General features: G+C 64.2%; 57 protein-coding genes (2 of these 57 running past the window's edge). 27 read left to right on the top strand and 30 right to left on the bottom strand.

Features of this window, described 5'->3' with window-relative positions; all coding sequences use genetic code 11:
• Both WS45_RS21625 and WS45_RS21620 read right to left on the bottom strand, forming a co-directional pair.
• Positions 1-31: the 5' portion of a hypothetical protein gene (locus WS45_RS21625; protein ID WP_059529463.1), read on the bottom strand. It extends 446 nt beyond the left edge of the window; only the first 31 of its 477 coding nucleotides appear in the window; its start codon is at positions 29-31; its stop codon lies beyond the left edge, outside the window.
• A gap of 344 nt (positions 32-375) precedes the next feature.
• Positions 376-999, bottom strand: coding sequence for a LysE family translocator (locus WS45_RS21620; protein WP_059529460.1), 624 nt, complete (start codon positions 997-999; stop codon positions 376-378).
• 58 nt (positions 1,000-1,057) lie between these two features.
• Between WS45_RS21620 and WS45_RS21615 the strand changes: the two genes are divergently transcribed.
• The 7 genes from WS45_RS21615 (at position 1,058) to WS45_RS21590 (ending at position 7,077) form a co-directional block, all read left to right on the top strand.
• Positions 1,058-1,909 carry an AraC family transcriptional regulator gene (locus WS45_RS21615; RefSeq protein ID WP_059529965.1) on the top strand — a complete coding sequence of 284 codons (852 nt, stop codon included), beginning with the start codon at positions 1,058-1,060 and terminating at the stop codon, positions 1,907-1,909.
• A 54-nt stretch (positions 1,910-1,963) separates the two neighbouring features.
• Positions 1,964-2,536 (top strand): GNAT family N-acetyltransferase, encoded by a 573-nt coding sequence (locus WS45_RS21610; protein WP_059529457.1) that lies wholly within the window; start codon positions 1,964-1,966, stop codon positions 2,534-2,536.
• Positions 2,533-2,703, top strand: coding sequence for a hypothetical protein (locus WS45_RS35170; RefSeq protein WP_155771103.1), 171 nt, complete (start codon positions 2,533-2,535; stop codon positions 2,701-2,703). Before WS45_RS21610 ends, WS45_RS35170 begins: the two co-directional genes overlap by 4 nt.
• 270 nt (positions 2,704-2,973) lie before the next feature.
• Positions 2,974-3,363, top strand: coding sequence for a BlaI/MecI/CopY family transcriptional regulator (locus tag WS45_RS21605; protein ID WP_059529454.1), 390 nt, complete (start codon positions 2,974-2,976; stop codon positions 3,361-3,363).
• Positions 3,360-5,069 (top strand): M56 family metallopeptidase, encoded by a 1,710-nt coding sequence (locus tag WS45_RS21600; RefSeq protein ID WP_059529451.1) that lies wholly within the window; start codon positions 3,360-3,362, stop codon positions 5,067-5,069. Before WS45_RS21605 ends, WS45_RS21600 begins: the two co-directional genes overlap by 4 nt.
• A 40-nt stretch (positions 5,070-5,109) precedes the next feature.
• Positions 5,110-5,937 (top strand): class D beta-lactamase, encoded by an 828-nt coding sequence (gene blaOXA / locus WS45_RS21595; RefSeq protein WP_059529448.1) that lies wholly within the window; start codon positions 5,110-5,112, stop codon positions 5,935-5,937.
• An 18-nt stretch (positions 5,938-5,955) separates the two neighbouring features.
• Entirely contained in the window at positions 5,956-7,077 is a 1,122-nt protein-coding gene (locus WS45_RS21590; RefSeq protein WP_059529445.1) for an acyltransferase family protein, read from the top strand.
• Between the two features lie 168 nt (positions 7,078-7,245).
• Here WS45_RS21590 and WS45_RS21585 read toward each other — a convergent pair whose 3' ends face one another.
• The 10 genes from WS45_RS21585 to WS45_RS21545 form a co-directional block, all read right to left on the bottom strand.
• The gene (locus WS45_RS21585) at positions 7,246-9,204 is read right to left on the bottom strand and encodes a relaxase/mobilization nuclease and DUF3363 domain-containing protein (RefSeq protein WP_059701603.1); all 1,959 of its coding nucleotides are present in this window, start codon (positions 9,202-9,204) and stop codon (positions 7,246-7,248) included.
• On the bottom strand, positions 9,201-9,644 hold the full coding sequence (locus WS45_RS33845; RefSeq protein ID WP_081332276.1) for a hypothetical protein: 444 nt from the start codon (positions 9,642-9,644) through the stop codon (positions 9,201-9,203). Before WS45_RS33845 ends, WS45_RS21585 begins: the two co-directional genes overlap by 4 nt.
• Positions 9,641-10,228: a S26 family signal peptidase gene (locus tag WS45_RS21580; RefSeq protein ID WP_059529439.1), complete on the bottom strand. Its 588-nt coding sequence runs from the start codon at positions 10,226-10,228 to the stop codon at positions 9,641-9,643. Before WS45_RS21580 ends, WS45_RS33845 begins: the two co-directional genes overlap by 4 nt.
• Positions 10,225-10,758 (bottom strand): DUF2840 domain-containing protein, encoded by a 534-nt coding sequence (locus tag WS45_RS21575; protein WP_059701601.1) that lies wholly within the window; start codon positions 10,756-10,758, stop codon positions 10,225-10,227. The genes WS45_RS21580 and WS45_RS21575 overlap by 4 nt, the downstream gene beginning before the upstream one ends.
• Positions 10,755-11,006: a hypothetical protein gene (locus WS45_RS21570; RefSeq protein WP_059529962.1), complete on the bottom strand. Its 252-nt coding sequence runs from the start codon at positions 11,004-11,006 to the stop codon at positions 10,755-10,757. Before WS45_RS21570 ends, WS45_RS21575 begins: the two co-directional genes overlap by 4 nt.
• Positions 11,003-11,641 (bottom strand): ParA family partition ATPase, encoded by a 639-nt coding sequence (gene parA, locus WS45_RS21565; protein ID WP_059701599.1) that lies wholly within the window; start codon positions 11,639-11,641, stop codon positions 11,003-11,005. The genes WS45_RS21570 and parA overlap by 4 nt, the downstream gene beginning before the upstream one ends.
• A 241-nt stretch (positions 11,642-11,882) precedes the next feature.
• Complete coding sequence (locus WS45_RS21560) at positions 11,883-12,716, bottom strand: replication initiator protein A (RefSeq protein WP_179949253.1); 834 nt, start codon at positions 12,714-12,716, stop codon at positions 11,883-11,885.
• A gap of 26 nt (positions 12,717-12,742) precedes the next feature.
• Positions 12,743-13,024: a helix-turn-helix transcriptional regulator gene (locus tag WS45_RS21555; RefSeq protein ID WP_059529959.1), complete on the bottom strand. Its 282-nt coding sequence runs from the start codon at positions 13,022-13,024 to the stop codon at positions 12,743-12,745.
• A gap of 125 nt (positions 13,025-13,149) precedes the next feature.
• Positions 13,150-13,905, bottom strand: a complete 756-nt coding sequence (locus tag WS45_RS21550; RefSeq protein WP_059529427.1) for a DUF2285 domain-containing protein — start codon at positions 13,903-13,905, stop codon at positions 13,150-13,152.
• Positions 13,906-14,221: 316 nt separating this feature from the next.
• Positions 14,222-14,572 carry a DUF2958 domain-containing protein gene (locus tag WS45_RS21545; protein WP_059529424.1) on the bottom strand — a complete coding sequence of 117 codons (351 nt, stop codon included), beginning with the start codon at positions 14,570-14,572 and terminating at the stop codon, positions 14,222-14,224.
• Between the two features lie 318 nt (positions 14,573-14,890).
• Between WS45_RS21545 and WS45_RS21540 the strand changes: the two genes are divergently transcribed.
• Complete coding sequence (locus tag WS45_RS21540) at positions 14,891-15,190, top strand: helix-turn-helix domain-containing protein (RefSeq protein ID WP_059529421.1); 300 nt, start codon at positions 14,891-14,893, stop codon at positions 15,188-15,190.
• A 30-nt stretch (positions 15,191-15,220) separates the two neighbouring features.
• A complete protein-coding gene (locus WS45_RS21535; protein WP_156437248.1) occupies positions 15,221-15,913 on the top strand; it encodes a hypothetical protein in 693 nt (230 codons plus the stop codon).
• Positions 15,914-15,952: 39 nt separating this feature from the next.
• On the opposite strand, the gene WS45_RS21530 is transcribed toward WS45_RS21535, so the two are convergent.
• The 3 genes from WS45_RS21530 to WS45_RS21520 all read right to left on the bottom strand — a co-directional run bounded on the left by WS45_RS21530 (position 15,953) and on the right by WS45_RS21520 (position 19,983).
• Positions 15,953-16,270: a DUF736 domain-containing protein gene (locus tag WS45_RS21530; RefSeq protein WP_059701597.1), complete on the bottom strand. Its 318-nt coding sequence runs from the start codon at positions 16,268-16,270 to the stop codon at positions 15,953-15,955.
• Between the two features lie 765 nt (positions 16,271-17,035).
• On the bottom strand, positions 17,036-19,081 hold the full coding sequence (locus WS45_RS21525; RefSeq protein WP_059529412.1) for a ParB/RepB/Spo0J family partition protein: 2,046 nt from the start codon (positions 19,079-19,081) through the stop codon (positions 17,036-17,038).
• A 77-nt stretch (positions 19,082-19,158) separates the two neighbouring features.
• Positions 19,159-19,983 carry a DUF932 domain-containing protein gene (locus WS45_RS21520; protein ID WP_059701595.1) on the bottom strand — a complete coding sequence of 275 codons (825 nt, stop codon included), beginning with the start codon at positions 19,981-19,983 and terminating at the stop codon, positions 19,159-19,161.
• A 535-nt stretch (positions 19,984-20,518) separates the two neighbouring features.
• Here WS45_RS21520 and WS45_RS35165 point away from each other — a divergent pair.
• Positions 20,519-21,187 (top strand): hypothetical protein, encoded by a 669-nt coding sequence (locus WS45_RS35165; RefSeq protein WP_156437247.1) that lies wholly within the window; start codon positions 20,519-20,521, stop codon positions 21,185-21,187.
• Positions 21,188-21,300: 113 nt separating this feature from the next.
• Here WS45_RS35165 and WS45_RS21515 read toward each other — a convergent pair whose 3' ends face one another.
• A complete protein-coding gene (locus tag WS45_RS21515; protein ID WP_059701593.1) occupies positions 21,301-21,648 on the bottom strand; it encodes a DUF2958 domain-containing protein in 348 nt (115 codons plus the stop codon).
• Positions 21,649-22,077: 429 nt separating this feature from the next.
• On the opposite strand from WS45_RS21515, the gene WS45_RS21510 reads away from it, so the two are divergent.
• The 11 genes from WS45_RS21510 to WS45_RS21460 all read left to right on the top strand — a co-directional run bounded on the left by WS45_RS21510 (position 22,078) and on the right by WS45_RS21460 (position 36,041).
• The gene (locus tag WS45_RS21510; protein WP_059701592.1) at positions 22,078-23,175 is read left to right on the top strand and encodes a hypothetical protein; all 1,098 of its coding nucleotides are present in this window, start codon (positions 22,078-22,080) and stop codon (positions 23,173-23,175) included.
• Positions 23,175-24,086, top strand: coding sequence for a hypothetical protein (locus WS45_RS21505; RefSeq protein WP_059701590.1), 912 nt, complete (start codon positions 23,175-23,177; stop codon positions 24,084-24,086). Before WS45_RS21510 ends, WS45_RS21505 begins: the two co-directional genes overlap by 1 nt.
• Positions 24,083-25,000 carry a restriction endonuclease gene (locus tag WS45_RS21500; RefSeq protein ID WP_059701588.1) on the top strand — a complete coding sequence of 306 codons (918 nt, stop codon included), beginning with the start codon at positions 24,083-24,085 and terminating at the stop codon, positions 24,998-25,000. Before WS45_RS21505 ends, WS45_RS21500 begins: the two co-directional genes overlap by 4 nt.
• Positions 25,001-25,037: 37 nt before the next feature.
• On the top strand, positions 25,038-26,336 hold the full coding sequence (locus tag WS45_RS21495; RefSeq protein WP_059701586.1) for a hypothetical protein: 1,299 nt from the start codon (positions 25,038-25,040) through the stop codon (positions 26,334-26,336).
• Positions 26,323-27,498 (top strand): hypothetical protein, encoded by a 1,176-nt coding sequence (locus WS45_RS21490; protein ID WP_156437246.1) that lies wholly within the window; start codon positions 26,323-26,325, stop codon positions 27,496-27,498. Before WS45_RS21495 ends, WS45_RS21490 begins: the two co-directional genes overlap by 14 nt.
• A 65-nt stretch (positions 27,499-27,563) precedes the next feature.
• The gene (locus WS45_RS21485; RefSeq protein WP_059701583.1) at positions 27,564-30,584 is read left to right on the top strand and encodes a DEAD/DEAH box helicase; all 3,021 of its coding nucleotides are present in this window, start codon (positions 27,564-27,566) and stop codon (positions 30,582-30,584) included.
• A gap of 15 nt (positions 30,585-30,599) precedes the next feature.
• Positions 30,600-32,534 carry a Qat anti-phage system ATPase QatA gene (gene qatA / locus WS45_RS21480; RefSeq protein ID WP_059529396.1) on the top strand — a complete coding sequence of 645 codons (1,935 nt, stop codon included), beginning with the start codon at positions 30,600-30,602 and terminating at the stop codon, positions 32,532-32,534.
• Positions 32,534-33,418, top strand: a complete 885-nt coding sequence (gene qatB / locus WS45_RS21475) for a Qat anti-phage system associated protein QatB (protein ID WP_059701581.1) — start codon at positions 32,534-32,536, stop codon at positions 33,416-33,418. Before qatA ends, qatB begins: the two co-directional genes overlap by 1 nt.
• Positions 33,415-34,782 (top strand): Qat anti-phage system QueC-like protein QatC, encoded by a 1,368-nt coding sequence (gene qatC, locus WS45_RS21470; protein WP_059701580.1) that lies wholly within the window; start codon positions 33,415-33,417, stop codon positions 34,780-34,782. Before qatB ends, qatC begins: the two co-directional genes overlap by 4 nt.
• Before the next feature lie 10 nt (positions 34,783-34,792).
• Positions 34,793-35,542: a Qat anti-phage system TatD family nuclease QatD gene (qatD, locus tag WS45_RS21465; protein ID WP_059529390.1), complete on the top strand. Its 750-nt coding sequence runs from the start codon at positions 34,793-34,795 to the stop codon at positions 35,540-35,542.
• A gap of 115 nt (positions 35,543-35,657) precedes the next feature.
• Positions 35,658-36,041: a helix-turn-helix transcriptional regulator gene (locus WS45_RS21460; protein WP_059529386.1), complete on the top strand. Its 384-nt coding sequence runs from the start codon at positions 35,658-35,660 to the stop codon at positions 36,039-36,041.
• A gap of 118 nt (positions 36,042-36,159) precedes the next feature.
• On the opposite strand, the gene WS45_RS21455 is transcribed toward WS45_RS21460, so the two are convergent.
• Entirely contained in the window at positions 36,160-37,416 is a 1,257-nt protein-coding gene (locus WS45_RS21455; RefSeq protein ID WP_059701577.1) for a tyrosine-type recombinase/integrase, read from the bottom strand.
• 57 nt (positions 37,417-37,473) lie between these two features.
• Here WS45_RS21455 and WS45_RS35725 point away from each other — a divergent pair, with 57 nt between their 5' ends.
• Positions 37,474-37,635 carry a hypothetical protein gene (locus WS45_RS35725; RefSeq protein ID WP_179950389.1) on the top strand — a complete coding sequence of 54 codons (162 nt, stop codon included), beginning with the start codon at positions 37,474-37,476 and terminating at the stop codon, positions 37,633-37,635.
• 81 nt (positions 37,636-37,716) lie between these two features.
• Here the strand turns inward: WS45_RS35725 and guaA are convergent, their stop codons facing one another.
• The 5 genes from guaA to WS45_RS21430 all read right to left on the bottom strand — a co-directional run bounded on the left by guaA (position 37,717) and on the right by WS45_RS21430 (position 43,398).
• Positions 37,717-39,336, bottom strand: a complete 1,620-nt coding sequence (guaA, locus tag WS45_RS21450; protein WP_059529378.1) for a glutamine-hydrolyzing GMP synthase — start codon at positions 39,334-39,336, stop codon at positions 37,717-37,719.
• Between the two features lie 107 nt (positions 39,337-39,443).
• Positions 39,444-40,031 carry a hypothetical protein gene (locus WS45_RS21445; protein WP_059701575.1) on the bottom strand — a complete coding sequence of 196 codons (588 nt, stop codon included), beginning with the start codon at positions 40,029-40,031 and terminating at the stop codon, positions 39,444-39,446.
• Positions 40,032-40,037: 6 nt separating this feature from the next.
• Complete coding sequence (gene guaB, locus WS45_RS21440; RefSeq protein WP_059464274.1) at positions 40,038-41,498, bottom strand: IMP dehydrogenase; 1,461 nt, start codon at positions 41,496-41,498, stop codon at positions 40,038-40,040.
• 277 nt (positions 41,499-41,775) lie between these two features.
• Positions 41,776-42,603 (bottom strand): DUF2182 domain-containing protein, encoded by an 828-nt coding sequence (locus tag WS45_RS21435; RefSeq protein WP_059701573.1) that lies wholly within the window; start codon positions 42,601-42,603, stop codon positions 41,776-41,778.
• A gap of 30 nt (positions 42,604-42,633) precedes the next feature.
• Positions 42,634-43,398, bottom strand: coding sequence for a DUF899 domain-containing protein (locus WS45_RS21430; RefSeq protein ID WP_059701571.1), 765 nt, complete (start codon positions 43,396-43,398; stop codon positions 42,634-42,636).
• Positions 43,399-43,511: 113 nt separating this feature from the next.
• Here WS45_RS21430 and WS45_RS21425 point away from each other — a divergent pair, with 113 nt between their 5' ends.
• From WS45_RS21425 to WS45_RS21415, 3 genes are all read left to right on the top strand, one after another.
• Positions 43,512-44,732, top strand: coding sequence for a hypothetical protein (locus WS45_RS21425; RefSeq protein ID WP_059701569.1), 1,221 nt, complete (start codon positions 43,512-43,514; stop codon positions 44,730-44,732).
• Positions 44,733-44,762: 30 nt separating this feature from the next.
• Positions 44,763-45,446, top strand: a complete 684-nt coding sequence (locus tag WS45_RS21420) for a Vgb family protein (RefSeq protein WP_059529361.1) — start codon at positions 44,763-44,765, stop codon at positions 45,444-45,446.
• A 181-nt stretch (positions 45,447-45,627) separates the two neighbouring features.
• Complete coding sequence (locus WS45_RS21415) at positions 45,628-46,611, top strand: DMT family transporter (RefSeq protein ID WP_059529358.1); 984 nt, start codon at positions 45,628-45,630, stop codon at positions 46,609-46,611.
• 64 nt (positions 46,612-46,675) lie between these two features.
• On the opposite strand, the gene WS45_RS21410 is transcribed toward WS45_RS21415, so the two are convergent.
• Positions 46,676-46,999, bottom strand: coding sequence for an RnfH family protein (locus WS45_RS21410; RefSeq protein WP_059450006.1), 324 nt, complete (start codon positions 46,997-46,999; stop codon positions 46,676-46,678).
• A gap of 4 nt (positions 47,000-47,003) precedes the next feature.
• The gene (locus tag WS45_RS21405; protein WP_059529356.1) at positions 47,004-47,441 is read right to left on the bottom strand and encodes a type II toxin-antitoxin system RatA family toxin; all 438 of its coding nucleotides are present in this window, start codon (positions 47,439-47,441) and stop codon (positions 47,004-47,006) included.
• Positions 47,442-47,539: 98 nt separating this feature from the next.
• Here WS45_RS21405 and smpB point away from each other — a divergent pair, with 98 nt between their 5' ends.
• Positions 47,540-47,986: an SsrA-binding protein SmpB gene (gene smpB / locus WS45_RS21400; protein WP_050012888.1), complete on the top strand. Its 447-nt coding sequence runs from the start codon at positions 47,540-47,542 to the stop codon at positions 47,984-47,986.
• A gap of 225 nt (positions 47,987-48,211) precedes the next feature.
• Here the strand turns inward: smpB and WS45_RS21395 are convergent, their stop codons facing one another.
• The 3 genes from WS45_RS21395 to ppsA form a co-directional block, all read right to left on the bottom strand.
• Positions 48,212-49,147, bottom strand: coding sequence for an SPFH domain-containing protein (locus WS45_RS21395; protein WP_059529353.1), 936 nt, complete (start codon positions 49,145-49,147; stop codon positions 48,212-48,214).
• 33 nt (positions 49,148-49,180) lie between these two features.
• Entirely contained in the window at positions 49,181-49,615 is a 435-nt protein-coding gene (locus WS45_RS21390) for an NfeD family protein (protein WP_059691994.1), read from the bottom strand.
• A gap of 218 nt (positions 49,616-49,833) precedes the next feature.
• The gene (gene ppsA, locus WS45_RS21385; RefSeq protein WP_059701567.1) at positions 49,834-52,233 is read right to left on the bottom strand and encodes a phosphoenolpyruvate synthase; all 2,400 of its coding nucleotides are present in this window, start codon (positions 52,231-52,233) and stop codon (positions 49,834-49,836) included.
• A gap of 375 nt (positions 52,234-52,608) precedes the next feature.
• On the opposite strand from ppsA, the gene ppsR reads away from it, so the two are divergent.
• A complete protein-coding gene (ppsR, locus tag WS45_RS21380) occupies positions 52,609-53,424 on the top strand; it encodes a posphoenolpyruvate synthetase regulatory kinase/phosphorylase PpsR (RefSeq protein ID WP_059450011.1) in 816 nt (271 codons plus the stop codon).
• Between the two features lie 121 nt (positions 53,425-53,545).
• Here ppsR and WS45_RS21375 read toward each other — a convergent pair whose 3' ends face one another.
• The 3 genes in view from WS45_RS21375 to lpxB are tightly spaced (each overlapping or abutting the next) and all read right to left on the bottom strand, a layout consistent with a single transcriptional unit that may run on beyond the window.
• Positions 53,546-54,328, bottom strand: coding sequence for a TrmH family RNA methyltransferase (locus tag WS45_RS21375; protein ID WP_059529345.1), 783 nt, complete (start codon positions 54,326-54,328; stop codon positions 53,546-53,548).
• On the bottom strand, positions 54,325-54,969 hold the full coding sequence (gene rnhB, locus WS45_RS21370; RefSeq protein WP_059691995.1) for a ribonuclease HII: 645 nt from the start codon (positions 54,967-54,969) through the stop codon (positions 54,325-54,327). Before rnhB ends, WS45_RS21375 begins: the two co-directional genes overlap by 4 nt.
• On the bottom strand, positions 54,966-55,265 hold the end of the coding sequence (lpxB, locus tag WS45_RS21365) for a lipid-A-disaccharide synthase (protein ID WP_059701565.1). Its footprint extends 870 nt past the window's final position; only the last 300 of its 1,170 coding nucleotides appear in the window; its start codon lies off the right edge, out of view; its stop codon occupies positions 54,966-54,968. The genes rnhB and lpxB overlap by 4 nt, the downstream gene beginning before the upstream one ends.

Genomic DNA, 55,265 nt, shown 5'->3' with positions numbered 1-55,265 from the left:
TATCGATAAAGACATCGAGTGCATATTGCATGTCTGGCGCTCCGACATCGGCTCCTAGTGATTAGAATCTGATTCTTAGTTTAGTACCCACGATGCCCTCTGATCCGTTGCCGACTTTGGGCAGCGGCGTCCAACCGTTGCAGAACCTTTCTTATATATATCCGGCACAGGTTGTGGCATCCGAATGCAAAACCATACGGTTTCAGTCTCGACGTATCGAATACCGCATCGTGATCTTGCCGCCCACTGGCTCAGGCGCGCCGCTTGCACGGGTGATGCCGGGCGATTATCAAGAAAGATGGGATCATCGAAGATATGGCAACGGCATCTTCCCCGCAATGATCATCGATTTAACGTATTACATTACTTGTTCCATTACTTGATCAGTTCAAAGACGGTCATCCCCACTAGGAGGAGGGCCATGAACACGTTCACGACACGTGAGGTCAAAGGATGGCGTAATAGCCTCGACAGCATCGTTCCCGCCAGCAACCATCCAAAATGAATCACAACGATCATGAGACTCAAGATCAATGTCTTCATCCAAGCATCAATGGCGCTCTCGGTGTAAATCGTAGCTCCCGCAAATACAGCGGCAATTGCGAGATAGGCCTTGGGATTGGCAACCGCAAGGACAAAACCCGCCACGAACGGAGGGGCGGCGGCTTGGTCCGGAAGGCTCGACAAAGGTGGAGAGGTCGCGATCTGGTAAGCGAGATAGCAGATATAGATTGCCGCAACGATGCTCAGAGCACGCGCCCCGAACGGAAACGACGTCACGAAAGCCATAACGCCGAACGCAACCAACACTAGCGCAGCTATCGTTCCTGCAATCAAACCCCATGTATAGCGGAGCGAGCGACCAACGCCATAAGAAGCCGCGACGGCTGTTACACTGACGGTTGAGGGCCCAGGGCTACCCATAATAAGCAATGATTGGAGTACGAAGAGCAGAATCGGCTGCCAATTGCCCGGCATCCACGCCACTGAATCATGCATGTAAGCTCCGTCAAAATGATCACGATCTTGACGTTAGATGAGCGATGGAGAGACTGTCTTGAATGATTGTGCGGAGCTGCCCTGCAGCGGTAGCCATGGACTGATATTTGGACCCGATGCCAAGGGTCTGCAGCTTGCGCAAGCAAGCTTCTCCAGGGAAGCCTTTTCCGCTCATCGTCACGATACCTATGCCATTGGCATTACTGTGAGCGGGGTTCAGGCATTTCGTTATCGCCGCGAGCAACACCACTGCCTACCGGGGCAATGCCACATCCTGCATCCCGATGAACTCCATGATGGCAAGGCTGCGACGGAAGCAGGATTTGCCTATCGCATCGCCTATATCGATCCCGCTCTCGTTCAAGCCGCCTTGCGCGGCCGCACGCTACCCTTTGTTGGCTCGCCGGTAACAGACATATCTCGTTTGCCAGACGACATCACTGGAAGGCTGATGCGTTTCGATGAGCCGTTCGACGATCTGTCGCGAACCGAATTCATCGTCTCTATCGCTGATTTTCTCGAAGAAGCGGCTGGAAATCGTGGCATCCGCAAAACAGAACCTCTGGCACTTCCGCAACTTTCCCGAGTGCGAGACATGATTACAGCGGAACCGATCAGGCAGTTCAAGATGACTGAACTGGAACAAATTGCCGGAATGGATCGATGGACCATCGCCCGGCAATTCCGCCTGTTGTTCGGCACCAGCCCCCGCCGGTTCCGCACTTTGCGCCAACTCGATATCACGCGGAATCTGCTCGAGAAGGGAGCATCGCTTTCGGTGGCCGCCGCCGAAGCCGGCTTCGCTGACCAAAGCCATATGACGCGACACTTCAAAGGGGCCTTCGGTTTCACACCCCGGAGGTGGATTGAAACAACGCGCAGTGTCTCAAACGCACACGAGTCACGATAGTGCGCACCTCCCGGTGCCCTGCGCGCGTCTGGATTCCGCCACGAAGGAACCCGCATGACCACTTTTCCCATTTCCACCGAACGCCTCGTCCTGCGCCCGTTCAAACGCGGCGATCTTGCCGCGTTCACCGCATACAGGAACCATCCTGACGTCGCGCGCTATCAGAGTTGGTCGTCGTACGCGGATGCCGACGCGGCGGCGTTCTTCGCCGAGCAGCAGACGCTTGAGTTCGACACCGACGGCACGTGGTTCCAGATCGCGGCCGAGCACCAGGCCGACGGCGCGCTGATCGGCGACGTCGCGGTGCATTTCTTCGACGAAGGGCGGCAGGCCGAGCTGGGCGCAACGTTCGACGTCGCCGCGCAGCAGCATGGCTTTGCGCTCGAAGCGGTGTCGCGGGTGATCGAACTGCTGTTCGCAGATTTTGGCAAGCACCGCATCGTCGCGACGGTGGACGCGCACAACGTACGCGCGCAGCGTCTGTTTGAGCGACAGGGCTTTCGCCGCGAAGGGCATTATCGCGAGAACATCTTCTTCAAAGGTGCGTGGTCCGACGAGTACGGCTATGCGTTGCTGAGCCGCGAATGGCGGGCTCTACGGCAAGCGGCGACGGGAGGCGCGCAATGACGGCGTTCGGGAATTTCGTCGAGCTGTGCACGCACCGCACCGCCGCGAATGGTGACGCGCTCGCCTACCGTTATCTGAGCCGTCACGGCGAGGACTGCACGCTCAGCTTCGGTACGCTCGATTTCGCGACGCGTCGCTACACGGCGTTCCTGCCGACCGAAAACTGACCACCTGCTGGTTATCAATTTTCAACCTGCGGCAGGCAGCCCATACCTCACACGTCAATGCTAGCGCTGCAGGCCGCAATAGGAAGGTGCCGTTCTCGAAGCGGCGCTGCGCGGCTCCCGACATCGATGTTGCCTCCTCTGTCGCGGGGTCTAGAAGTTCACTCAAGTTTGCGAACTTCCGAGGGCGTCGGAGGTGCCGTCATTGTCGTAGACAAACTGTTCTAGACAATTTATTCTAGACGCACATTTTGCCTTGTACCGTCCTTTTTCATGGCTAACAGGAACCAGCCCAGCGCCAAGCCGACCGCCGCCGAACTCGACGTGCTGCAGACGTTGTGGGAAACCGGCCCCGCCACCGTCAAGCAAGTCCACGCCGCCATGGCCGCCCGGCGCGACGGCATCACCTACGCAAACGTGCTGCGACTGATGCAGATCATGCATGGCAAGGGCGTGTTGACACGCGATGAAAGCCAACGCTCCCATGTCTATGCCGCTGCGCAAAGCCAGAGGGCGACGCAGGGCCGCCTGATCAAGGATCTGATTGGCAAGGCTTTCGCCGGCTCGGGCAAGGCACTGGTTCTGGCCGCCCTGCGCGGAGGTTACGTCAGCAAGAAAGACCGCGCGGAAATAGAAGCCCTCCTGCGCGACGACAAACTGTGAGCGACCTTCTGCTTGCCACCGCCTGGGCCATTGGCGGTGGCCTGCCGGCGCTGGCTTGGAAAATCCTGTGCCTCCACGCCGCCACGCTAGCGCTACTGTCACTTACGCGGCCAGACGACGCGAAACTGCGTTATGTGTTGCTCGGAACAGCGCTTTTCTCCAGCGTCGGTGTTGGCGTGGCCGAGGTGGCGTTGGCGTGGCGCGGCCTGCCGCCCACCTCGCCCGACGCCCCGGCTGTAGCCGACAGCGCAACGTTGGCCTGGCCGTTGTGGCTAGCGTTGGCCTGGCTAGTCGGCAGTGCAGTCGCGGCGCTGCGAGTGTGTCTCGGACTGACATGGCTGCGTGGCATTGTGCGTGCCAGCGCCCCGTGGATCGATCCCGCCTGGCAGGCGCGTGTGGCCGACATGGCGCGCCGCCTGCGGCTCTCGCGCACGGTTGGGTTGCGGGTAGTGCGAAACCTGTCCACGCCCGTCACGGCCGGATGGTTTAAGCCGGTGATCCTGGTACCGGCTTCGCTCGTCACCGGAATGCCAGCGGACCTGTTGGCGGCGCTGCTGGCGCATGAGTTGGCGCACGTACGACGCCATGACTATCTGATCAACCTGTTGCAACATGCGGCGGAGGTTCTACTGTTCTTCCACCCGTCCATCTGGTCACTGTCCCGCGCTATTCGTATCGAACGCGAGCGCATCGCCGACCAGATTGCGGCAGCGTTGATCGGCAGTCCCATGCCGCTGGCGCGCGCCCTGCACGCCCTGGACAACTCCGAGATCGGCACGCCGGTGCCGGTGGCTCCCGGCGCGCGCGACGGTGAATTGCTTGACCGCATCCGCCGTCTGGTGCGGCCCGAGAGTCTTTCCGCTCGGCGCGCGGTGGCCCTACCTGTCACGACCCTATCAATTGCGCTGGCAGGCTTTGGCGCCTGGTCAGCGCTGACCTCCGGACGAACGCATCCCTTGTCGGCGCAGGAAGAGCAACGCCTCATGGCACAGCTACCGGGGATACAGGCATTGGTCGAGGCGAGCGGCGCGTCCCACGTGCTGGTGCTGGATGCCCGCTCCGGCGCCACGCTGCTCGGCCGCGCCGAGAACGAGGCCGTGCCGATCGCGTCGCTGACTAAACTGATGACGGCCATGGTGGTTCTGGATACGGTGCCGGACTTGTCGCGTCGCATTCTCATCGACGAACGCGATGCGAGCGCCACGGCCTCGGGCGCGGCCTCGCCGCTGCCAGTGGGCGCCAGCGTGACGCTGGAGACCCTGCTCAAGCTGGCGCTGATGGCGTCGGACAACCGCGCGGCCCACGCCTTAGCCCGCACCTACCCGGGCGGTGAGCCAGCCTTCGCGCAAGCATTGCGGCGCAAGACCGCGGCGCTACACCTCGAACACACTACGCTCGAAGAAGCTACCGGCTTGTCGACCGCCAATCGCGCGAGTGCCGCAGACATCGGCAAGATTGTTGGTGCGGCCGCTGCCTACCCGCAAATCGCGCGCGACACCACTGCGCTCGCCGAGACCGTCGAGGCGGCTGGCAATCGGCTGCATTACCACAACACCAACCCACTGGTCGGCGCGCAGGGCTGGAATATCCGCCTGTCCAAGACCGGCACTTCCGCCGAAGCTGGGCGCTGCCTGGCCATGCGCATTCATATCGAGGACCGCGACCTGACGCTGGTCCTGCTCAACGGCCGTTCTGACAACGCGTGAGCCCTTCCTCCCGCTTTCCCCCGACGCCATTTCATCGATCATGACCATTCGACTCTCTTCGTTCGCTGTCGGCACAGCCCTTTCCCTGTTCGCGCTGGCCGCCGCCCCGGCCCGTGCGACCGTCCTATGCACCGTCGTCGCCGACGCCGCCGACGGCCGAATCGTCTTCCAGCAAGGCACGCAGCAGGCTTGCGCGGAACGCTACACGCCCGCCTCGACCTTCAAACTGCCCATCGCCCTGATGGGCGCGGATGCCGGCATCCTGCAAAGCCCGCACGAACCGGTCTGGAACTATCGGCCAGGCTACCCCGACTGGGGCGGTGACGCCTGGCGCCAGCCCACGGATCCAGCGCGCTGGATCAAATACTCGGTGGTCTGGTATTCGCAGTTGGCCGCCAAGGCATTGGGACAAGAGCGCTTCCAGCGCTATACCTCGGCGTTCCACTACGGCAACGAGGATGTCTCGGGCGAGCCAGGCAAGCACAACGGCACGGACGGCGCGTGGATCATCTCGTCGCTACGCATTTCGCCGTTGGAGCAGCTGGCCTTCCTGCGCAAAGTCGTCAACCGGCAATTGCCGGTCAAGGCTGCGGCCTACGAGTTGGCGGAAAGCCTATTCGACGTTGGCGAGGCCGGCGGCTGGCGCCTGTACGGCAAGACCGGCACCGGCTCACCCGGCAGTAACGGCGTCTACAACGCTGCCAACGCCTACGGCTGGTTCGTTGGCTGGGCCCGCAAGGACGGCCGCCAGTTGGTGTTCGCCCGCCTGGTGCAGGACGAGCGCGCAACCAAGCCCAACGCCGGCTTGCGCGCCCGCGACGACTTGATGCACGACTGGCCCGCCATGGTCGGCACGCCCCGCAAGTAAGCCTGGCAACGCCCGATCATGAACGCCTCTGATACACGCGACGACGCCATCGACCTCCTGCGCGGCCTGTCGATCCTGCTGGTACTGCTGCATCATTTCAATATCGCCTATTCCCTTGGCGATACCACGCTTGCCGGCCTGCTTGGCTGGCCGCTGTTGCGCGCCATCGCGCGTAACGGCAACTACGGCGTAACGATTTTCTTTGCGATATCGGGCTTTCTGATCACCCGCAACTCGCTGGAGCGCTGGGGCCGACTCGACGCCATTCGGACGGTGTCGTTCTGGCGACTGCGCTTCGCGCGAATCCTTCCCATGCTGGTCCTGACGCTCGCGGCGGTCGACGCGCTCGCGCTGGCCGGCCTGCCGCTGTTCGGCAACCGGGCGGCGAGCACGGTGCCGCTGTGGACGACCAACGCCGCCGCGCTAGGCGCCTGGATGAATGTACTGGTCATCCGCGAGGGATGGATCAACTATCCGCTGGGCGTGATGTGGTCGCTGTCGGTCGAGATGGCCTTCTACCTCCTGTTTCCATTGGCTTGTGTGTTGTTGCGGCGTAGCACGCGACTGGCGTTGCTGGCCGCCGTCCTAGTTGTTGCCGGCCCGCTCTACCGCCTCGCCAACCAGGGAAACGGTGAGGCCTATCTGTATGGCTATCTCGCCTGCTTCGACGCCATCGCCATCGGTTGCTGCGCTGGTGTCCTTGCGCGGCGGCGGACATGGCCGGCGTTGCAGCGGCCATACGTCCGTCCATTGATCGGCATCACCATGACACTGCTCTACCTGATGTGGCCGATCAGCCAGAGCAACATTCTCGGCGTCAGTGCCATGGCACTAGGAACCGCCTTGCTTCTGCTCGGCCGCCCCGCGGCGAGACATAGTTCGCCCGGCCTGTCGCGGCGCATCCTGACACGTTGCGGCAGCGACTGCTACGAGATCTACCTGCTGCACCTGCTGGTGCTGGGCCTGCTGCGCACCTGGCTGCCACCGGCGCAGCTCCTAAGCGACGCCAGGCTTGGGTTGCTGCTGGCCTATTTCGCCGGATCATGCCTGCTGGGCGCGCTGGTGTCCCGCGGCTACTCCACGCCCCTGAATCGCTGGCTACGGCAACGTTCTGGCGTTGTATTCCGGGCTACGCGCTAACGCTGGGTCGCGGTTCGAAGCGGCAGCGCGCCGGAGTAACGCGGCAAGCCCACAAAATTCCCAGTTAAGTGACGCTTTCTTGGATGCGGCGCTGGCCGGCCAGGCATTGCTCTGGTATCCGACTGGCTAATGGCCGAACCTTTGAGAAGCGCCGTGGAAGATGCGCGCCTAAATTTCCAGGCCACGTTGTCGCCCAACCTCCCACGACACTCCGCCGGCTCGCACCGTAGCGGTGAGCTGCTGCCCCAACCGCTGTTCGATCACCGGCTTCCACGGCACGAGCGAGAACCCCATACCATCATCGAGCATCGCGTAGCGCCCGCTGGCGAGCATGACGGAGCGCCGGTAGATGCCGGCCACGCGCTGCCCCTCGGCGACGGGGCGATGTTCCAGACCGGTTGTGGCGGTAATGTCCTTGGCAGCCTGCGCCAATTCGCGCCGGCGCAGCGTTGCCAACAGGTTGCGCGCGAGAACGACACGCTGCCCGCGACGCTCGGCCAGTCCCTGTTCGGCCAGGAACTCGGCTCGCTGGCGCAGCGCGTCCTTGACCTCGGCCCCAAAGCCAAGGTCGCCCAGGCCTTTGCCGCCGCCAATCAACTGCTGGTCGAGCCACGTGGCTCCGATCACGCGGGTCTGTCGCTCGATGGGTAGGTGCGATTTCAACTCCACCATCACGCCGCCACCAAGGCGTTGCGCGTCGTACTGGCGACCTTGCTCGGCCAGGTCGTCGGGCAGGCGCCAGACGCCTTCGGCCTCGCGCTCCACGATGCCGACGCGGCGCAAAGCTTCGAGCCGGCGCACATGGGCGGCCACCACTTCGCGCGGATCGCGCTCGGGCGTCGCCTGACCTTGGGCGACGGCCAGGTGATGATCGGTGCGATACACGCCATCAACAGCCAGCGCGGCGATGTTGCGGTCAGCCGCGCGCACGTCGGCCGCCCCTTTCACTTCCACCACGGCCCCGGTCGGATACTTCTCCAGTTCGGCGCGCGGTGGCAGCGCGATATAGTGCGCCTTGCCGTCCGTGCCATCCACGATCAGATAGCCCTTGTCGTACAGTTCGTCGGCCAGCCCCTTGCCGACGACACGGCCAACGACGGCGCGGCCACCCTCGCCAGACTGGAATACAGTTAATTCACGCTGCTTGCCGCTCATGGCCCGCTGCATCGTTCGGATGATGTCGCCACGTTCGCCCATCGCCCGCAGGGTCAGTTCGGCGTCGGCATGGACGGCCCACGTGCCGGGCCGAGGCTCGGACGCCAGGCCCATTCGCTGCAGATGTTGCAGGCGGCCGATCAGCACTTGCCGCTGGCCTTGCAACCTAGGTTCGGCGAAGCGTTCGACGCGCACCAGGCCATCGTCACCGGTCTCGCGCTGCAAGGTGCGATCCAGGCCCGTCCACCGCTCTTGATCGACTTCGCGCTGCATGGCGCGCTGCAGCTCCAGTTCGGTGCGTGGCCCCAGCCATTCAGTCGCCAATTCCGACGCCCGCCGGCGCATCCCCTCGGCGATGTAGTCGCGGGAAACGATGAGGTCTTTGCTGGTGTCGTCCTTGCCGCGCAGGACGACGTGCGTGTGCGGGTTGTCGGTATTCCAGTGATCGACGGCCACCCATTCCAGCCGCGTCCCCAGGTCGGCCTCCATGCGCGCCATCAGGTGCCGGGTGTAGGTACGCAAATCGTCGATCTGTTCGGCATCCTCCGGCGAGACGATGAACCGGAACTGGTGCCGATCCTCGCGCCCGCGTTCCTCGAACGCCTTGGTGTCCGCCTCGTCGGTCGTCGGCCCGTAGGCGTGGCCCGGCCCGCCCTGGCGATCGACGCCTTCCCGCTCGATGTAGCGCAGGTGCGCGGCGGTCGAGCGCGGCCCGGCCTGCGCCAGATTGACCAGCCGCGCCTTGATCGTCACGCGCCGGGCGTTGGCCCCAAGTCCCCGGCCTGCGAAGCGCGCCGTAACGTGGCCGCGGCCCAGCCGGGAACCGGGTCGCTGGCTGACCTTGCCTGCCGCCTTGCCAAGCTTCGCGCCGGCCTTGTTGGCTTGCCGCAGAACCTTGTTGACGTAGGCATCGCCTCGCTGCTTCGGAGTGCCAGGCCGGACGCGAAATCGGTCGTCGTCGCGCTGGCTCATGGTATGGCCCCATCCAACGCCGGCGCAGTCCAGCGGACAAAGCACGCGACTTCGCCAATACCGATGCGGCATTGCGCACCTTCGCGGCACGCTGCCGCCCCGTGGCGCGTGCCGCGCCCCCCCCATGTGCAGACAAGGTTTTCAAGCGGCCATGTGCCGCGACCTTTTATCTTGCCTTCCGCCTTTGCCCTGCGCTGTCGCTCAGGGCGTGGACGGCCCGGCGGCGCGGCGCTGCTTGCAGCCAGCGCGCCGGCGAACGCGGCCACGGCCACCGGCCGGGCGCGTTCGAGGCAAGACGCCTGCACGTGGGAAAGCGGCGCCGGATGTTGCGCGACGTGCGACGCGGATGCGCTCGCACGACACGCGCGGCGACACGGCGACGGCCAGCAGGACGACACGCCGGATGGCACGATGAAGCGCAGCGAATCGGCGGCCATCATCGGCGTGTCTCCAGCCAGACCGGATGCGCGATGCCGAGCACGGTGGATGCACCGACCGGGCCGAAATACCGGCTGTCGAACGATGCTGGGTTGGTCGTGCTCAACAGGAACAGCTCGCCGGGTTCAAGGCGACGGCATTGCGTCCACGACGGCAGCGGCCGGCCCAGCCGGTCGGCGGGAAGCGCGGTGGCGGCTGGCACACCGTCGATGCGCACGCTACGACCGACGATGCACACCTCCTGCGGCGCGACCGCACCCACGCGCTTGAGCAACGGCACGTGCGTCGGCAGGTAGCCGCGCCGTGCAGCCAGCGCGGCGGCTTCGGCCGGCAGCGGGACGAGCACGATGCTGTCTACGGCCAACGGAGGGGCCCGGTGATAGAGTGGCTCGACGCGATACCAGCCGACCGCCACGCTGTCGGACGGGTTGTAGGTCAGGCGCGGCAGCGGCCGCATATCGTCAGGCAGGAAGGACACCCAGGCCAGCGCAGCGAGGCCGCAGGCGGATACGCCGCCAAGCACGAGGCAAGCGCGCAGGCGCGAGCGAGGACGTGGCACAGTACCGGACGTGGAAAGCGTGGTCATGGCAGCATCCTCCCGGCCCGCCAAGCGGCGTGCCGCTCGGCGGTGTATGCCGGCAGCGGCAGGCGCGCGGCGAGACGGTTGCCGAGCGTTCGCCAGTACGCGGGCGACACGTCGGCAGGCGCGATGCCTTGCGCCTCAATGGCGTCGAGCTGCGCCAGCACGGCGCGCACGGGGGGTTCGCCTTCGGCGTGTAGCAGCAGGCACGCGCCGGGCAGCACGCCGGGGATGCGCTGAGCCGCGTCCAGCGGCGTGCACGCCTGCATCACCATGAGCTGCCAGCGGATGGTGCCGTAGTCGTTGGCCTGCCAGCGGATGCGACAGAACACGGCACCGGGCAGGAACACCGCGACGCGCCGCCAGCGATCGAGGCGGACGGTGCGCGCCGGTTCGCCAAAGCGCAGGTAGAGGTCGATGCGCTGCTCGACGTAGGCGAGCGATACGCGGGTCAGCGGCGCGGCGCCGGCCTGGCCGGCGAGCACCGCGAGCGATGGCGGCGGCGCAGCCGTGACCGTCGAGAATTGCGCGTTCATGGGGTCGTCTCCGGAAACTCGCGTTCCAGCAAAGCGCGCAGCAGTTCGGCGACGGTCACACCCTGGGTGAACGCCGACACCTTGATGCGGGCGCGCATCGCAGGCGTGATGTCGAGGGTCAGGCGCGCGGTGTAGAGATCGCCTTTCTGGAGGCCGTCGGCGTCGCCCTGGCGAATCCACGCCTCGGCGTGCGGGTTCGCGGGCGGACGTGCGCCGATGCCGACGCGTTTGCCGTTGCGCTGGCTCATGTCGGCCACCGCAGCAGCTCGTCAGTCAGCGCGGCAATCTCGCGTGCGGCGGCGCTGTCCGGTGCCGTCTCGCGTGCAAGCCGGCCAGCGGCCACGCTGTCGGCGAACACGATGCGCTGGTGCACCTCGGCGTGCAGCGCCGGCAGCGGCTGTTCGGCGAGCGACTGCCGTGCTTCGCGGCCGATGATGGTGGTGCTGATGCGTCGGTTGATGACGAAGGCCGCTGCTAGCTGCGGCCGGAACACCTGCGCCTCGCGGATGAGCATCACCATCTCGGCGCTGGCCCACACGTCATAGGGACTCGGCTGCACCGGGATCAGTACGCGCTCGGCCGCCAGCAGCGCGGAACGCGCCAAGGCGGCGATGCGCGGCGGGCCGTCGATGATGACGTGATCGGCACGGCGGGCCAGCTCCGGCGCTTCCTGGTGCAGCGTTTCGCGGGCGAGGCCCACGGCGCTGAACAAGCGCGGCAAGCCCTGCTGGGCACGCCGTTGCGTCCAGTCCAGCGAAGAACCCTGCGGGTCGGCGTCCAGCAGGACGACGTGCTGACCGCGCAGCGCGAGTTCACCCGCGATGTGGGTGGCGAGCGTGGTCTTGCCGACGCCGCCTTTCTGGTTGAGCAGCGCGACGATCATGACGCGGCCCTCCGTGTTGGAAAGCCGGCTCGGCCGTGCCGTTTCGTGGTTGTCCACCGAAACGGCGCGCTCTTTTCAAAAGTTAGAGATTTAGAGTTAGGGAAGTTAGAGAGCGCCGAAACCCTCGCCGTTATTGGCTTTGCGGCGATTTCGCACGCCTGATGGCACGATAGGGACACGCCCGATAGCACGATACCCGGCACGCCTGATAGCACGAGGCCGTCCACACGTTTTCCCGCAGTTATCCCCGTGCCGTCTGCGGCACGGGCCGGAAGGTCAGCAACTCGGCCCCGTCCTCGGGCATGCGCACGATGCCCAGGACGTAGCCCGGCATGGACTGCCGCGCCACCAGAGCGCGCAGGTCGCAGGCGAAGTCGTAGGGCTTGGCCGTGCTGCCCGACTTGCGGTGCAGGTGCCGAAAGTCGAATTGCCAACCGCCTGGCTGCTTGCCGCCGTGCTTGCGCACCAGGCGGTACAGCCATCGCTCGATGCCGCCGGTCAGCCGGAAATACGCCGGGTCGATGGTCAGCACCAGCGCGGCGTCCAGTACGCCCGCGTAGAACCAATCCGGCAGGATTAGCTCGATGCCCAGCGGCGTACCGCGGGCGTCGGCCAGCTCCTTCCATTCGTTGATCCACGAGAAGCGATGCAGGCGCCGCCCGGTCGTCTCGCGGATGGACGTCGCCACGGTGGTCGATTGCAGCCGGTCGAGCGCGGCCTTGAGGCGCTGGTAGTCGCGCAGCGACACCCCACGGCCGATGAAACGCAGGATCTCGTAGGGCGTGGCGTGCATCAGGCGCGACGGGCGCAAGCCCGCGTCGCGCGCTTCGACGATCTGCGAGGCCGCCCAAATCAGTACGTCCGCATCCCAAATCGTGGCGATGCCGTGTTCCTGCGTGCCCTCCACGCGGATGGTGACGTTGCCGCTGCGGAAGTCGATCGGCGCCGTGCGCCGCGACTTCGCCAGCGAGAAGAATGGATACGCCATCAGGTCCTGGGCATCGCGCGGCGCCATGTCGCCCGGCAAGGCGCGGAACAGGTCGAGCTGTTCCCGCTCCCGCGATGGGCTGGACATGGCGATGGCCACCGGCGAGCCGCCGATCAGCGCACACGACTGTCGGCCGAATGGTGCTCGGCATACTCGGGGTCGGACGTGGCCTCGAAACTGCGCTGGTCGGCCCAGGCGTCGAGGTCAGCCACCGCGTACATGACGCGGCGACCGAATTTGCGGAACTTCGGTCCGCCACCGATCACGCGCTGCTTTTCGAGCGTGCGCGGCGACAGCCGCAGGTACTCGGCGGCTTCGTCGTTGGTGAGGTAGCGTTGGGGTTGCGGCGGCGTGGTGGCGGCAGCGGCAGCAGGCCGCAAGGGTGCGGGTCGCATCGGATGAACCTCCATCGGTCAGGAACGCCCGGCCACACAGCGCGACCGGATGGAGGCAGTCTTGGGAAAGCGGCGCGTCCTGCTGAGGGTCGTTTTGCACCGTGGACGAAACGACCCTCCCCGGGTCATTCGAGCTGTGCAAGGCGGCGGTAGCCGCCGCGCATCAGCGATTGGCCACGCCGTACCAGGCGGCGCACGCGCGAGCGCAGGCCGCCGTCCGTGTACCAGCCGGTGGCCACGGCCTCGGCGCCGAACAACCCTGCGGCTGTTTCGCGCAAGGACACGCCCGCAAGGGTCGCGTCGAGCGCCTGCAGGGTGTGCAATTCCAGCAGCGCGGCCGACGTGGGCCGAGAGCGGGCCGCCGCCGCAGGCGCGGCCTCGTCCACCGTCGCCAGCTTGTCCAGCTCGGCCATGATCGTGCGGTAGTGCGTGCAGGGTTCGGCGCACGCGCGGACGGCATACAGGTAGGCCATGCCATCGGCCAGGCCCGGTGACAGTGCGAGCCGCACGCAGCAGCCGGGCCAGCGCGCCGTCAGCACCAGGCGCTTGCCATCGTGGATCAGGTGTTTGTGACCGGGGATGCGCCAGAACGCGAAGGCGTCCGCATGCGGCGGCGGGTCAGCATCCGGGTAGAGCTGAAGCATGCCGACAGGATCGGGAAACCAGTCTGGATGCGCGTCACGCGCATCCAGTGCCGGGTCTTCCAGCAGGCGCAAGCCCCAGGCGTGCGCCGCGCCCGGCGGGTGGCGACAGCGCCGCCAGTCGCGCCGGTAGTCGGGATGGCGGCGCAGGTACTCCCACGCCAAGGAGGGGCCGTCCAGATGCAGCACATACAGGTACGCGGCAGTGGGATACCAGGCTTCGGCACTTCGATCAGCCATGATTCGACCTCCCGTTCAACAGGAACGTCGCTACGGCGTCGAACACAGGAGCTACAACATCAGAGCGCCATCCAGTGGACGTAGACTCAAGCTGTAACAAGGGGTGTCAAGACCGATCAGCTCCGATGCCTTGCAAGGGTCGTCCGAATGCGACGGCTGCGCCGCACGGAAACGGCGCGCAGCACCGGGCACCTTGCCGCAAGCCGCGGCGCGCATCATGTCTCTTTCGGTCACGGTCGCACCTGCTTGGTGCCGAAACGCCGATCCAGACCGTAACCGTCTTGAACTAGACTGAGAAAGACACAATACGCCCCGATTAGTCGGGAATGGAGCCATCACGCTGCGCCAGCCTGACGTACTCCGATAGTGGCCGTGCGGCGTGGAAATAGAGGTCGCGCAAGACAGGCCGTAGCTGCGGCCCGACGATGCCGGCCAAGTCGGACAGCTTGACCGTCCCGAGCGCCGGCATCCCGATACCAAGGTCAATCAGTCCCCAAGCGGTATCGCCATCGGCGGGATCGAGCGAAGCCAGCAACCAGGTCGCATGCGCGTCCGGCGTGAACAGCCGCACCACCGGCAGCGGGTCAATGTCCTGCCCCGCAGCACGCACTGTACCGGCGGCGAGCAGCTGCGCGCGCTGTTCTGCGGTGACGAGCGGCTGGGTCATGGGCGGCTATCTCACGAATCCGACAATGCAAGGATGCGCTTCTCTTGAGAAGCACGGAACTGACGAAGCGGATGCGTGCTTTCTTGTGAAAGCATGAAGACGCAAGCCGTCGAATCCGTACAGCCACGGAAGCGTAAAAGTGGAATTGTGCAGGTCAGGAAAGGCACGAATGTGACTCTCTGGTTCAGCTTGAATCCGCGGATGCGGATTTCCGTAAAGGCACGAATATGGAAATCAGCACCGCCAAATGAACACTATAGATTGTAGCCCTATAGGGTGCAATGAGATGTCATCTTGGTTTTCTAGGGGAAACCATAGGTGGCAGCGAAACCCTCTTTGGCGACGGCGATACGGATGGTCAGGAAGGCGCGTGGCTTAAGCCAGGAAGCGTTCTCTGACGTATCCAGCCGTACCTATATGAGTTCGCTGGAGCGCGATCAGAAAAATCCGACCATGCACAAGCTGACCGAGTTGTGCGAGGTCATGGAAGTGCATCCACTCACGCTTTTGACATTGGCATACGCAGGGCGCGACCCGCTCAATGCCGATCAGCTCCTTGCGCAAATCCAGCGGGAGCTGAAGGAAATCGTTGCGGCATCGAAAATCGAGAACTCATGATCGCGGTCTAGCTGGCCGTTGAAACGCCCTATGGCCATACCGACACATTGCGGCATGCCGCCGCTTCACCTGAACATTGAGGGTCTTCGCTCGCACGCCATGCTTGTAGGCATGTTCATGCTCGAGCCAGATGTTTCGGTCGAAAAAAGAAAGTGGCGTTCGTGGCTGGTGCATTGCCTTGTCAAAACGGCCCGTCACTACAACGATGCACGATCGTTAATACTTGCGCAGATAAATGAAGGCAAACGATCTTCTGCCGAGATGGAAAAAGGCCGACTTTTGCCCGTGTTCGACTTCGCGTTTGCTATGGAAGACTGCATTACATCGCTGGAAAAAGCGGTAGCGTGCATCCGGGCTTTGGCAGACAAGGGAGAAATGCCATCGGCATTTGTTCTCGCGTTAGATGACGAGCGACAATCCCTAAACGCTTTTCGCAGGCAACAGGAACACATGCATTCTCAGATCGCCGCAGGCCAAACCGGCGATGGCCCAATCCTCGTGACGCTGTCAGACGATGGTGAGGGCATGAGACTCCGCAGTCTTACAATGTCGTTCGTTGCTCTGTTTCGGTTGATCGACGCTATCTATCGCGATGTAGCGACCTTCTTCCCTGCACACGATATTCAGTCGCCTCCATCGCCGGGAGGTGTGCCTCAAATTTCAATGTCTATGACGATTGAGGTCGTCCAGGGCGGGTCCAAGCCGCCGGAAGTTCCATCATAGGAAAGCCCCGCCGCAGTGCGCGGGGCTTTGTGGCTGCGATCAGCCCGCCTGCTGCGGCCTGCTGCGCGACCAGATCAGGTCGTACGTGCCGTCCTCGTTCTCGATCAGGCGGGCGTAGACCGTCGCCGGGAATGAAGGATCGTCGAGGGTCACGGACAGGTATTCCCGCTTGGCCTCGCTGGTTTTCTTCCACGCCGCGCCGAAGTCGTGGCCGGCCGCCTGCAGGCGGTAGTCCGGGGCTTTCTCGTTGTCGCCCTTGTCGTTGGGAATCAGCTTGACCTTGACGTTGAGCATCAGGGTGCGAAGCGTGCCGGTGAAGCCGTCTTTCTCTGCGGTGAAGGTGCCGATGTTAGCCATGATGTTTCTCCGTTCGGGTTGAACAAGGTCGCGCCAGTGCGTCCTTGTTGTGAACCGGCCGGCGGGGGATGGGCGGGCCGCACCGCGCAGCGGTCGCAACAACGTGGAGAACCTGGAAGCGAAAAGAATTTGTTCCGCGAGGAAGCCGCGCAGCGGCGGGGAAATTGTTTTCGCTAAAAGGTTGCGGCCATGAAGCCCAAGGCGTAGCCGTGCCCTCGCCAGGATTCACGACAAGCCAAGGACGCACGGGCCGCCCGCTCCCGGAAGGAGATGTGGCTGACTCGGTGTCTCCGCGTGACGGCTTCTCCGGCTTGCGCCCTGCCGCGGACAAGGCCAACTCTCCAGCGACAAGACCAGAACGCCCCTTGCCGCGAGCAGGCGGCCTTCGTACTTGAGGCGTGGCATGGAAACTCCATAAGCGCGGCCGGGCGGCGTGTCGGAGAACCGACCTTCGTGACGTACAGGCGACGAGCCATCAGCGTCGAGGACGGCAGGCTTTTGCACAACCTACGGCAGCAAGCCGGGGCGTAGCCCCACAAACCCCGCCCCTTGCGGCGGGGCGCCGTCGAAATCTTGCCCGCGCCAGCGGGCGCCGCTTGCCGTGCCGCGCGAAATACATTGCGCGCCCGCCCCGTCGCCGCCTAGTGGAAGGCGGCGACGGGGCGATTTTGGTTTTGCGGTGGACGTTGAAACCGGGCGCGGCAACCTGCCGCGCCCGGTTTGAGTGAAAACCCCGGCGCGATGCGCCGGGGCTACGCTGCTGCCTCACGCGGCCAGCGTGTGCACTTCCTCCACATCGGCCGCATCTTCAGGTGTATCCGCGTCGTCTGCCACCTCCGGCACGTCTTCCGGTTCGGTGTGGTGGTCGACCTGGAACACCGCTGGCATCCAGCCGGTGCCATCCGCTAGCCGTTCCGCTTCGCTGGCAATGTCGGCCTTCTTCAACTTCGACAGGCGGGTGACGTGCGCCGGGGCGTACTGGTTCACGGCGTCCAGAATCGCGGTCTTGGCGATGTGGCGAAAATAGCCCTCGGCGGTCGGCTTCCACCATGCGGCCATGTCCAGCCCCACGGCCTCCGCCAGTTCCGCACCGGGCTGCTGCGTGGCGCGCGGCGTCACCACGTCCACCGTGGACGCCACGCACACGGCCAGCAGGCGCACCAGCTCGTCTTGCGACTTCGCCTGCAATGCAGCGAACAGTTCGGCGCTGTCCTGCGGCAAGGCTTCGCCCGCGACTTCCTGCAATTCGCGCAGCGCCACGGCGGCGGGCGATTCCGGCACGTCCGGAGCCATGGCTTCCAGCCGGTCCCGCACTTTCAGGCTCACGCTAAGCGGCAAGCCATCGCCGTAGGTATGCGGCTGCAAGACAGCCTGCACCATGCCATGCACGAGCGCGGCGAGCGCCACCTGAGGATGCCGGGCTACTTCGATTTGCAGCGCGGCGGTCCGGTACGCGCTCAGCCGCTGCGCCAGCCGATCAGACAGGCTCGCAGCCTTGGGCGCTTCGGCATCCTCGTCGCCCGCCTCGCCGTTCACGCCCTCCCCTGCGCTGAAACCCTGCCGGAGCTTTTCCAGCGTCCGCAGCTCCTTTGCCTCGGCCTCGCGCAGCAGCCCGCGATGAATCACGACTTCGCCTTCGCGGTCGAGCGTGACGATGGCACCGGCCACGGCGCGCACGTCCGGCGCATAGCCCTGCAAGGATTCTTCGATGGCTTGCAGTTCCTCCGCCACCTGCTCGCGGCGCGGTTCCAGTGCCTCGGTCCTGCCCTCGTCCTCGGCGTCGTAGGCTTCTTCGAGTTCGGCGTCGAGCTTGTCGAGGCGGTTTTGCAGCGAGGCGATGCGGCGGGCTTCGCGGGAGGTCGGCTCGCGCCGATGGCGCGGAGCGTTCTGGAACATCTGGCGTTCGGCGTGGCTCATGTTCGGCACGGCTTCCACCCACGCCCAGCCCTCGGCGCGCACGTCCTCGGCCTGCGCATCCAGCCTGCCACGCAGCAGTGTTTCCAGCAGCGCGGCGTCGGTCAGGTAGGTTCCGGCATCGCCTTCCGCGAACAGGTCGCGGCGGATGCCGCCGCCGGCCTGCGTGTAGGCGTCCAGCCCGACGAAACGCACCAGCGGATGCGTGGCGGTGATTTCGCGCTCGGCCAGGCGGTCGCGCAGCGCGGATGCGCCGCGCTGCCATTCGGGCGCACCGTAGTACGCGGCCTCCTGTGCGGCGTGGTCGTCGGTAATAGTCAAGGCCATCAACTGTTCCAGCGTGGCGGCTCCGGCGCGGTAGTCGGCCAGCAGGCGCGGCGAGACGTTGGCGAGCTTGAGACGGCGCTGCACCACCAGCGGGGACACGCCGAAGTCGGCGGCAATGTCTTCGATGGGACGGCCTTCCTTGACCAGCGCGGCGAAGGCCGCGAACTGGTCAGCGGGGTGCATATTCTCGCGCTGCACGTTCTCGGCGAGGCTGACGGTACGCGCCGAAGCGTCTGCCACCAGCAGGCACGGCACTTCGCAGTCGGCAGCGATGCGCTTCTTCTTCGCCAACAGCTTCAACGCGGTCAGGCGGCGGTCGCCTGCGACGACTTCGTATTGCTCGCCATCGGCGGACAGAATGACGATGAGGTTTTGCAGCAGGCCGACGCGGGCGATGCTCGCGGCCAGTTCGGGGATGAACTGGCGCGGGGTCGTGCGGACGTTGCGCTTGGAACGGCGCGGCAACAACTGCGACAGCGTAACCAGAATCAGGTTCTTGGTCGGGTCGGCCACTTCCAGCGGCGCGGCGGTTTCGAGTGCGATGGCTTCGGTTTTAGTAACGGCGTTCATGGTGACAACTCCTAGCGGTTGAGATGCAGCAGCGAGAGAAGCGGCAAGGGCTGCTGCCTGCCCCTGCCGCGTGGGAATCAGGCTTTCAACTGGCGCAGGCCATCGGCCAGCAGCCACAGGGCGCGATTCAGGCGAATGCCGTTGTCGATGCCCTGCACCGGGCGGGTGGTCTGGCGGCGACCGTTCGCGGCGCGAGCGGACAGGCCGCCTTTGATGAGGTTTTCTTGGGCGCGGTTGAACACGCTCCACAGGTCGCGGCGGCTGTCGTCGTCACGGCGCGGCATCAGGATTTGCGATTCCGTGATGGGCGCCGGCGTCGCTTCGTCGTACTTCAACGCCAGTGCAGCGCGAGCGAACACTTCCGCCTCGCCGTTGTCCAGCGTGATGGACTGCATGGCATCGCGGGATGCCTGCGCGCGGTCGAAGCCGCGCAGGACTTCGTAAGCGCCTTCGATGACCTGCCCGGCTACGTCGCCCTTGTGGGGTACGCGCACGTCCGCCACGGTGTCGCCGCAGACAAGGCCATTGCTGCACACGAACCGGAACATCCCGGCCAGCATCTGATAGCTGCTCGTGCCGTCATGCGAGTTCAGCAGGATGATTTCGTTGGCTTCGCGGCCATTGATCTGACTGGCATGGCGCAAACGGATCATGTGCTTGGTGTAGTCGCGGCGGTCGTCGGCACGCACGCGGGTCTGGCACACCATGAAAGGCTCGAAGCCTTCCACGCGCAGTTCTTGCAGCACCGTGGCGGTGGGGATATAGCTGTACCGCTCGGAACGGCTTTCATGCGGGGCGTCCGCGAAGATGGAAGGCGCAACGGCGCGGATTTGGTCGTCGGACAAGGGATATTCCGAACGCAGTACCGGGGAGCGCGAAGCGAAACGGGAAGCGAGTTGCATGGCATTTCTCTTGACAAAGAAGGGTTTGCTGTTCACCGCAACCGGATTCCAAGATTCGGAGCCCGCTTTGGACTTCCGGTGCGGTCGGCACGAAGAACCCGGTTGGCCTCGTTGCCACCGTCTTTCCTGAGTTCATCGCCCGCGACGGTCAGGAGCGCGCGGACGGGGGCCGTCAAGGAGAAAAGCGCAGGGTTGGTGCGGCCCGCAGGCGCAGCCGAGGACACGGCCCTGCGCGCCTTGACGGCACATGGACGCGGGCTACAGTCGCGGACAAGGGGATGAAGTCAGGGGAGACGGCTGGACAGGCAACGGCCGCTTCAACGTGCAGACCGCACGCAAGCGAAGCGCGCAGGCCCGGATCGGGGAATCCGGGCCGTAGGCGTCAGCGATGTGGAAGGCTGGCGAATGCCAGTCCCGTCAGGGATAAGCGGATAGCGAACCTGGAGCAGCGCGATCCGCGAAGCGGGGACGCACAAGTTATTCGTTTATTCTCTACGCTTGATATGTGCGACTTGCACTCGATGAAGGAGGAAAAATGAAGATGATGCTCGCCAGTGAGCTTCATGCAGGCGATGTTCTGCTTTGCTACAAAGATGCAAAAATCGACCCGGTTGGCAAAGGCATCACCCGAGTAACAAACAGCGAATACACGCACGCCGCGATTTGCATTAGCTCCGGCACTGCGGCAGAGGCAACGGTTTTAGGTGGCGTGTCCAAGGTTGAGATTGAAGACCTCATCAAACGCTACGATCATGTCGCGGTGTTCCGTCAACCTGATGCGTGGCAACCTCCAGAGCGCGTGCGAGCCGTGAACGCTTTTATAGATTCCATCGTGGCGTCTGGAGCGAAATACAACTTGCGCGACGTAGTAACTTTCAAGAAAAGAAGTGAGGTTCACCAGCTATCGCTTACCGACCAGCTCCATGCGTACTTCAACGGAACCTACGCTCCAGCACCAGTCGAGAAAGGTAGTTACTTCTGCTCTGAGCTTGTGGCAAGTTGTTTTGTCGTCACCGGCTTCATAGATCCTAGCGCGGCCGTCGTCTACAAATCAGATGTCACTTCGCCTGGCGCATTAGGGAGAGATCCAACTTTCGGAACATTCTGCGGTTATGTTTCGACCGTGCCAAATTACTCGGTTCCGGCTACGGATGAGTTTATTAACCACTCGACATTTAATGAGATATTCGGCAGTGGCGCATAACAGCGAGGTTCAGTGTCGGCAATTGAAAGCGTCAGATTGAAGTCCGCTGTTTGTCGCTGGTACGGACACAGCATAAAACGCGCGCCGCCCGAAGGGCGGCGCGCTTGCTCTGATCACACGATAATCTGCCCGGCGTGCCGCGCATCGCGCGCATAGGCACTCAAGCGTTTCTCCGCGCGGAAGTGCAAATCGCGCTCGATCGGCAAGCCGAGCCGCCCGCGAACGGTCGCCAGCTCCTGCAGGCTAACCCAACCGAGTTCGGGCATTCCCAGGCCCAGGTCGCACAGGCCAAAGGCATGGTCGTGATCGTCCGGGTCGATCTCGGTTAGCAGCCAGGTTGCGCCGGCATCCGGCGTGAACAGCTTGACCACGGGCGCCGGATCGAAGTCTGGGTTCTGGAGGGATTCACGGCCGTTGGCCAGCAGCAGGAAGCGTTGTTCGTCGGTGATGAGTGCGCTCATGGCGATCTCCGGTTGCACGGGCGGAATTGCCCGGAACCGTCGTCAGCACGGCGCAGCGCAGCAGTCAGGGGGCGAAGCCGGCCGCCAGGACGCCAGCGCCATCGGCGCGCCGCCCTTGACGGCGAGAACGCCGTGGTACGGTGAAGGAAACAGCAAGACCGCCCTCCCCCTCGCAGCTATCCGCAGGCAAGCGAGGCGCGCAGGCCCGCAGTGGCCGATGGCGTCGGGGCAAAGCCGGATGGCCGCGACTCGGCCCGAGGCGCGGGGCGTAGCCCGCGAACCTGACGGTGGAACGCCGGGACGCCCACTGAATCTTCAGCCCGAGTACAGGCGGCACCCATTTTCACTGCGCAGTAAAAATTGCAATTACGCCGAATATTCGGTATAGTGCCGATATTTACTGAACAGTGAACGAACCATCCGTGCCTTATGCTTGAGTCCTCGTCCCTGACCGAACAACAGTTGATCGCGCGCTTCATCGAGGCTTTGCGCGAGCTTCCGGAGGTACAGGCAGACCTCGACCATAGGGAGCCCACTGGGAAGCACGGCGACCGTGGATACGATGCCCAGGTCGATCTGCACGTCGCCGGCAAATCCTTCGTCTTACTGCTCGAAGCCAAGAAAGCCGTCTTTCCGCGAGATGTCCGCCAAGTGATCTGGCAGCTTCGGGCGTCAAGCCACAGGAGGCAAACTGAGCACGGGGACGAACCCTTGGCGCTTCTCGTAGCAGAGTCCATCTCCCCCGGCGCAAAAGAACTGCTGAGAAGCGAGCGCGTCGGCTACTACGACAGCGGCGGCAGCCTATATCTACCTGCACCCGGCGCCTATCTCTATATCGATAGACCGCCACCCAAGGCGCTGACGAAGTCGGTGCGGACGCTGTTTACTGGGCGGCGCGCCCAAGTGCTTCACGCCCTGTTGGTGCGACATCAGAACTGGTTTGGCGTCACAGAGCTGGCACAGCAGGCGATGGTGTCGCCTGCCACCGCCTCGCAGGTGCTAACCGAGCTGGAGCGCTTCGACTGGCTGGAGTCGCGTGGGCAAGGCCCAAGCAAGGAGCGCCACCTCCGCGAACCGGCGGCCTTGCTGGACTCTTGGGCCAAGCAACTCGCCACCATTCGTCCGCCAGCCCTGCGCCGGTACTACGTGCCAGGCACAAAGGCCGACACGCTGGCAGCGCGGATCGGCCACGCCTTCGACGCGCACGACGTCCAGTACGAGGTCAGCTACGAGGCCGCCGCGCAGCGCTATGCGCCGTTCCTTTCCAACGTCTCCCAGGTGCGCGTGCGGGTACTGATCGGCGCGAACGCCGATGCCGCGATGGGCGACTTGGACGCACGTGTCGTCAACGAAGGCGCTAACTTGGGCGTCATCGAAGCCAAGTCTCCGGGTGAACTGTTGTTTCGCGAGCAGATGGATGGCCTATGGCTGGCTAGCCCAATCCAAATCTATCTCGATCTGCTGCGCGGCGAAGGCCGCTCCAAGGAAATGGCTGAGCACTTCCGCAAAGAAAGGATCGGCTTCTGATGGCTAAGCCCGCAACGCTCGACGGTTATAGCGACCAGTACACGGTGGACTGCGAACGTGTCCTCGTGACGCTGCTGCGCGGTCTCGGGCCGTGGAAGGATTCGGTCTACCTGGTCGGCGGGCTCACGCCGCGGTATCTCGTCGCCGCGAGGCCGCCTGTGGTTCCGGCGCACGCAGGCACGCTAGACGTGGACATCGTGATCGACCTGCAAATCCTAGCCGACACCGAGGCGTATCACACGCTGGAGGACAACCTCAAGAAGATGGGCTTCGAGCGCGCCGAGAACGAAGCAGGGAAGAAACTCTCGTGGCGTTGGCAGACCCGCACCGAACATGGTGCGCTGATGGTCCTGGAACTACTGGCGGACGCGCCGGATCTCGCTGGCGGCAAGGTACAGCCCCTGCCGACCGAGGGGACGATCTCGGCCCTGAACATCCCGCATTCGTCGATCGTCTTCGACCTGCATCAGGTCACCGAAATCCAGGCGGAGCTGCTGGGCGGCAACGGCGTCGCCACCGAGAAGATTAAGCATGCCAATCTCGTCAGCTTCACCTGCCTGAAGTCCTTCGCGTTCGACCAGCGATTCGAGCGCAAAGACGCGCACGATCTGATCTATTGCATCGAGCACGCGCCCGAAGGCATGGACGCCGTGGCCGAGTACTTCCGCAAAGAACGAGCTGGCAAGCATGGCGCCGTCATCGAAGCCTCGCTGTCGATCCTGCGCAGCCGCTTCACCAATGACGAGAAGACGGAGGGCTATCGCAAGGATGGCCCCGTATCGGTTGCCAAATTCGAGCTAGGTGAAGGCGTTGAACTCCATCAACGCGAAGCGCGGGCGTTGCGGCAGCGTCAAGTCAACGACCTGATTGAACAACTTCTTGCACGGCTCGCCGACGGGAGCACCGCATGAGTTTCCCCGCAGACATCAAGGGCTGCATGAAGGACTGCATCCTGTCGCTGTTCTGGCCGCGAAAGGATATCGTCGGCTTCTTCGAGAAGCATGGCTGCACGAAGGCAGAGATCGCTTCCGTGCAGATTGAGGGTGAGAGCGCCCTCAAACGGCACGAAGTCATCGACACGCTGTTCGCGGCGCTGGCTGCTCGGTCGGACAACGGCCTTGGGCCTTTCCGCGCCATGCTCCAGTCGCTGTTGAACTGGTCGCACTTCGATCCATACTACTTCGACAAACTGCGTAAGCTGGATCGCGCTACCGCGACCCGGAATTTGGAGCACCTGCGTCAACTCCAGGAAATTCGGGACGCTAAGATCAAAACAGATCGCGAGCGCCGAGCGGCACAAGACGCGGAGCGTCAGCAACCCACCGCGTCGCTTGAGCAATTACGCGCCGAGTACCTCGACCTGCTTGCCAACAAGACTTCGCGGCGGCAACGCGGCTACGCGCTGGAACGCATCCTGGCCGACCTGTCTCGCCTTTCGCGGTTGGAGGCCACTGAAGCGTTTCGCGTCAACGGCGAGCAAGTAGATGGAGCGGTGAAGTTCGATGGCGAACACTACCTCATTGAGGCCAAGTGGCAGGAGCGGACTGCCAGCAACGAGCCGGTGTATCAATTCGCGGGCAAGGTGTCAGGGAAGCTGTACGGGCGAGGCCTGTTCATCTCTGTGAATGGCTTCAGTCCAGAAGTGATCAGGAGCCTCGTCATGGGCAAGGAGATCCAGACGCTCTTCATCGACGGCGAAGACCTGATTTTGGTGCTACAGGGACACCTCACGTTGCGAGACATGATCGACCGCAAGGTGAAGGCAGCCCAGACAAAGGGGCTGATCTACGTGCATCCGATTTCGGGTGCCGAAAAGAAATCGTAGACGAATCGCTGACAGGGAAATTCAACGGGGGACTTTTATGGATCGTGAGGCTATCGGTCGGCGGGCGCAGGACGTGCAGTCTGGCCTGCGTGACGTCTCGGATTTGCGCGTGTCGGCCACGATACCGATCACGCGACAGATCGGCATGGCAGCGCAACTCGCTGTCCACATTCGTGGTCTGGACACCATCGAGAACATCGTTGGGTTCCACGGCTTTTGCAGCAATCTGGGTATCTCGTCGGATTCGCTGCCTACCGTGCTGGGCACGCTGGAACAGATCGGTTGGATACGCGTAGTCCCAAATATCTATGCACCAACGCGCATTGAGGAATCCATTCCGTACTTTCAAGAGGTCTACGGAGCGCTCGGCGAACAGTGGTCGCTGCGCAGGCCTGGCGAGCTTGAGCAGGCGACGATGGCAATCATTGATCGGCTCACTGTCGCGCCGGTACCTCTCGAAACTTTAGCGTCTGAACTCGGACTGAAGACAACTGACATTCAAACCGTCGTGGACATCGGTGACCTCGGTGGCTATCTCCGGCAATACGACTCGCCGAGGGACCGCGTTCCGATTCTCTACGCGCCGCTCTTCTCCGAGGAAAATCCCGAGACGTTGTTGAACTTCATTGCAAAGAATCCAGGTGCTCACAGTGAGATCGAAGCCGTCTTCCGCGCGGCGAAATCACATCCGGGTGCACCCATCAGCACTCTTGAGCAGAGCAACCCATTGGTTGTGGAACTGGTCAACGAGAACATCCTGCGCGCACCTGCCATTATGTCATCTGGCGGCACACAGTCGTTTGCATTTGCACCCTTCAAGACCACGCAACCCCGCGCCATCGTTGAGAAGGCGCGGATCATCCTGGCGTGTGTTCGCTATGGCGAGGGCTATTCCTCCATCACCAAAATTTCCGACCCTAGCGCTATCTTGAGAGGGCTTAGGGATCGGAAGATGATTGGACGTACTCCACATTCCAATATCCAGTCGCAGTACGCCGCAGCGGCAAATATGGGAGTGGGATGGATCGAGCCCGAGAATGGTCGTTTCCGATTCCGCCTTTATGACACCGAGGACAATCTGGCCGCGGTAGACCTAGCGATCGCCATGTGCTCTGGTCAGAGCGAGGACATGGCGTCATCGCTGCTCTTGCCGGCCGAGGTCAAGGGTTACTTCACAAGGGCTGAACCAGGCGGTCTACTTCTGCCAGAGGCAAACCGGAAGCGTGCGCGCGATCTTATCGCCACGCGCAAACTGGACCCCAACACGCGCACCGCCGCACGGCTTGGGCGCGCGCTGCTCGACGACTTGCGAGGGATTCATCGTGTCATCAAGTGATCAAGACCATTCCTACAAGTTGCAGGGCAAACGCATGGCCTGGGCATTAGGCTATGTGCCACTGATCAACGTTCCCGTAACCCTGCCTGCAAATACCAACTCTCGCGCAGGTACCGACCTAACCGATGCAGACGTGCTCGGCTTTCGCTTCAGTCCAAGCGGGGGCGTTTCGCGGCTTCTGATCGATTGCAAGACCACTACTGGCAGAGCTGTCGATCGGGTTCTATGGGTCAGAGGACTGCAGGACGTTCTCCACCTCGAGGAACTGTATCTTTTCAAGAAGAAGGTGCCCGAAAACGCTCGTTGGCTAGCCCACGAACTGAAGGTTAATTGCCTTGATGAAGGCGAGTTGCATGAGCTCGATACTCGACTCGGATTGAATCGTCTAAAGGGGCCGTACTTTGATGGCAGCGGATACGAGAACATTGAAACGCTGCTTGCCTTCCCGAAGGGAAGCGAATACCGCGCCGTGACCCAGTTTCTTCGGACAACGCTTTGGACGCTGAAGCCTGCACACAGGGTTCTTACCCTTCTGAATCTCGGCCAGCAAAACGATCTACATAGAAAACTACGCTTGGATGATCGGGCGCACATGTGCCTCGTCCTTCTTGCCACACGAGCCCTCGCAATAAGTCTTGGGCTGCTGATAAGTGAGTTGAATGTCGTGGACGTTCTCAACGTAGAGGCGAGGCTACGCGAGGAGCTTCACGGCGGGCCAGAATCGCTCGCTCAGAAAGTGCGTTTTGCAGACGCAATCCATCGGCTGACGGGGGAAGCCGATTCCCAACAGGCCATTGATCACGAGGAGTTTCCCCGCCTGCTTGAGGAGGTCAACCGATTGCTGATCAGACGCTATGCTTTGAACGATGCCATCCGGATCACGGATCTGGCATTGCACTACTTCGCTGCCGGTACGGGCACACTGCCTCGACACTTGAGCGGCAGCGATTCCAATCTTTCGGCAAAAATGGCCTCCGACATCCTTGCTCTCTTTGTAAAGAGCAATTCTCTCGATACGGGTTTTTCGCGCGCGATCATAAGTTTGCTTGCCACGACGCCCGAAGTCGTTTCCGATCAGAGCGATGATCAGCGTCAAGAGGTCTCAAGCAAAGGGGAGCAGTTTTCTCTGCTGGCACCACTCCCACCCTTAGAAGAAAGATAGGGCACACGTTGTCCGTCAATGTGGGTGAGCAGAGCCTCTTAGGACCCGTCGGGTGAGGAGTTGACGTGACGATCAAAGCAATTTTTGTTGGCATCAACAAGCATCTCGATAGCTCCATACCCGAACTGAGCGGAGCGCGCCGTGACGCGACAGCGTTGTGGGCATTGTTCACCGATACGGTTGAAGGCCTGAGTGCACGTCTGCTGGTTGACGAAGCCGCGACGCACACGGAAGTTTCAAGCGCCATGCTCGGCACCTTGGCTGCCGCGAACGCGGATGACGTGGTGGTCATCGCGTTCGCCGGGCATGGCTCTCCAGACGGCCACTTGGTGCTGTTCGACACGAACGCGAGTGATCTCGCAGGAACGGCCCTGTCGATGGCCGGTTTGGCGGATGCCTTCAAGGCAACGAAGGCCCGTGCCGTCCTGTGTATCCTCGACTGCTGCTTCAGCGGTCAAGCGCCGGCGCGCGTACTGGAGACGGCAGCGCGCCCGCGCAGTGCGTTCGCGCTCACCGGCATTTATGGTGAGGGACGCATCCTCCTGACCGCCTGCGCAACCAACGAATCCGCATGGGAGCAACCGGGCACCGGGCATGGGATACTCACACATGCGGTGATCGATGCCCTGACCGGCGACGCCGGCGAATCGGTCAGCTTCCCGGAGATCGCTGGCGAGATCATTCGATTGGCACGGGTGGAGGCCGAGCGCATCAGCGTCACGCAAACTCCCGTGTTCCTGGGCAATGTTCAGGGCGGCCTGACGTTCCCGGTTCTCAAGCGCGGCGACAACTACGCCGCGGCCTTTCCCGCCAGAGCCGTGCAGCAGATGTCCGGATCGTTCGCGGAATTTTCCGCGCACGGCTTTCCGCCCGAGATCGTCGAGCGATGGTCAGCAGACTTTCCTCAAGGCCTCAACACGCTGCAGCTCAAGGCCGTCAACGAGTTCGGCGTACTCAGCGGCAATTCCTTGTTGGTGGTTGCGCCGACGAGTTCAGGCAAGACGATGGTCGGCGAGGTGGCGGCGATTCAGGCGGTCACCGCCGGCAAGAAGGCGGCGTTCCTCTTGCCCTATCGCGCACTGGTCAACGAAAAGTTCGAGGAGTTCACCGAGCGCTATGCGGCGGCAGGACTGCGGGTAGCCCGGTGCAGTGGAGATGCCACTGACGGCATTGGGCCCGTGCTGGCCGGGCGCTATGACCTGGGCTTTTTCACCTACGAGACCTTTCTTAACCTCGCCCTCGGCTCGCCACGGCTTCTGACGCAGCTCGGCCTGGTTGTGCTAGATGAGGGGCAGTTCATCACCGACCCGCAGCGGGGCATCACGGTCGAACTGATCTTCTCGCTGCTCTTGCGGGCACGCCAGCGGGGTATCGAGCCACAGCTCGTGATCCTGTCGGCGGTCATCGGCAACCTGAACAGCTTCGACCGCTGGCTCGGCGTTCCGCTCCTACTGTCGCGCGAGCGGCCCGTGCCGTTGGTCGAAGGCGTGCTCGACCGCCGCGGAACATTCCAGTACGTCGATGCCGATGGAAGCACGAAGACCGAGGCCTTGCTGTCTTCGCATCGCATCGTGCAGCGCCGGGACAAACCCAGTTCCCAGGACGTGATCGTGCCTCTTGCCCAGCAACTGGTGGGACAGGGCGAGAAACTGCTGATCTTTCGCAACATGCGTGGCCCAGCCCAAGGTTGCGCGAAGTATCTCGCCAAGGAACTGGGTCTGCCACCAGCAACCGCTATCCTCGACGTTCTGCCGACCCAGGATCTGACCGGCGCCTCACAGGACTTGCGGGAGTGCCTAAGCGGGGGCACCGCGTTTCACAACACCAACTTGCTGCGGGCGGAGCGTGAGGCCGTTGAGAGAGGGTATCGCAGCGCCACGGGTGGCATTCACGCGCTGGTTGCCACAACGACCCTGGCGGCCGGCATCAACACGCCAGCATCCACGGTCGTGCTCGCGGAGAACGAGTTCGTCGGTGAAGACGGCCGGCAATTTACCGTGGCCGAGTACAAAAATATGGCGGGTCGTGCCGGACGGCTGGGCTTCAACGAGATTGGCAAGGCAATCATCTTGGCGGAAACGCCAATGGAACGTGCGCAGCTTTTTCAGCGCTACGTGCTGGGCGTTCCTGAGGACGTGAAGTCCTCCTTCCAGCAGCGCGACCTGCCGACATGGACGTTGCGCTTGCTTAGCCAGGTGCGCGGCGTTCGCGCCGATGAGATTCCGGGGTTGCTGGTCAACACGTTCGGAGGATATTCGGCGTCGCGCGCGAATCCGCAATGGGTCGCGATGGTGGAGCGGGACGTAACCACGCTGGTTGATCGCCTCCTGCAGGCGGGCCTGGCCGAGCGCGAAGGCGATCTCATTCACTTGACGCTGCTCGGGCGCGCCTGCGGCTCCTCGTCCTTGTCGTTCGAGTCGAGCTTGCGCCTGGTCGAGTTGATGGGACACCTGAACGTAGCGCAGACGCCGCCCGGCCACATCCTCGCGATGGTGCAGGTGTTGGATGAACTGGACGCCATCTACACGCCAGTCATGAAGAAGGGCCAATCGGAGAGCGTGCGCGCTGGCGAGGCATCGCAGCGCTTCGGGCATCAGATGCCTCAAATGCTGCAGCGGTATTGTCGCGACCAGATCGAGTTCTGGGCTCGCTGCAAGCGCGCGGCGCTGCTTCATGACTGGATCGAGGGAACGCCCGTTGACGTGCTGGAGAAGCGCTACTCCACCACGCCATTTGGCGGGGCCATCGGCTACGGAAACATCATCGGCATTGCCGATGCGACGCGCTTTCACTTGCGCTCCGCGCATCAGATTCTCGCAACGCTCTTCCCTGATCAACCTGATTTCCTCAAGGGCTTGGACGAGATTCTTCAGCGGCTCGAATTCGGGCTGCCCTCCACCGCCCTACCCCTCACGAAGGTTTCGGTGCGGCTGACACGCGGCCAATGTCTAGAATTGTTGTCCATCGGTGTTCGCAACGAGGATGACCTGAAAAATCTGGACGATGACCGACTTCGCCGCTGCGTGGGGGCAGGCATAGCCACACTATTGCGCCCGAGGAGTGATGCGGCTGGCGTTGGCGTATGAACGGGGAAGAGACTAATGATCCTGACCGATAACGAAACCAAAGTTGATCTGCTGAACAACGAGGCCATTGCCACCACGATCATCGGGCTGCTTCGCGCGAAGCCCGACCATCCGGTGACGATCGGCGTGCACGGCGACTGGGGTGCGGGAAAGTCCAGCGTGCTCGAAATGATCGAGGCTGGCTTCGCCGATCAGGAAGATGTCCTGTGCCTCAAGTTCAATGGATGGCGCTTCCAAGGCTTCGAGGACGCGAAAATCGCCTTGATCGAGGGAATCGTCACAGGCTTGATCGAAAAACGCCCGGCGCTAAAAAAGGCGGCAGTGGCTATCAAGGATGTCTTCCGTCGCATCGACTGGCTGAAGGTCGCCAAGCGGGCCGGGGGTCTAGCCCTGACCGCATTCACCGGCATTCCGACGCCCGAGCAAATCGGAGCCATCGTCGGCTCGCTCGAAACGCTAGTGGCAGACCCTGCCAAGCTCGTCACGAAAGAAAACCTTTCGACAGTCATCGACGAGGCGAAGGCCGCGCTGAAACCGGGCGAGTCCAAGAATGTGCCGGAGGAAGTGGAGGCCTTCCGCAAGGCATTCGACCAGCTCCTGAAAGATGCAGGCATCAAACAGCTCGTTGTCCTGATCGACGACCTTGATCGATGCCTGCCCGACACCGCCATTGAAACGCTCGAAGCCATCCGGCTGTTCGTGTTCACCGCGCGAACGGCCTTCGTCGTCGCTGCTGATGAGGCAATGATCGAATACGCGGTGCGCAAGCACTTTCCAGACCTGCCCGACAGCACCGGGCCGCGTGACTATGCCCGCAATTACCTCGAAAAACTCATACAAGTTCCGTTCCGCATCCCGGCCCTGGGTGAAACCGAGACGCGGATCTACGTGACGTTGTTGCTCGCTGGCGCCGAAGTCGGCGAGAACGACGAGAACTACGGGAAGCTGATCGCTGTAGCGCGAGAGAAGCTGAAACGGCCGTGGACCAGTGGCGGTCTGGATGCCGCGACGGTCAAGACAGCGCTCGGCCAACAGGCCGAGAAGGCAAACAATGCGCTGGCACTCAGCGACCAGATCGGACCCATCCTCGCAAGCGGCGCAAAGGGCAACCCACGCCAAATCAAACGCTTCCTCAACACGCTTTTGTTGCGCGAGCGCACTGCGACTGCACGCGGTTTTGGCGACGACATCAAGCTCCCCGTACTCGCGAAGCTCATGCTCGCAGAACGATTCATCCCAAGGTTGTTCGAGCAAATCGCGTTCGTCGCAGCGGTCCATCCACAAGGGCTGTGTGAAGACCTCGAAACGCTGGAGAAGAGCCTGGTGTCGGCTGACGGCAAGGATAGCGAGTCGAAGGGGCAAAAGGCCGCCGAAGCGGTCCCCGCCTCCGACAACGCCGTGTTGAACGAGTGGAAGTCGTCGGAGACGGTGCGCGACTGGGCGCACCTCTCCCCGAAGCTATCAGGAATCGATCTGCGCCCCTACTTGTTCGTCACAAAGGACAAGAAGGACTACTTCGGTCCGGTGTCGGTACTCGGCCACCTAGCCGGCGTGGTCGAGAAACTGTTCGGCGGCAAGATGACCGTCCAGGGCTACGAAGCCGAGTTGAAGCAGCTCGTGCAGCCCGAAGCCGAAAAGGTGTTCGAGGCAGTGCGCAGCAAGATCATGAGCACGGGCACCTTCGATACCAGGCCTGCAGGCATCGATGGTCTCGCCGTCCTTGTGAAGGCGCAGCCTGGACTCCAGAGCCGGTTGATGGATTTCCTGGAGGCACTGCCAAGTGGCAAGTGTGGGCCTTGGGCTGTCAGCGGCTGGCAAGGCGTCATCAAGGACAGCGAATGCGCTGCTCGCCTGACTAAGCTGCTGGGAGACTGGAGCAAGGTCACCAATAACCCCGGCCTCAAGGCCAGCGCCGAAGCGGCGCTCAAGGATTTGAAGGGAGGACGTTGATGGGAACCTCGACGGCTTACGGCGGCCCTGGCGGCGGAACACCGCTTGTTCCGTCATGGTTGGGTGACGCCGATGGCGCGGGCGCCCCTGCAGCCCCTCCTGGCGACGGCGCAGTCCCGGACGGCCAGCCGCCGGCGGACGGCACCGCGCCGCCGGTGCCGCCGAACCGGCCCCCCATCCCCAAAACGGCAGATCCGCAGCGTTTCTCCGGTGCTCGCAACAGCTTCACGCGATTTGCCGGTTCTGGCGGCAGCGACCGTGCCAACCTGGGCCGTGCAGTTTCAAGATACGTCTCAACATCAGCCGGCGGCGCGCGCCAGGCTGCCCAACGTATGGGTGCCTCGCGCAGAGCGGGTGCACGGCTGCTTGGTTTTCTGGCCGATGCACAAGCAAGGGGTGTGCGCGAGGCGCTACGGGCGCTGGACCTGGAGTCGTTGGCCGGACGACCGCTAACGGAAATCTTCGTCGGCCTAGCCGACTACGTCTGCCCAGGCGCGGGCACCGTCGATGAAGGCATCGCCCGCGAGGCGTACATTGAAACCATCGTTGAACTGGCAAGTGAAGGGCTTACCGATCTGACCACCTTCACGCCGGATCAGATGCAGACAGTCTTCGAGCTGTATGCCACACACGCGATAGAAGCCCGCATCTGCAACGACATTGGTACAAAGGCCGTGACCATGCCAGCCGACACGCAAGCTGCGCACCGCGTCGAACAGCAGTTGCGCGACTTCATCCGGGGCGGGGTGAGCGACGCGCTGACGCGGGCCCGTGCGGAAACGCCGAATCTCACGCCCGAGCGAATTCAGGGTTTCGTCGATGCGCTGTACGAGTCTGCATTTGCAATCTTGCAAACCCTGGGCGATGCGGAGGCGGACCAATGAAGCGACAACTCCTGGCGGGCCGCTTCGGTCCTGACGACAGCTTCGATGTGACGGCGGGCGCCGATGAACAAAGGACCTACCTGCAACTCGTTGCCGGCGAGAAGTCTTTGGATCATGGCATCGGTGGCGCGCTGACTAGCTTGAAAAAAATCGGTGTGTTTCCCTCGGAGATCGGCATTGACCTGCTGGTCTTGGCCGCCCATGTCCATGCGGCTGACACACGCATCTCTCGCACCGAGCAATCGCAGGACTCATGGACGCGCGAGATACGACTGGTTGTGCCGGTAAGCGATCCATCTCGCTGGACCGCTGCGGCACCGACTCTCAAGAAGTCTCTGGATTTCCTGACGGGCGATCGCTGGACGATCGGGTTCAGGGCACGTCCAGATCGGTTCGCGACGATCACCCAAGCAGCGCCTCCGAGTCTGATCGCTCCTCCCTTTGATTCCGTCAGCCTGTTCTCGGGTGGATTGGACAGCTTGATCGGGGCGATCGATCTGCTGGAGGACGGCGCCACTCCCCTACTGGTCAGCCACTTCGGCGAGGGCGCGACGAGCGATGCTCAAGGCAAGCTGTTCGCAGGTTTGAAGAAGCACTACGTCAAGTCATCTTTCGAGCGTTTGCGGGTCGGCATGACCTTCGTGGATGGTCTTGTGGAAGGCGTCGGCGGCGAGAACAGCACACGCGGCAGGTCGTTCCTGTTCTTCGCTCTCGGGGTGTTCGCGGGTACTGGGCTTGGGCGCCGTTTCGTCCTGCGTGTCCCCGAGAATGGGCTGATCGCGCTGAATGTGCCTTTGGACCCCCTGCGGTTGGGATCAAACAGCACCCGCACCACGCATCCGTATTACATGGCGAGGTGGAACGACCTGCTCGTCGCACTCGGCATAGACGGCGAGATCCGGAACCCATACTGGGACAAGACGAAGGGCGAGATGACCGCAGCCTGCCGCAACCCAGACCTCTTGAAAAAGCTGGCGACAGATTCGTTGTCGTGCTCGTCGCCCGCCAAGGCCAGATGGCTAGGACATGGTATCGAGCAATGTGGCTATTGCCTGCCATGCCTCATCCGTCGCGCAGCGCTGACAGCAGCATGGGGGACCGGGAACGACCCGACGACGTACACGGTACCCGATCTTCATGCGCAGCCGTTGGACACACGCCAGGCGACAGGAGTGCAGGTCAGGTCGTTCCAGTACGCTATCGAGCGCTTGAAGGGTAAGCCCCAGCTCGCAAACCTCTTGATCCACAAGCCCGGCTCGCTTGCGGATGAAGCCGCACACTTGGACCAGCTTGCCGATGTCTACCGTCGCGGCCTGGGCGAAGTCGCACGACTCATCGACGGTGCAGAGGCGAAACCAAGATGAGGGTACGCGCATGATCGCCACTGCGGGCCTCGTGGACTTCCACTGCCATCTTGACCTCTACCCGGACCATGCAGCGGCGGTCCAGGATGCGGAGGCGTCCGGCGTGTTCACGCTGGCCGTAACGACGACACCTCGCGCGTGGCCCCGCAATCACGAACTCGCGCAGCGCACGAAGCATGTGCGCGCAGCGCTGGGGCTGCACCCCCAACTGGTCGCGGAGCGTGAAAGCGAGATCGAGCTGTGGGATCGATACCTCGCAGAGACGCGCTATGTTGGCGAAGTCGGATTGGACGCCGGCCCCCGGTTCTTCAAGTCGCTCGATGCACAGAAGCGTGTTTTCCAGCACGTGTTGCAGCGTTGCGCGCAGGCCGGTGACAAGATCATTACGGTCCACAGCATCAGATCGGCCAAGGCGGTTCTCGATCTCGTCGAAGCGAATCTACCGCCCGAGCGCGGAAAAATCGTTCTCCACTGGTTCACGGGAACAAAGAGCGAGGCGAAGCGCGCGTTGGCGTTGGGCTGCTACTTCTCCATCAACGCGGGAATGTTGGGCAATGAGAGGCACGCACCGATGGTGCAGGCTATCCCCTTGGATCGGATGCTGACGGAAACCGATGGTCCTTTCACTCGCACCGGCGACAGACCTTCACAGCCGACCGATGTAGCAAGCGTCGTTGAGGAACTGGGGCGTTTGCATCGGCTACCTGCGAGCGACGTGGCCAGCCTCGTTCGCGACAACCTACGAGCATTGCTCGGATAGCTGGAGGCGGAACGCTCCGAGCGGACTCTACGTCCGCTGGAGTGTTCCCCAACACGCCCTAGCGGGTTGTCTCCGATAGGTACTGAACCTCACCATGACTCCATACAGCACACTCATGGAGTCCGAGGTGAAACAGCTACCGCAAGCATTGAACACGGATGGCATCGACGCCGATCAGTCCCTCCCGTTGCCGGGGACAGAAGCCTACGAGTCGTTGCCGCAGTTCCCTAAACGCAGCGCTCTTCCCTTCCGCCGAACCATCCGCCGAAAGGATCTGCGTCAGATCGTCCCCTTGGCAGAAACGACGATCTACGAAATGGAGCGCCGCGGCGAATTCCCACGTCGCTTCAACCTGACCCCGCGCTGCGTCGTGTGGGACCTAGCCGAAGTGGAAGCGTGGATCGAGCAGCGCAAGCAAACCCCTCGCGCCGGCACCTCGAAGCCGAATGTCCACCTGCGAAAAACTCGCCCTGTCCGGACGGATTCGGGCGAGGAATGAAAACGAGGGCGGGCGCTCATCCGACCGCGGCTGTAGTTGCTTGGACGACAAGGGGCGGCAACCACCGGACTTCCTTCGCCATGTTGACCTGCAGCCCCCCAGCCACCCTTTCACCCTGTCAGGCAGTTGCGCTCAACGCGGGTACCACCACGTTCTCCGGCATCAGCCTCGGCACGTAGGTCTGCCCGTCGATCCAGGCATCGACCATGTTGGCCCACTCCTGCAGCATGTGGCGCCGCTGCTCGGCATATTCGGCCTTGTTGTAGATCGAGCGCGAAGAACGCCCGTCCTCGTGTGCCAGGCATTTCTCGATCCAGTCGCGGTTAAAGCCGATTTCGTTCAGCAACGTCGAGCCGGTACGGCGCAGGTCGTGGACGGTAAATGGTTCCAGCGGCAGGCCTGCGGCCTTCGCTCGCTCCGCAACGATCTGCGTGACCCGATTCAAGGTCGCGTTCGACATGCAGCGGTCGGCGTCATAGCGCGATGGCAGCACGAATTTGGAACCAGCCGCACAGGTGTGCAGCGCCACGAAGATGTCGAGTGCCTGGCGCGACAGATAGACCACATGTGGGTTTCGCCCCTTCATCCGCTGCTTCGGGATCGTCCAGGTCGCGTTCTCGAAATCGACCTCATCCCACGTGGCCTGGATCAGTTCGCTCTTGCGCACCAGCGTCAGCAGGATCATGCGCAGCGCCAGCCGAATGGTCGGATAGGTGGCCACCGATTCCATCTGCCGTGCCATCAAGCGGATCTCCAACGGCGACAAGGCACGATCCTTCGGCACGAAGGTCGCAATCGACGCGGCACCCACGTCGGCGGCGGGGTTGTCCGCCTTCTCGCCGTGCAAGATGGCGAAGGCATAGACCTGCTTCACGATGTCGCGGATATGCACCGCCGTGGCGGGCGCACCGCGCGCCTTCACCTTGTTGCACAGGGCGCGCAGGTCATCGGCAGTGATTTCATTGAGCTGCCGGTTCTCGAAGGCCGGCAGGATGTCGCGATCAACGATGCTCTTACGCATCGCCTTCGTGCTGTCGGCCATCCGGGCGCCCGCCAGCCACTTCTCGGTCACCTCGCCAAAGGTCTTGGCGGCGGTCAGCCGGCGCTTCTCGCGCTGCTTCTCCAGCGCCGGGGACTTGCCTTGGGCGACGGCCTTCTTAGCGTCAATCAGCTTTTCGCGGGCCAGCGCCAGCGAGATGCCCGCAGGCCCATAGCGGCCGATGGTGAGCGTCTCACGGCGGCCATTGAGACGGTAATCGTAGCGGAAGGTGACGGTACCGGTAGGCGATACCGTCACGTACATCCCATCACGGTCGGAAGCCTTATAAGTCTTGGACTTAGGCTTGAGGTTGCGCAGTGCGGTGTCGGTGAGCATCGAGGTTCTTCTCCTGTTTTTGACGGCTTTTACCGTCAGGGGCCAGGAGACCTGCTGATGCTCGGAAAGCCGCATAAAACCAGCTTTCCCGAGAAGACTTTTACCGTCAAAGACGGTTTTGGTCTGAATAGTGAACGGGACGGTCTTAATCCGGCCTCCAGTTCTTACCGCCACTTCTACCGCCAACCTGTTCCGCTGGCCGACGATAGCCACCGATAGATGCCGCAACGTATTTTCTTCTAAATCAACACATTACAGCAGTTTTTCGATTGCAGGCGATAGTCCCCGAAGGACGTCAATTCACTCCCACTCGATCGTCGCCGGCGGCTTGCCCGAGATGTCGTACACCACGCGGTTGATCCCGCGCACCTCGTTGATGATCCGGTTCGACGCGCGGCCGAGCAGCGCGTACGGCAGGTGCGCCCAGTGCGCGGTCATGAAGTCGGTGGTCTGCACCGCGCGCAGCGACGTCACGTAGTCGTACGTGCGGCCATCGCCCATCACGCCGACCGACTTCACCGGCAGGAACACCGCGAACGCCTGGCTCGTCAGGTCGTACCAGGTCTTGCCGACGTCGGCCTCGCCGCACAGGCCCGCTGCCGCGTCCTGCGCGGTGGCGGTCGTGCCGCGCAGTTCCTCGATGAAGATCGCATCCGCGCGACGCAGCAGGTCCGCGTATTCGCGCTTCACTTCGCCGAGAATCCGCACGCCGAGGCCCGGGCCCGGGAACGGATGGCGGTACACCATCTCCGGCGGCAGGCCGAGCGCGACGCCCAGTTCGCGCACTTCGTCCTTGAACAGGTCGCGCAGCGGCTCGAGCAGCTTCAGGCCGAGCGTTTCCGGCAGGCCGCCGACGTTGTGGTGGCTCTTGATCGTCGTCGCCTTCTTCGTCTTCGTGCCGCCCGACTCGACCACGTCCGGATAGATCGTGCCCTGTGCGAGCCACTTCGCCTTCGACAGCTTCTTCGCTTCCGCCTGGAACACTTCGACGAACTCGCGGCCGATGATCTTGCGCTTCGCTTCCGGATCGGTCACGCCGGCCAGATGGCCGAGGAACTGCTCGGACGCGTCGACGTGCACGACCTTCGCATGCAGGCGGCCCTCGAACATGTCGAGCACCATCTTGCCTTCGTTCAGGCGCAGCAGGCCGTGGTCGACGAACACGCAGGTGAGCTGGTCGCCGATCGCGCGATGGATCAGCGCCGCCGCGACGCTCGAATCCACCCCGCCCGACAGGCCGAGAATCACTTCCTCGTCACCGACCTGCTCGCGGATCTTCGCAACGGCTTCCTCGATGTGGTTCTTCATGATCCAGTCGGGCTTCGCGCCGGCGATCTGCAGCACGAAGCGTTCGATGATCTGGCGGCCCTTCACCGTGTGCGTGACTTCCGGGTGGAACTGCACCGCGTAGTAGCCGCGCGCCTCGTCGGCCATGCCGGCGATCGGGCAGCTCGGCGTCGACGCCATCAGCGCGAAGCCCGGCGGCAGCTCGGCAACCTTGTCGCCGTGGCTCATCCAGACCTTCAGCATCCCGTGGCCTTCGGCCGTCTTGAAATCCTCGATGCCGTCGAACAGGCGCGTATGGCCGTGCGCGCGCATTTCCGCGTAACCGAATTCGCGATGGTCGCTCCACTCGACCTTGCCGCCGAGCTGCACGGCCATCGTCTGCATGCCGTAGCAGATGCCGAGCACCGGCACGCCGAGATCCCACACGGCCTGCGGCGCACGCAGCTGGTGGTCTTCGTACGTGCTCGCATGGCTGCCCGACAGGATCACCGCCTTCGGCGCGAACTCGCGGACGAAGTCGTCGGACACGTCGTTCGGATGGATTTCGCAGTAGACGTGCGCTTCGCGCACGCGGCGCGCGATCAGTTGGGTGACTTGCGAACCGAAGTCGAGAATCAGGATTTTGTCGTGCATGGCTGCGGACAGGATGAAGAGAATAAGAAAAGCAGCGCATGAAGCGCTGCGTCAATAGCATGGACAACGGCGTCGGGCGGCAGGCGGCTCGCGCGACGCATCGCCGGTCAATCCTGCGACGGCGGGCGGGCGTCGAACGCGACGCTGCCTGACAATCGGTCGGATGCGGCCGGCGTGGCTGCCGACGGCGCCGCCGGACGGCCGACGACCGGTTCGACCCGTTGCTGCGGGGCGGAGGCCGGCGCCGGTGCGGCCGGACGCTGCGCGTCCCGGGCCTCGAGTGCTTGCGCCTTCTCGCGCCGCCGTACGGCCGAGGCGAGGCGTACGCCGCCGACACCGAGCACGATCAGCGCGACACCGGCCATCGTCGACAGCACGCGGCCGGCGGCCGCGAGCGCGGGACCGTTGCCGGTGCCGAACGACCACACCACCGCCAGCACGCCGATCAGCCAGTTCACATGGCCGACCGCACGCGCGACGGGCGCCGTGAGATCGCCGTTGACCGCCGCATGGAACGCGAGCCACGCGAGGCCGAGCAGCGCGATGCCGAACGCCTGGCCGAGCATCGCCGGCTGGATGTTCGCCAGCTGCAGCGCATTGAACAGCGCCTGCCAGGGCGTCAGCACGAACAGCACGCCGAACGCCAGCAGCAGCACGGCATCGACGATCAGCACGGCTCGCAGCAACGGTTTCATCGGCGATCAGTCCACGTGGTAGTTCGGTGCTTCCTTCGTGATCTGCACGTCATGCACGTGCGACTCGCGCATGCCCGCCGCGGTGATCTGGACGAATTCGGCCTTGTCGTGCAGCTCGTCGATCGTGCGGCAGCCGCAGTAGCCCATGCTCGCGCGCACGCCGCCGACCAGCTGGAACAGGATCGCGTTGACCGAACCCTTGTATGCGACGCGGCCTTCGATGCCTTCCGGCACGAGCTTGTCGATATTCGCCGAGTTGTCCTGGAAGTAGCGGTCTGCCGCGCCGTCCTTCATCGCGCCGACCGAACCCATGCCGCGGTACGACTTGTACTGGCGGCCCTGGTACAGGAACACGTCGCCCGGCGCCTCTTCGGTGCCCGCGAACATGCTGCCCATCATCACCGCGTTCGCGCCGGCCGCGAGGGCCTTCGACACGTCGCCCGAGAAACGCACGCCGCCGTCGGCGATGCACGGCACGCCGGTGCCCTTCAGCGCTTCCGCGACGTTCGCGATCGCGCTGATCTGCGGCACGCCGACGCCCGCGACGATCCGCGTCGTGCAGATCGAGCCCGGGCCGATGCCGACCTTGACCGCGTCCGCGCCGTATTCGACGAGCGCCTTCGCGGCGGCTGCCGTCGCGATGTTGCCGCCGATCACCTCGACGTGCGGGAAGTTCTGCTTGACCCAGCGCACGCGCTCGAGCACGCCCTTGCTGTGGCCGTGCGCGGTATCGACGACGATCACGTCGACGCCGGCCTGCACCAGCAGCTCGACGCGCTCTTCGTTGTCCGGGCCGACGCCGACCGCCGCGCCTGCGCGCAGCTTGCCGTGTTCGTCCTTGCACGCATCCGGGTGTTCGGTCTGCTTGGTGATGTCCTTGACGGTCATCAGGCCGCGCAGTTCGAACGCGTCGTTGACGACCAGCACGCGCTCGAGGCGGTGGCTGTGCATCAGCGCCTTCGCTTCGGCGAGCGGCGTGCCTTCCTTGACCGTGACGAGGCGCTCGCGCGGCGTCATGATCGACTTGACCGGTTCGTCGAGGCGCGATTCGAAACGCAGGTCGCGGTTCGTGACGATGCCGACGAGTTGCGGGCCTTCCACGACCGGGAAGCCCGAGATGCCATGCTGACGCGACAGCGCGATCACGTCGCGTACCTTCATCTGCGGCGGAACCGTGATCGGGTCGCGCACGACGCCCGATTCGAAACGCTTGACCTTCGCGACCTCGCGGGCCTGCTCGGCCGGCGTGAGGTTCTTGTGGACGATGCCCACACCACCCTGCTGCGCCATCGCGATCGCGAGGCGACCTTCGGTGACCGTGTCCATCGCGGCGGACACGAGCGGCATGTTCAGGGAGATGTTGCGGGTCAGCTTGGTCTTCAGGCTGGTGTCGCGCGGGAGAACGTCGGAGAAGGCGGGAACGAGGAGCACATCATCGAAAGTGAGTGCTTTTTGGATCAGACGCATGGCAAATCCTATGGGCGCAAAAGCGAATTATACGCGAAGCGCTGCGAATTTTCACAACACGAACAACGGGTTAGGCGTTTTCTAGCGTTCGGGGGCCGAATCGTTCGGATCGTCGTTCGGTTCGTTTTCGATCGCCTTTCGTTTCACCCCCGCATCGACCCATTCGCGCAGGCGGCCGGAATCGGGCCGATCGCACGTCGTGGCCGCGCGACGGCGGCCCTGCCGGCGGGGCCTCGGCCAGCCCCGCTCGGCACGTCCATGCGGCCCCGGGGCGGCACTAGACCAGCCCGGCCGCGGCGCGCGCCATCATCGCCGCGCCGACACCGATCGCGCCGCCGCCGACGATCCGGGCAACGCGCTCGCCGCCCGGCGCCAGCCGCTCGGCGGCGATCGCCCCGGTCACGACGGCCATCACGCGTAGATCCATCATGCCGGCTGCCAGGGCAACGGCCATCAGGTTCCCGCAGCAGGCGCCGCAACGTAGCGCGGTTCGCACGCCGTACCACCAAGCAACCGCGGCCGCGGCTCCTGCCCGCCGCGCACATGCGTCGTCCGGCAAATGCCGGCAGCAAGCGAGCCGGCGCGCCTTCCAGCCGGACAACTGCAGCACGCCCGCGCCGAGCACGACCGTGCCGGACGCGAACGGCATCGCGGCGGCGAGCGCGGGCAACCGCGCGGCGACCGCCGCCAGCGCGGTGCCGCCTGGAAACACCAGCGCGCCGAGCGCCATCCACGCGGAGAAATACCCGGCGCCCGCGACCGCGACCAACCATGCCGCGCGCATCTCGCCCGACGGGCCGAGGCTCCGCCGGTATCGCCAGAGCACCGGCGCCAGCACCGGCAGCATCATCGTCACCGTCATCGCGCCCCACATGCCTGCGAACGCGGCGAACGCGCGCCCTGCCTGCCATCCGCACGGCCGGAGCCATCCAGCCGACAATGTCCAGCCGCCCGCCATCGGCATGCCGCCCATCGCGTCCATCGATGCGTGCGGCGCGAGCGTCGCCCAGACGCCGGCGCCAAATACCGCGACGAGCGCGGCACCGAATGCCCGTCGGCCACCGCCCGGCGCGCCGGGCGCAGCCGGTTTCGTCGTGACGCTCATTGCCCGCTCCCGCCGCTCGCCGGCCCGCGCTCAGCTGCGCGCGTACTCGTCATGGCGGCGCCACCACACGCCCGTCTCGTTGCGCCCGAGCGGCGCACGATCGAGCCACTGGTACATCCCCCACAGCCCGTCGAGCCCGCGTGCGTACGTCGAATACGTGTGATAGACGACGCCATCCTCGCGCACGAATGCGCTCATCCCGGGCCGGTCGCGCGCATACGTGGCGGCGTCGGTGCCGCAGGTCGCCGCGAACTGGGCGACGGCCGCCGGCGGCGGGTCCATGTCCATCGCGTGACCGGCCCGCGCATAGTTGTATTCGACGTCGCCGGTGCGTTGCTGCGTTTCGGTGAACGACACGTTGAAGTCGAAATTGAACTCGCCGCCGTCGGATGACGCCCACGGAAAGTGCCAGCCCATCCGCTGCCGGTACGCGAGCAGCTTCGCGAGCGGCGCGCGCGACACCGCCGCGAGCGTCACGTCGTGGTTCGCGAGGTGGACCGCAAAACCGTCGAAACCGTCGGCGAGCGCCGAGCACGACGGGCAGCCGGCCTTGTAGTCGGGGCCGAACATGAAGTGATAGACGAGCAGTTGCGAACGGCCGCCGAACAGGTCGTCGAGCGTCGCCGGGCCGTCCTCGGTGTCGAACCGGTAGGCCTTGTCGACGCGCACCCACGGCAGCGCCTGGCGCCGCCGCGCGAGTTCGTCGCTTTGCCGCGTCAATGCCTTTTCCGCATCGAGCAGCGCGCGGCGCGCAGTCAGCCATTCGGCGCGCGTTCCGGTGAGATGGTTCGTCATTGCAGGTTCCTCCTTTCGATGGATATCCGGGCACGGCGCCTCTGCCGTGTGCGTGGTGCTAGATTAGGGCCGGGCATCGGACCGGAGGGAGTGACAACTGTGTCGGGATTCGGATGGATTCGCTGATCACGGCCGCCGCGCGAGCGCTCGCGGCGGGCGACCCGCTCGGCGCGCTGAACCGCGTCGCACTGCGCGACGACGCGCCCGCGCTCGCGTTGCGCGGCATCGCGATGGCGCAGCTCGGCGATTTCGAGCGCGCGCGGGCGCTCGTGCGCGGCGCGGCACGCGCGTTCGGCGCGAAGGAAGCGGTCGCGCGGGCGCGCTGCGTCGTCGCGGAAGCCGAAATCGCGCTGGCGTCCCGCGACCTCGGCTGGCCGTCGCGCGCCCTCGAAGCCGCCTGCGCGACGCTCGACGCACACGGCGACCGCGCGAACGCCGCGCATGCGCGCTATCTCGGCGTGCGCCGGCTGCTGCTGATCGGGCACGTCGACGAAGCCGAACGGCAGCTCGCGAACCTCGATCCCGCACCACTGCCGGCCGCATCGCGCGCGGCCCACGAACTGATCGCGGCCGGCATCGCGATGCGCCGCATCCGCCCGCACTTCGCGCGCACGGCACTCGCCCGTGCCCGCGCGGCCGCACGGGACGCCGGCATCGCCGCGCTGACGGCCGAAATCGAGACGGCCGCACGCATGCTGGATACGCCGGCCGCGCGGCTCATCGCGCGCGGTGCGTCGCGGCTCGTGCTGCTCGACGAGGTCGAGGCGCTGCTGGAATCGAATGCGCTGGTCGTCGACGCATGCCGCCACGCCGTGCGCGACGCACGCACGACCGTGTCGCTCGCGCGCCGCCCGGTGCTGTTCGTGCTCGCCCGCGCGCTGGGCGAGGCGTGGCCCGGCGACGTGTCGCGAAATGCGCTCGTCGCCGCGGCGTTTCGCGCGAGACACGCGGACGAATCGCATCGCGCGCGCCTGCGCGTCGAGATCGGCCGCTTGCGCGCGATGCTGCGCCCGCTCGCGAACGTCACCGCGACGCCGCGCGGCTTCGCGCTCGAGCCGCTCGGCCCACGCGAGACCGTCGTGCTCGCGCGTCCGGTCGACGATCGCCATGCGGCCGTGCTCGCGCTGCTCGCGGACGGCGAGGCCTGGTCGAGCTCCGCGCTGGCACTCGCGCTCGGCGCGAGCCAGCGCACCGTGCAGCGCGCGCTCGACGCGCTCGCCGAAGCGGACAAGGTGCAGGCGCTCGGCCGCGGTCGCGCGCGCCGCTGGATGACGCCGCCGCTACCCGGATTCGCGACGACCTTGTTACTCCCCGCACCGCTGCCGGGCGACTAGGATGGGCACACCAACGACGAGGTGACAGACATGAAACGCTCCACCGCAGACATCCTCCGCGAATACGGCCCATTTCCGGGCGTCGACGGCGTGCACGGCGTCACGTTCGACGGACAGCGCGTCTGGTTCGCGTCCGGCGACAAGCTGAACGCGCTCGATCCGGAACGCGGCACGACCGTGCGCGCACTCGACGTCGCCGCGCACGCAGGCACCGCGTTCGACGGGCGTCATCTGTTCCAGATCGTCGAGGACCGCATCGAGAAGATCGATCCCGATTCGGGCCGCGTGCTCGCGACGATCCCCGCGCCCGGCGGTGGCGCGGATTCGGGGCTCGCGTGGGCCGAAGGTACGCTGTGGGTCGGCCAGTATCGCGAGCGCAAGATTCATCAGGTGGATCCGCAATCGGGCGCCGTGCTGCGCACGATCGAGTCGAACCGCTTCGTCACCGGCGTGACGTGGGTCGACGGCGAGCTATGGCACGGCACCTGGGAAGCGGACGAAAGCGCGCTGCGGCGGATCGACCCGCGCACCGGCCAGGTGCTCGAACAGGTCGACATGCCGCCCGGTGTCGGCGTGTCGGGGCTGGAATCCGACGGTCGCGACCTCTTTTACTGCGGCGGCGGCAACAGCGGCAAGCTGCGCGCCGTGCGGCGCCCTGCGCGAGCACGCGCGGAGGGCGACGGTGCGGCGGCATCCGAGCCGGTCGAGCGCTGAACGCGGATCATCGACGGGCCACCCGGCCCGCCGCCATCCCCGGTCAACGCCGGAACGAATCGCGATGGCGCTCCCGGCCGATTCCGAACCGCGTCCGCTCTTGAGTGCAGGAATGAACAAGACGCTGTCGCGCCGCCGTCGTTAAGATGCGCGCTCGTCAGTCATTCGTTCGGAGCAGTCGATGCAGCGCGGTGTAGTGTATGGCGTCCTTGCGGGCGCGTTGTGGGGGATGGTCTTTCTCGTGCCGCGGCTGATGACCGACTTCTCGCCGCTGCTGCTGAGCGCGGGCCGCTACGCGATGTACGGCCTCGTGTCGCTGGCGGCGGCACTGCCGGCTGCCCGTTCGCTGCTCGTGCGGCTGACGCGCGAGGATCTCGTCGCGCTCGCGAAGCTCGCGCTGATCGGCAACGTCGCGTACTACATGCTGCTGTCCGGCGCCGTGCACCTGATCGGCATCGCGCCCAGCTCGCTGATCGTCGGCGTGCTGCCCGTGACCGTCACGCTCGCCGGCCTCGGCGACCAAGGCGCGATGCCGCTGCGGCGCCTCGTCGCCCCGCTCGCGCTGGTGATCGCCGGCATCGTCTGCATCAACGTCGACCTGTTCACATCGGAAGCCGCGCATGCGACGACGCTCGGCCAGAAGCTCGCCGGCATCGCGTGCGCAACCGGCGCGCTCGCGAGCTGGACCTGGTACGCGGTCGCGAACACGCGCTACCTGCAGCGCCACCATCATTTCGGCGGCAACGAATGGTCGGTGCTGTGGGGGGTCGTGACGGGCCTGATCGGCGGCCTCTGCTGGCTCGCGATCCTCGCGCTGCCGGCCGGCACGGTCCAGGCGGCAGTCCCGGCATCGCGCTGGCAACTGTTCTGGCTGCTGAACCTCGCGCTCGCGATCGGCGCGTCGTGGCTCGGCAACGGACTGTGGAACGCGGCATCGAAGCGGCTGCCGCTCACGCTGTCCGGCCAGCTGATCGTGTTCGAGACCGTGTTCGCGATGCTCTACGCATTCGTCTACGATCACCGGATGCCGCGCGTGCTCGAGATCGCGGCGCTCGCGCTGCTGCTGGCGGGCGTGTACGGGTCGGTGCGCCGGCACGGCGACACGCACGCGAGCGGCGACACGCCCGGCCGTGCAGCCGCGAACGCGAACATCACGGCCCACTGAGCGCGTGCGAGCCTGGTCTGACGAATCGGGACAGAAGGAAATGAAGCGGTGCTGGCGCGACGCGTCAGCGCGCGTCCTTGTGCATCCACTTGCGGCCCTCGATGGAGCCCTCGCGGCGGGTCTTGTCCACGCGCCGCTGGCGCGCGAGCTTCGGATCGACGATCAACGGGCGGTAGATCTCGACACGATCATGATCGGCGAGCGGCGCGTCGAGCGGCGCGAGCTTGCCGAACACACCGGTTTTTGCGTGCGCGAGGTCGATTTCCGGATGCAGCGCGAGCACGCCGCTCGCGTCGATGGCCGCGCGCACGGTCGCGCCTTCGGGCAGCGACACCGGAATCAGCGTCTGGCGATCCGGCAGCGCGTAACAGACTTCGATCGACAGCATCGTGTCACCCCTTCCCGTAGCGCTGGTCGGCGCGCTTGACGAACGAATCGACGAACGTGTTCGCGATATGGCTGAACACCGGCCCGATGATCTTTTCGAGCAGGATGCTCGAGAACTCGTAGTGCAGCGCAAATTCGATCTTGCATGCATCGGAGCGCAGCGGGATGAAGCGCCACGAACCCGTGAACTTCCGGAACGGGCCGTCCGCGAACTCCATGTCGATCCGTGTCGGGCGCTGCTGCGTGTTGCGCGTCGCGAAATGCTGCTTGATGCCCTTGAAGTTGATGTCGATGCGCGCTTCCATCCCGCTGTCATCCTGACGGCGAATCTCGACGCCGCCGCACCAGGGCAGGAAATTGGGGTAATCGGCCACGTCGGTGACGAGGTCGAACATCTGTTCCGCCGAATGACGGATCAATACGGTTTTCTGGACATCTGCCATAAATCGCGCGGCATCGCTCGAGGTAAGAACGCAAGCCGGGCGATTCCCGCCCCGCTTTGCTAAAATCGTGATTTTAAACGAGTTGGCCCGATCCTTTCATGAGCATCATCGACAACAGGAAAGCGCACTTCGATTATCACATCGAGGAACGCTACGAGGCGGGGCTCGTGCTCGAGGGCTGGGAAGTCAAGGCGCTGCGCGCCGGGCGCGGCCAGATCAAGGAAGGCTACGTCGTGGTCAAGAACGCCGAGATCTTCCTGATCGGCACCCACATCAGCCCGCTGCCCGAAGCCTCGACGCACATCAAGCCCGATCCGGTTCGCACGCGCAAGCTGCTGCTGCATCGCGACGAAATCAAGAAACTGATCGGCAAGGTCGAGCAGCGCGGCTACACGCTCGTGCCGCTGAACTTCCACTACAAGGGCGGTCGCGTGAAATGCGACATCGCGCTCGCGAAGGGCAAGAAGCTGCACGACAAGCGCGAAACCGAGAAGAAACGCGACTGGGAGCGCGAAAAGGCCCGCATCATGCGCGCCGGTACCTGACGCGCAACATCCCGCATCGCAAACGACATGGCCCGCTCGAAGCGGGCCGTGTGCTTTTGTGAACCTCGATGCGTCGATGCGACGATCGAGCAGCCGCTCACGGTTCCTGACGAAACCCTGCGCTGCTTATCGTCATGCGAGCAGCATCGCAATTCCATGGCGCGACGATTCGCCGCACGCCGGCCGCACGCAACGGCCGGACGGCTCACCGAGCCGCGCGTGCGCTCAACCCTTTCCGACCGCGGCTGGCGTCGCGTTCTTGACGATCGTCAGCGCCGACGCGATCGCGGTGCCGAGATCCGACAGGTTCGCCGGCACGATCAGCGTATTGCCCTGTTTCGCGAGGTTCGAGAACGCGCCGACGTACTGCTCGGCGACCTTCAGGTTCACGGCATCCATCCCGCCCTGCGACTGGATCGCGTTCGCGATCTTCTGGATGGCCTGCGCGTTCGCCTCTGCCACCGCGAGAATCGCGGCCGCCTCGCCCTGCGCCTGGTTGATCGCGGCCTGCCGCTCGCCTTCCGACTTCTGGATCGCCGCCTCGCGCGCGCCCGACGCGAGGTTGATCTGCTCCTGCTTGCGGCCTTCGGATGCGGCGATCAGCGCGCGCTTTTCCCGCTCGGCGGTGATCTGTGCCTGCATCGCGTGCAGGATTTCCTTCGGCGGCGTCAGGTCCTTGATCTCGTAACGCAGCACTTTCACACCCCAGTTCGCGGCAGCCTGGTCGAGCGCCGACACAATGTTGTGGTTGATGAAGTCGCGTTCCTCGAAGGTCTTGTCGAGCTCGAGCTTGCCGACCACCGACCGTAGCGTCGTCTGCGCGAGCTGCGTGATCGCGAGCACGAAGTTGCTCGATCCGTACGACGCCTTCATCGGATCGGTCACCTGGAAGTACAGCACGCCGTCGACCTGCAGTTGCGTGTTGTCGCGCGTGATGCAGACCTGGCTCGGCACGTCGAGCGGAATTTCCTTCAGCACGTGCCGGTAGGCGATCCGGTCGACGAACGGCAGCACGATATTGAGACCGGGCGACAGCGTCGCGTGATAGCGCCCGAAGCGTTCGAGCACCCACGCATGCTGCTGCGGCACGATCTTCACCGTCTTCGACACGATCACGATAGCGATGACGAGCAGGACGACCCAGATGATCAGCGAATCCATGAAATATTCTCTCCTTGTTGTATCAGCGGACGATCAGCCCGCGGGTTTCGCTACGACCACGAGACAGTTGCCGCGCACGGCGCGCACCTGATACACGCGCACGTCGTCGCGCTCGCCGTGCGCGAGTTCGACGTCCCAGTCGGCGCCGCGGTATTGCACGCGCGCGTGGCCGTCATGCCACGCGTCGACCGTGACGGTCGAGCCGATATCCAGATTGACGTCGGGATTCGTCGACGTGTCGCGCTTCTGCTTGCGCCCGAGCCCCGAGCGGCGCAGCACGATCATCGCGATGATCGCGACCACGGCGGCCACGCCAAACTGCACGTGCGGCGCGAAACCGGCCAGTTGCAGCAATCCGCCCGCGAGAAAACCGAGCGCAATCATCAGCAGGTAGAACGTGCCCGTGAGCAATTCGGCCACGACCAGCACACCCACCGCGACCCACCAGAACAGATGCCCCGACATCATTGTGGTCTCCAGAAAAACGGTCCCGTACGCTCACTATATTCTTCGCTGCCGCAAGCGGACGCGACCGGCACGCCCGGGTCGGCCGGGTCACCCCGTTACGTACCGACAAACAAAAACACCCCGGTGCTTACCGGGGTGTTTATAACACGAACCTTGCATTTTGCCTTCAACGCAAGCGCGGCGGTACCGCACTTGCGCCGAACGGCCATTACCGACCGTTACTTCCGGTTGGCGAGCGCCTGCCACGTATCGATGATCGTGTCCGGGTTCAGCGAGATCGACACGATGCCTTCGTCAGTCAGCCATTGCGCGAAGTCCGGGTGATCGGACGGGCCCTGACCGCAGATGCCGACGTACTTGCCCATCTTGCGGCAGGTATCGATCGCCCGCTTGAGCAGGAACTTGACGGCCGGGTCGCGTTCGTCGAAGTCGACGGCCAGCAGTTCCATGCCCGAGTCGCGGTCGAGGCCGAGCGTGAGCTGCGTGAGGTCGTTCGAACCGATCGAGAAACCGTCGAAGTGCTCGAGGAACTCTTCGGCGAGGATCGCGTTGGTCGGAACTTCACACATCATCACGAGGCGCAGGCCGTTCTCGCCACGCTTCAGGCCGAACTTCTCGAGCAGGCCGACGACGCGCTCCGCCTGCTTCACGGTCCGCACGAACGGCACCATGATCTCGACGTTGGTCAGGCCCATCTCGTCGCGCACGCGCTTCAGTGCACGGCACTCCATCTCGAACGCCTGCGCGAAATCTTCGGCGATGTAGCGCGACGCGCCGCGGAAGCCCAGCATCGGGTTTTCCTCGTCCGGCTCGTAGCGCGAACCGCCGATCAGCTTCTTGTACTCGTTCGACTTGAAGTCGGACAGACGCACGATCACGGGCTTCGGATAGAACGCCGCGGCGATCGTCGCGACGCCTTCCGTCAGCTTGTCGACGTAGAACTGGCGCGGCGACGCGTGGCCGCGCGCGACGCTCTCGACCGCCTTCTTCAGATCCTGGTCGATGTTCGGGTACTCGAGGATCGCCTTCGGGTGCACGCCGATGTTGTTGTTGATGATGAACTCGAGACGCGCGAGGCCAACACCACCGTTCGGCAGTTGCGAGAAGTCGAACGCGAGCTGCGGGTTGCCGACGTTCATCATGATCTTGACCGGGATTTCCGGCAGCTCGCCGCGCTGCACTTCCGTGACTTCCGTCTCGAGCAGCCCGTCGTAGATCTTGCCTTCGTCGCCTTCCGCGCACGACACCGTGACGAGCGCGCCGTCCTTCAGAATGTCGGTCGCGTCGCCGCAGCCGACGACTGCCGGCACGCCCAGCTCACGCGCGATGATCGCCGCGTGGCAGGTCCGGCCGCCACGGTTCGTGACGATCGCCGCCGCACGCTTCATCACCGGCTCCCAGTTCGGGTCGGTCATGTCCGCCACCAGCACGTCGCCCGGCTGCACGCGTTCCATTTCCGACGGATCCTGGATCACGCGCACGGGGCCCGCGCCGATCTTCTGGCCGATCGCACGACCCGTCGCCAGCACCTGCGACTGGCCCTTCAGCTTGAAGCGCTGCTCGGCCTTGCCGGTCGCCTGGCTCTTCACCGTTTCCGGACGTGCCTGCAGGATGAAGATCTTGCCGTCGCGGCCGTCCTTGCCCCACTCGATGTCCATCGGACGCTGGTAGTGCTTCTCGATGATGACCGCGTACTTCGCCAGCTCGATCACGTCTTCGTCGGTGATCGAGTAGCGGTTGCGCTGCTCGTGCGGCACGTCGACCGTCTTCACGCGGCCCGGCTCGCCCGGTTGCGTGAATTCCATCTTGATCAGCTTCGAGCCGATCGAGCGGCGGATGATCGGGTACTTGTCCTGCGCGAGCGTCGTCTTGAACACGTAGAACTCGTCCGGGTTCACGGCGCCCTGCACGACGGTTTCGCCCAGGCCATAGCTCGACGTGATGAACACGGCGTCCTTGAAGCCCGATTCGGTGTCGATCGTGAACATCACGCCGGCCGCGCCGACGTCCGAGCGGACCATGCGCTGCACGCCGGCCGACAGCGCGACTTCCGCGTGCGTGAAGCCCTTGTGCACGCGGTACGAGATCGCGCGGTCGTTGTACAGCGACGCGAACACGTGCTTCATGCGGTCGAGCACGTCGTCGATGCCGACGACGTTCAGGTACGACTCCTGCTGGCCGGCGAACGACGCGTCGGGCAGGTCTTCCGCGGTCGCGGACGAACGCACGGCGAACGACAGCTCGCCCGGCGAGCCGTTCTTCAGGATTTCGAACTGTGCGCGGATTTCCTGCTCGAGACGTGCCTGCAGCGGCGCATCGACGATCCACTTGCGGATTTCGGCACCGGCTTCGGCGAGCGCCTTCACGTCGTCGATGTCGAGCGACTCGAGACGCTTGGCGATGCGATCGGTCAGATCGCTGTGCTTGAGGAAATCACGGAATGCGAGCGCGGTCGTGGCGAAACCGGTGGGTACGCGAACGCCTGCTTCGGAAAGCTGGCTGATCATCTCGCCGAGCGACGCATTCTTGCCGCCCACGATCTCCACATCGGTCATCCGCAACTGCTCGAACGGGATTACATACGCCTGGTCCTTTGCGACGTTTGCTGCGTTAGTCATACAAGCCCCTAAGTGTGAAAAAAATGCTCGATTGCGCAAGTGGGCTCGGACGCGGGCGCTTGCAAAAAGGCGCGGCGCGTCTTGCGCAACCTGTTGGAGAAACAATCGCAGCGGCGGAAAATCTTCCGACCCGATTTGCAAAAATCCCGGCAGAAGGGCGATATAGTCAGACGAATCGCCGAACTTGCCGGGAGTTTTAGATCGATCGCGGCAAGCCCGGGGTGCCGTTCGCACCCTGCCCCGCAATTGCTTATCCAACAGGTTGCCGCTATTCTACCGTGCCGGCTGCCGGATGTGGCGCGACCTTGTCACTGCGTCTGGAGGCGAACCTCCAGCCGCCCGCGCAACCGCCCTTCACGTTCGACGCCCAGATTCATGCTGCCTACCGTTTTCATCGTCTCCGACGGCACCGGGATTACTGCCGAAACCTTCGCGCACTCGATCCTCTCCCAGTTCGACCAGAAATTCCGCCTCGTGCGCTTGCCGTTCGTCGACTCGCTCGACAAGGCCTTTGCGACCGTCGAGAAGATCAACGAAGCCGCGGTGCACGACGGTCGCCGCGCGATCGTGTTCACGACGCTCGTCGACAGCGAGTCGAACGACATCGTCAAGCGCTCGAACGCGCTCGTGCTGGACATGTTCCAGCGCTTCGTCGAGCCGCTCGAGCAGGAACTGGAGCTGAAGTCGAGCCACGCGATGGGTCGCGGCCACCAGAACGCCGACACCGAGGAATACAAGACGCGGATCGAGGCGATCAACTTCTCGCTCGCGCACGACGACGGCCAGTCGAACCGCAACCTGTCGGAGGCCGACGTGATCCTGGTCGGCGTGTCGCGCAGCGGCAAGACACCGACGAGCCTGTATCTCGCGATGCAGTACGGCGTGAAGGCAGCCAACTATCCGCTGATTCCGGAAGACTTCGAGCGCGGCAAGCTGCCGTCGGCGCTGTCGCCGCATCGCGACAAGCTGTTCGGCCTGTCGATCGACCCGCAACGCCTGTCGGAGATTCGCAACGAGCGCCGCCCGGGCAGCAAGTACGCGGCGCCGGAGAACTGCCGCTACGAGATCAACGAGGCCGAGGCGATGATGCGTCGCGAAGGGATCAAGTGGCTGTCGTCGACACACAAGTCGATCGAGGAGATCGCGACGACGATCCTGCAGGAAATCCGTCTCGACCGGCAGTCGTACTGACGACTTGCCCGCCGGCGCGGCCGCCAGGCCGCCGCCAGAAGCAGAAAGGCCGCGTCGAACGCGGCCTTTTTTTCATGGTCGGGATACGCGCGCGGACAACGCCGTGCGTCACGTCGTCATGTCACGCGCGCCGCTGCTGCCGCACCTGCTCGAACAGGCACACCGCCGCCGCCGCCGCGACGTTCAGCGACTCCATGCCGCCCGGCTGCGGGATCGTCACGCGATGCGTGGCCGCGTCGCGCCAGAACGCCGACACGCCGGCGCCCTCGTTGCCGAACACCCATGCGACGGGCCCGGCCAGGTCGCAGTCGTAGACTGCCCGTGCGCCGTGCGAATCGGTCAGCGCGACCGGCACGTCGAGACGCGCGGCGAGCGCGTCCGGCTCGACGTCCTCGTGGATCGACAGCAGGAAATGCGCGCCCATCGCCGAACGCAGCACCTTCGACGACCACGCATAGGCCGTGCCCGGCGCACAGAATACGTGCCGCACGCCGGCGGCCGCCGCGCTGCGCAAGATCGAACCGACGTTGCCGGCGTCCTGCACGCCGTCGAGCACGACAGACGTGTGCGTGACGCGCTCCGGCAGCGGCTGCGCGGGCCGGTCGACGAGCAACAGGAAACCGACGCCGCTGACCACGTTCGACAGTTGCCCGAACAATGCGTCGGGCAGCGTGACGACCCGCTGCGCGTCGACGCGCGCGATGATCGCCTGCGCTTCGTCGTGCGCGAGCGCGCCTTCGGTCGCGACGCACAGCTCGGGTGTCGCGCCCGTATCGAGATACGCGCTGGCGAGGTGGAAACCCTCGAGCAGCGCCTGGCCGCCCCGCCGCTGCTGGGACGTCGAACCCGCGAGCGCCTTCAGGCGCTTGTACAGCGGGTTGTCGCGGGAAGTAATGCTTTTCATCGAATCAGGTCAAGTGCCGCACGCACCGGCGCGAACGAGCGCCGATGGGCTTCGCACGGGCCATGCTCGCGCAGCGCGGCAAGATGTTTCTCGGTGCCGTAGCCCGCATGCACGTTGAAGCCATATACCGGGAAGCGTTCGTGCAGGTCGACGAGCATGCGATCGCGCGTGACCTTCGCGAGGATCGATGCGGCGGAAATGCTCGGCACGAGCGCGTCGCCGCTGACGATCGCCTCGGCACGCACCGTCAGCGTCGGACAGCGGTTGCCGTCGATCTGTGCGAGCGTCGGCAGCACCGACAGGCCTTCGACGGCCCGCTTCATCGCGAGCATCGTTGCGTGCAGGATGTTGAGCGTATCGATCTCGTCGACGCTCGCCGAAGCGACGCAATACGCGCGCGAGCGCGCGACGATCAGCTCGTACAGCGCGTCGCGCTTCTTCGCGGACAACGCCTTCGAATCGTCGAGCCCGTCGATCGGCTGCGCGGGATCGAGGATCACCGCGGCGGCGACCACCGGCCCCGCGAGCGGGCCGCGGCCCGCTTCGTCGACGCCGCAGACGATCTCGTCGGGCCGGCTGAAGTCGAAGCCGCCCTGCACGTCGGTCGACGCGCGGCGGCGTGGTGCACGGGCGGCCGTCATGCTCGTCCCTTGCGTTGCTCGAGTACGCGCACGACCGCTTCGGCCGCTTTCGCGGCCGTGTTCTGCCGCAGCGAGAGATGCATTTCGGTAAACACTTCGGTCAGCGTGCGACGGTTCGCATCGTCGCGCAGCTGCGTGAGCGTCGCATCGGCGAGCGCCTCGGGCGTCGCGAAATGCTGCAGCAGCTCGGGCACGACGAAGCGCCCCGCCAGGATGTTCGGCAAGCCGACGTACGGCAGGTAGCCCTGCCGGCGCATGATCTGCCCCGTCAGCCAGGGCACCTTGTACGAGATCAC

The sequence above is a fragment of the Burkholderia sp. RF2-non_BP3 genome (genome assembly GCF_001522185.1).
Taxonomy (GTDB): Bacteria; Pseudomonadota; Gammaproteobacteria; order Burkholderiales; family Burkholderiaceae; genus Burkholderia; species Burkholderia diffusa.
Note: the sequence above shows the minus strand (reverse complement) of the source record. Positions and strands in the feature narration are given on the sequence as shown.

Coding starts and splice junctions, on each gene's coding strand:
- WS45_RS21500 (WP_059701588.1), top strand. CDS start 24,083: ATGAGTTTCCCCGCAGACATCAAGGGCTGCATGAAGGACTGCATCCTG.
- WS45_RS21555 (WP_059529959.1), bottom strand. CDS start 13,024: ATGCGACCCGCACCCTTGCGGCCTGCTGCCGCTGCCGCCACCACGCCG.
- qatB (WP_059701581.1), top strand. CDS start 32,534: ATGGGAACCTCGACGGCTTACGGCGGCCCTGGCGGCGGAACACCGCTT.
- ppsA (WP_059701567.1), bottom strand. CDS start 52,233: ATGACTAACGCAGCAAACGTCGCAAAGGACCAGGCGTATGTAATCCCG.
- WS45_RS33845 (WP_081332276.1), bottom strand. CDS start 9,644: ATGATGGCCGCCGATTCGCTGCGCTTCATCGTGCCATCCGGCGTGTCG.
- WS45_RS35165 (WP_156437247.1), top strand. CDS start 20,519: ATGAAGATGATGCTCGCCAGTGAGCTTCATGCAGGCGATGTTCTGCTT.
- WS45_RS21575 (WP_059701601.1), bottom strand. CDS start 10,758: ATGAACGCGCAATTCTCGACGGTCACGGCTGCGCCGCCGCCATCGCTC.
- guaB (WP_059464274.1), bottom strand. CDS start 41,498: ATGCGTCTGATCCAAAAAGCACTCACTTTCGATGATGTGCTCCTCGTT.
- WS45_RS21590 (WP_059529445.1), top strand. CDS start 5,956: ATGAACGCCTCTGATACACGCGACGACGCCATCGACCTCCTGCGCGGC.
- WS45_RS21510 (WP_059701592.1), top strand. CDS start 22,078: ATGCTTGAGTCCTCGTCCCTGACCGAACAACAGTTGATCGCGCGCTTC.
- WS45_RS21585 (WP_059701603.1), bottom strand. CDS start 9,204: ATGAGCCAGCGCGACGACGACCGATTTCGCGTCCGGCCTGGCACTCCG.
- WS45_RS21620 (WP_059529460.1), bottom strand. CDS start 999: ATGCATGATTCAGTGGCGTGGATGCCGGGCAATTGGCAGCCGATTCTG.
- rnhB (WP_059691995.1), bottom strand. CDS start 54,969: ATGACGGCCGCCCGTGCACCACGCCGCCGCGCGTCGACCGACGTGCAG.
- WS45_RS21405 (WP_059529356.1), bottom strand. CDS start 47,441: ATGGCAGATGTCCAGAAAACCGTATTGATCCGTCATTCGGCGGAACAG.
- WS45_RS21505 (WP_059701590.1), top strand. CDS start 23,175: ATGGCTAAGCCCGCAACGCTCGACGGTTATAGCGACCAGTACACGGTG.
- WS45_RS21420 (WP_059529361.1), top strand. CDS start 44,763: ATGAAACGCTCCACCGCAGACATCCTCCGCGAATACGGCCCATTTCCG.
- blaOXA (WP_059529448.1), top strand. CDS start 5,110: ATGACCATTCGACTCTCTTCGTTCGCTGTCGGCACAGCCCTTTCCCTG.
- smpB (WP_050012888.1), top strand. CDS start 47,540: ATGAGCATCATCGACAACAGGAAAGCGCACTTCGATTATCACATCGAG.
- ppsR (WP_059450011.1), top strand. CDS start 52,609: ATGCTGCCTACCGTTTTCATCGTCTCCGACGGCACCGGGATTACTGCC.
- WS45_RS21570 (WP_059529962.1), bottom strand. CDS start 11,006: ATGAGCCAGCGCAACGGCAAACGCGTCGGCATCGGCGCACGTCCGCCC.
- qatA (WP_059529396.1), top strand. CDS start 30,600: ATGATCCTGACCGATAACGAAACCAAAGTTGATCTGCTGAACAACGAG.
- WS45_RS21535 (WP_156437248.1), top strand. CDS start 15,221: ATGGCCATACCGACACATTGCGGCATGCCGCCGCTTCACCTGAACATT.
- WS45_RS21530 (WP_059701597.1), bottom strand. CDS start 16,270: ATGGCTAACATCGGCACCTTCACCGCAGAGAAAGACGGCTTCACCGGC.
- WS45_RS21520 (WP_059701595.1), bottom strand. CDS start 19,983: ATGCAACTCGCTTCCCGTTTCGCTTCGCGCTCCCCGGTACTGCGTTCG.
- WS45_RS21495 (WP_059701586.1), top strand. CDS start 25,038: ATGGATCGTGAGGCTATCGGTCGGCGGGCGCAGGACGTGCAGTCTGGC.
- qatC (WP_059701580.1), top strand. CDS start 33,415: ATGAAGCGACAACTCCTGGCGGGCCGCTTCGGTCCTGACGACAGCTTC.
- WS45_RS21415 (WP_059529358.1), top strand. CDS start 45,628: ATGCAGCGCGGTGTAGTGTATGGCGTCCTTGCGGGCGCGTTGTGGGGG.
- WS45_RS21605 (WP_059529454.1), top strand. CDS start 2,974: ATGGCTAACAGGAACCAGCCCAGCGCCAAGCCGACCGCCGCCGAACTC.
- qatD (WP_059529390.1), top strand. CDS start 34,793: ATGATCGCCACTGCGGGCCTCGTGGACTTCCACTGCCATCTTGACCTC.
- WS45_RS21395 (WP_059529353.1), bottom strand. CDS start 49,147: ATGGATTCGCTGATCATCTGGGTCGTCCTGCTCGTCATCGCTATCGTG.
- WS45_RS35725 (WP_179950389.1), top strand. CDS start 37,474: ATGCTCGGAAAGCCGCATAAAACCAGCTTTCCCGAGAAGACTTTTACC.
- WS45_RS21430 (WP_059701571.1), bottom strand. CDS start 43,398: ATGACGAACCATCTCACCGGAACGCGCGCCGAATGGCTGACTGCGCGC.
- WS45_RS21390 (WP_059691994.1), bottom strand. CDS start 49,615: ATGATGTCGGGGCATCTGTTCTGGTGGGTCGCGGTGGGTGTGCTGGTC.
- WS45_RS21525 (WP_059529412.1), bottom strand. CDS start 19,081: ATGAACGCCGTTACTAAAACCGAAGCCATCGCACTCGAAACCGCCGCG.
- WS45_RS21425 (WP_059701569.1), top strand. CDS start 43,512: ATGGATTCGCTGATCACGGCCGCCGCGCGAGCGCTCGCGGCGGGCGAC.
- WS45_RS21580 (WP_059529439.1), bottom strand. CDS start 10,228: ATGACCACGCTTTCCACGTCCGGTACTGTGCCACGTCCTCGCTCGCGC.
- WS45_RS21375 (WP_059529345.1), bottom strand. CDS start 54,328: ATGAAAAGCATTACTTCCCGCGACAACCCGCTGTACAAGCGCCTGAAG.
- WS45_RS21435 (WP_059701573.1), bottom strand. CDS start 42,603: ATGAGCGTCACGACGAAACCGGCTGCGCCCGGCGCGCCGGGCGGTGGC.
- WS45_RS35170 (WP_155771103.1), top strand. CDS start 2,533: ATGACGGCGTTCGGGAATTTCGTCGAGCTGTGCACGCACCGCACCGCC.
- WS45_RS21560 (WP_179949253.1), bottom strand. CDS start 12,716: ATGTCCAGCCCATCGCGGGAGCGGGAACAGCTCGACCTGTTCCGCGCC.
- WS45_RS21550 (WP_059529427.1), bottom strand. CDS start 13,905: ATGGCTGATCGAAGTGCCGAAGCCTGGTATCCCACTGCCGCGTACCTG.
- WS45_RS21460 (WP_059529386.1), top strand. CDS start 35,658: ATGGAGTCCGAGGTGAAACAGCTACCGCAAGCATTGAACACGGATGGC.
- parA (WP_059701599.1), bottom strand. CDS start 11,641: ATGATCGTCGCGCTGCTCAACCAGAAAGGCGGCGTCGGCAAGACCACG.
- WS45_RS21515 (WP_059701593.1), bottom strand. CDS start 21,648: ATGAGCGCACTCATCACCGACGAACAACGCTTCCTGCTGCTGGCCAAC.
- WS45_RS21445 (WP_059701575.1), bottom strand. CDS start 40,031: ATGAAACCGTTGCTGCGAGCCGTGCTGATCGTCGATGCCGTGCTGCTG.
- guaA (WP_059529378.1), bottom strand. CDS start 39,336: ATGCACGACAAAATCCTGATTCTCGACTTCGGTTCGCAAGTCACCCAA.
- WS45_RS21410 (WP_059450006.1), bottom strand. CDS start 46,999: ATGCTGTCGATCGAAGTCTGTTACGCGCTGCCGGATCGCCAGACGCTG.
- WS45_RS21455 (WP_059701577.1), bottom strand. CDS start 37,416: ATGCTCACCGACACCGCACTGCGCAACCTCAAGCCTAAGTCCAAGACT.
- WS45_RS21545 (WP_059529424.1), bottom strand. CDS start 14,572: ATGACCCAGCCGCTCGTCACCGCAGAACAGCGCGCGCAGCTGCTCGCC.
- WS45_RS21610 (WP_059529457.1), top strand. CDS start 1,964: ATGACCACTTTTCCCATTTCCACCGAACGCCTCGTCCTGCGCCCGTTC.